This is a genomic window from Streptomyces sp. NPDC005303 (assembly GCF_040607335.1).
Lineage (GTDB): Bacteria > Actinomycetota > Actinomycetes > Streptomycetales > Streptomycetaceae > Streptomyces.
Genome location: NZ_JBEXGM010000016.1, coordinates 1 through 57671 on the forward strand (window position 1 = coordinate 1; position 57671 = coordinate 57671).

The 57671-nt window shown below is 69.4% G+C and carries 38 protein-coding genes and 3 tRNA genes (1 of these 41 running past the window's edge); 11 read left to right on the plus strand and 30 right to left on the minus strand.

Annotation, left to right across the window (positions count from 1 at the left end):
• Positions 1–77: 77 nt before the first annotated feature.
• The 6 genes from ABZT93_RS22455 to urtA form a co-directional block, all read right to left on the minus strand.
• Positions 78–578: a hypothetical protein gene (locus ABZT93_RS22455; protein WP_356107032.1), complete on the minus strand. Its 501-nt coding sequence runs from the start codon at positions 576–578 to the stop codon at positions 78–80.
• A 436-nt stretch (positions 579–1014) separates the two neighbouring features.
• Positions 1015–1707, minus strand: a complete 693-nt coding sequence (urtE, locus tag ABZT93_RS22460; protein ID WP_356107035.1) for an urea ABC transporter ATP-binding subunit UrtE — start codon at positions 1705–1707, stop codon at positions 1015–1017.
• 5 nt (positions 1708–1712) lie between these two features.
• Positions 1713–2501 (minus strand): urea ABC transporter ATP-binding protein UrtD, encoded by a 789-nt coding sequence (gene urtD, locus ABZT93_RS22465; protein ID WP_356107037.1) that lies wholly within the window; start codon positions 2499–2501, stop codon positions 1713–1715.
• Positions 2498–3619, minus strand: a complete 1122-nt coding sequence (urtC, locus tag ABZT93_RS22470; protein ID WP_356107040.1) for an urea ABC transporter permease subunit UrtC — start codon at positions 3617–3619, stop codon at positions 2498–2500. The genes urtD and urtC overlap by 4 nt, the downstream gene beginning before the upstream one ends.
• The gene (gene urtB, locus ABZT93_RS22475; protein WP_037717241.1) at positions 3616–4500 is read right to left on the minus strand and encodes an urea ABC transporter permease subunit UrtB; all 885 of its coding nucleotides are present in this window, start codon (positions 4498–4500) and stop codon (positions 3616–3618) included. Before urtB ends, urtC begins: the two co-directional genes overlap by 4 nt.
• Positions 4501–4606: 106 nt before the next feature.
• Positions 4607–5860: an urea ABC transporter substrate-binding protein gene (gene urtA, locus ABZT93_RS22480; protein WP_356107043.1), complete on the minus strand. Its 1254-nt coding sequence runs from the start codon at positions 5858–5860 to the stop codon at positions 4607–4609.
• A 403-nt stretch (positions 5861–6263) separates the two neighbouring features.
• Here urtA and ABZT93_RS22485 point away from each other — a divergent pair, with 403 nt between their 5' ends.
• Entirely contained in the window at positions 6264–6761 is a 498-nt protein-coding gene (locus ABZT93_RS22485) for a MarR family transcriptional regulator (RefSeq protein ID WP_356107046.1), read from the plus strand.
• Here ABZT93_RS22485 and ABZT93_RS22490 read toward each other — a convergent pair.
• Complete coding sequence (locus tag ABZT93_RS22490; RefSeq protein ID WP_356107049.1) at positions 6718–7836, minus strand: substrate-binding domain-containing protein; 1119 nt, start codon at positions 7834–7836, stop codon at positions 6718–6720. The two genes, ABZT93_RS22485 and ABZT93_RS22490, sit on opposite strands and share 44 nt — an antisense overlap.
• An 883-nt stretch (positions 7837–8719) precedes the next feature.
• The gene (locus ABZT93_RS22495; protein WP_356107051.1) at positions 8720–9766 is read right to left on the minus strand and encodes a ferritin-like protein; all 1047 of its coding nucleotides are present in this window, start codon (positions 9764–9766) and stop codon (positions 8720–8722) included.
• Positions 9767–10150: 384 nt separating this feature from the next.
• On the opposite strand from ABZT93_RS22495, the gene ABZT93_RS22500 reads away from it, so the two are divergent.
• Complete coding sequence (locus tag ABZT93_RS22500) at positions 10151–11542, plus strand: hypothetical protein (protein ID WP_356107053.1); 1392 nt, start codon at positions 10151–10153, stop codon at positions 11540–11542.
• A gap of 328 nt (positions 11543–11870) precedes the next feature.
• On the opposite strand, the gene ABZT93_RS22505 is transcribed toward ABZT93_RS22500, so the two are convergent.
• The 6 genes from ABZT93_RS22505 to ABZT93_RS22530 form a co-directional block, all read right to left on the minus strand.
• Complete coding sequence (locus ABZT93_RS22505) at positions 11871–13781, minus strand: hypothetical protein (RefSeq protein WP_356107056.1); 1911 nt, start codon at positions 13779–13781, stop codon at positions 11871–11873.
• Positions 13782–15004: 1223 nt separating this feature from the next.
• Positions 15005–15685 (minus strand): hypothetical protein, encoded by a 681-nt coding sequence (locus ABZT93_RS22510; protein ID WP_356107059.1) that lies wholly within the window; start codon positions 15683–15685, stop codon positions 15005–15007.
• Entirely contained in the window at positions 15682–16206 is a 525-nt protein-coding gene (locus ABZT93_RS22515; protein ID WP_328747096.1) for a SigE family RNA polymerase sigma factor, read from the minus strand. The genes ABZT93_RS22510 and ABZT93_RS22515 overlap by 4 nt, the downstream gene beginning before the upstream one ends.
• Positions 16207–16307: 101 nt before the next feature.
• Positions 16308–18284, minus strand: coding sequence for a Xaa-Pro dipeptidyl-peptidase (locus tag ABZT93_RS22520; RefSeq protein ID WP_356107062.1), 1977 nt, complete (start codon positions 18282–18284; stop codon positions 16308–16310).
• Positions 18285–18899: 615 nt separating this feature from the next.
• Positions 18900–19622 (minus strand): hypothetical protein, encoded by a 723-nt coding sequence (locus ABZT93_RS22525; protein ID WP_356107065.1) that lies wholly within the window; start codon positions 19620–19622, stop codon positions 18900–18902.
• Between the two features lie 24 nt (positions 19623–19646).
• Positions 19647–26831, minus strand: a complete 7185-nt coding sequence (locus tag ABZT93_RS22530) for a ricin-type beta-trefoil lectin domain protein (protein WP_356107068.1) — start codon at positions 26829–26831, stop codon at positions 19647–19649.
• Positions 26832–27124: 293 nt separating this feature from the next.
• Here ABZT93_RS22530 and ABZT93_RS22535 point away from each other — a divergent pair, with 293 nt between their 5' ends.
• The gene (locus ABZT93_RS22535) at positions 27125–30586 is read left to right on the plus strand and encodes a DNRLRE domain-containing protein (protein WP_356107070.1); all 3462 of its coding nucleotides are present in this window, start codon (positions 27125–27127) and stop codon (positions 30584–30586) included.
• Between the two features lie 479 nt (positions 30587–31065).
• Here the strand turns inward: ABZT93_RS22535 and ABZT93_RS22540 are convergent, their stop codons facing one another.
• The 5 genes from ABZT93_RS22540 to ABZT93_RS22560 all read right to left on the minus strand — a co-directional run bounded on the left by ABZT93_RS22540 (position 31066) and on the right by ABZT93_RS22560 (position 33973).
• Positions 31066–31404 carry an XRE family transcriptional regulator gene (locus ABZT93_RS22540; RefSeq protein ID WP_079662454.1) on the minus strand — a complete coding sequence of 113 codons (339 nt, stop codon included), beginning with the start codon at positions 31402–31404 and terminating at the stop codon, positions 31066–31068.
• Positions 31401–31550, minus strand: coding sequence for a hypothetical protein (locus ABZT93_RS22545; protein WP_322726200.1), 150 nt, complete (start codon positions 31548–31550; stop codon positions 31401–31403). Before ABZT93_RS22545 ends, ABZT93_RS22540 begins: the two co-directional genes overlap by 4 nt.
• Before the next feature lie 228 nt (positions 31551–31778).
• The gene (locus tag ABZT93_RS22550) at positions 31779–33092 is read right to left on the minus strand and encodes a replication-associated recombination protein A (RefSeq protein WP_356107073.1); all 1314 of its coding nucleotides are present in this window, start codon (positions 33090–33092) and stop codon (positions 31779–31781) included.
• 120 nt (positions 33093–33212) lie between these two features.
• Positions 33213–33581 carry an MmcQ/YjbR family DNA-binding protein gene (locus ABZT93_RS22555; RefSeq protein ID WP_356107076.1) on the minus strand — a complete coding sequence of 123 codons (369 nt, stop codon included), beginning with the start codon at positions 33579–33581 and terminating at the stop codon, positions 33213–33215.
• Positions 33578–33973, minus strand: coding sequence for an MmcQ/YjbR family DNA-binding protein (locus tag ABZT93_RS22560; protein ID WP_356107078.1), 396 nt, complete (start codon positions 33971–33973; stop codon positions 33578–33580). Before ABZT93_RS22560 ends, ABZT93_RS22555 begins: the two co-directional genes overlap by 4 nt.
• A gap of 236 nt (positions 33974–34209) precedes the next feature.
• Between ABZT93_RS22560 and ABZT93_RS22565 the strand changes: the two genes are divergently transcribed.
• Entirely contained in the window at positions 34210–35040 is an 831-nt protein-coding gene (locus ABZT93_RS22565; protein ID WP_356107080.1) for an AraC family transcriptional regulator, read from the plus strand.
• 76 nt (positions 35041–35116) lie between these two features.
• On the opposite strand, the gene ABZT93_RS22570 is transcribed toward ABZT93_RS22565, so the two are convergent.
• From ABZT93_RS22570 to ABZT93_RS22585, 4 genes are all read right to left on the minus strand, one after another.
• On the minus strand, positions 35117–36112 hold the full coding sequence (locus ABZT93_RS22570) for an alpha/beta hydrolase (protein WP_356107081.1): 996 nt from the start codon (positions 36110–36112) through the stop codon (positions 35117–35119).
• Positions 36113–36245: 133 nt separating this feature from the next.
• Positions 36246–37268: a zinc-binding dehydrogenase gene (locus ABZT93_RS22575; RefSeq protein ID WP_356107083.1), complete on the minus strand. Its 1023-nt coding sequence runs from the start codon at positions 37266–37268 to the stop codon at positions 36246–36248.
• A gap of 62 nt (positions 37269–37330) precedes the next feature.
• The gene (locus tag ABZT93_RS22580) at positions 37331–38767 is read right to left on the minus strand and encodes a carboxylesterase family protein (RefSeq protein WP_356107085.1); all 1437 of its coding nucleotides are present in this window, start codon (positions 38765–38767) and stop codon (positions 37331–37333) included.
• A gap of 1400 nt (positions 38768–40167) precedes the next feature.
• Positions 40168–41412, minus strand: a complete 1245-nt coding sequence (locus tag ABZT93_RS22585; protein ID WP_356107087.1) for an MFS transporter — start codon at positions 41410–41412, stop codon at positions 40168–40170.
• A 196-nt stretch (positions 41413–41608) separates the two neighbouring features.
• On the opposite strand from ABZT93_RS22585, the gene ABZT93_RS22590 reads away from it, so the two are divergent.
• Positions 41609–42685 (plus strand): AraC family transcriptional regulator ligand-binding domain-containing protein, encoded by a 1077-nt coding sequence (locus ABZT93_RS22590; protein ID WP_356107089.1) that lies wholly within the window; start codon positions 41609–41611, stop codon positions 42683–42685.
• 20 nt (positions 42686–42705) lie between these two features.
• Here ABZT93_RS22590 and ABZT93_RS22595 read toward each other — a convergent pair whose 3' ends face one another.
• Genes ABZT93_RS22595 through ABZT93_RS22605 form a run of 3 tightly spaced genes read right to left on the minus strand, consistent with a single transcriptional unit; the run spans position 42706 to position 46336 of the window.
• Entirely contained in the window at positions 42706–44118 is a 1413-nt protein-coding gene (locus ABZT93_RS22595; RefSeq protein ID WP_356107091.1) for an aldehyde dehydrogenase family protein, read from the minus strand.
• Entirely contained in the window at positions 44115–44993 is an 879-nt protein-coding gene (locus tag ABZT93_RS22600; protein WP_356107093.1) for an SDR family oxidoreductase, read from the minus strand. Before ABZT93_RS22600 ends, ABZT93_RS22595 begins: the two co-directional genes overlap by 4 nt.
• Positions 44990–46336, minus strand: coding sequence for an NAD(P)/FAD-dependent oxidoreductase (locus tag ABZT93_RS22605; RefSeq protein WP_356107095.1), 1347 nt, complete (start codon positions 46334–46336; stop codon positions 44990–44992). Before ABZT93_RS22605 ends, ABZT93_RS22600 begins: the two co-directional genes overlap by 4 nt.
• A gap of 196 nt (positions 46337–46532) precedes the next feature.
• Between ABZT93_RS22605 and ABZT93_RS22610 the strand changes: the two genes are divergently transcribed.
• Together ABZT93_RS22610 and ABZT93_RS22615 are read left to right on the plus strand one after the other, a co-directional pair.
• On the plus strand, positions 46533–47156 hold the full coding sequence (locus ABZT93_RS22610; protein ID WP_356107097.1) for a TetR/AcrR family transcriptional regulator: 624 nt from the start codon (positions 46533–46535) through the stop codon (positions 47154–47156).
• A gap of 812 nt (positions 47157–47968) precedes the next feature.
• A complete protein-coding gene (locus ABZT93_RS22615) occupies positions 47969–50176 on the plus strand; it encodes an MMPL family transporter (RefSeq protein ID WP_356107099.1) in 2208 nt (735 codons plus the stop codon).
• Between the two features lie 631 nt (positions 50177–50807).
• On the opposite strand, the gene ABZT93_RS22620 is transcribed toward ABZT93_RS22615, so the two are convergent.
• From ABZT93_RS22620 to ABZT93_RS22630, 3 genes are all read right to left on the minus strand, one after another.
• Positions 50808–50881: transfer RNA gene (locus ABZT93_RS22620), tRNA-Ile, on the minus strand.
• 168 nt (positions 50882–51049) lie between these two features.
• Positions 51050–51122, minus strand: a tRNA-Asn gene (locus tag ABZT93_RS22625).
• Positions 51123–51128: 6 nt separating this feature from the next.
• Positions 51129–51201, minus strand: a tRNA-Asn gene (locus ABZT93_RS22630).
• 205 nt (positions 51202–51406) lie between these two features.
• Here ABZT93_RS22630 and ABZT93_RS22635 point away from each other — a divergent pair.
• From ABZT93_RS22635 to ABZT93_RS22650, 4 genes are all read left to right on the plus strand, one after another.
• Positions 51407–51712 (plus strand): YtxH domain-containing protein, encoded by a 306-nt coding sequence (locus tag ABZT93_RS22635; RefSeq protein ID WP_356107101.1) that lies wholly within the window; start codon positions 51407–51409, stop codon positions 51710–51712.
• Positions 51713–51776: 64 nt separating this feature from the next.
• Entirely contained in the window at positions 51777–53213 is a 1437-nt protein-coding gene (locus ABZT93_RS22640; protein ID WP_356107103.1) for an FGGY family carbohydrate kinase, read from the plus strand.
• A 165-nt stretch (positions 53214–53378) separates the two neighbouring features.
• Positions 53379–55112 carry an ABC transporter ATP-binding protein gene (locus ABZT93_RS22645; RefSeq protein WP_356107106.1) on the plus strand — a complete coding sequence of 578 codons (1734 nt, stop codon included), beginning with the start codon at positions 53379–53381 and terminating at the stop codon, positions 55110–55112.
• The gene (locus ABZT93_RS22650; RefSeq protein WP_356107108.1) at positions 55112–57040 is read left to right on the plus strand and encodes an ABC transporter ATP-binding protein; all 1929 of its coding nucleotides are present in this window, start codon (positions 55112–55114) and stop codon (positions 57038–57040) included. Before ABZT93_RS22645 ends, ABZT93_RS22650 begins: the two co-directional genes overlap by 1 nt.
• Positions 57041–57073: 33 nt before the next feature.
• Here the strand turns inward: ABZT93_RS22650 and ABZT93_RS22655 are convergent, their stop codons facing one another.
• Positions 57074–57671, minus strand: partial view of an RNA polymerase sigma factor gene (locus ABZT93_RS22655; protein ID WP_356107111.1) — the end only. Its footprint extends 692 nt past the window's final position; the window shows 598 of its 1290 coding nt (coding positions 693–1290); its start codon lies beyond the right edge, outside the window; the stop codon is at positions 57074–57076.

Below are 57671 nucleotides of genomic sequence, written 5' to 3' on the forward strand. Positions count from 1 at the left end.
GCCCCGGAACTGTCTGACCGTCCGGTGCCAGCGATAGCGTGTCCGCACGGCGGGCCGCCGTGCGGACACGTCATGGGCTATCGCCCGTAGCAGAAGCCCGTGTGCCGGCCGTTCTGGCCGTTGGAGTAGTCGTATGCCTGGAAGTAGAACTTGGCGCTGGTCTTGGGGCCGAAGCGGCCGTCCACGTCCAGCACGTGGCTGCCCCAGTCACTGTTGATCTGCGTCTGGGCGTTCCTCACCGCCTGCTCGGTGTTGCCGCCGAAGTCCCGGTCCTCCACGATGCCCTGGCCGAAGCATGCGTTCAGGCTCTCCTGCACGACCAGTACGGCGAGGCCGTTCATCCCCCGGACCACGACGCAGTTGTAGTTTCCCGTTCCCGCGCCCACCGACGGCACATGGAGGTACCAACCGCCACCCACACTCACGTTGGTGAAGTTGGTGCACTGGGCCTCGGCGGCAACCGCCTTGGGCGCGACCTGCGCCGACGCCGTTCCAGGGCTACCCACCACCAGCGCCGGGACGGCCAGCGCCGCCACTGCCGCCAACGAAGCCAGGCTTGCCCGTCGTGTCGTTCGCATTGATTCCCTCTCCTTCGTCCCACGTCCCTCGCGCAGATGCGCGATAACGTGCGCCGCCGGGACCTTCCGCTCCGGTGGCCGGCGTGGTCGCCTCGGTGCACATGACGACGATGGACAGGAAGCCTTGCCACAACCTTGCCGGAACCTTGTTGCCCGTCCTGCCACCCCCGGAGAAGCGCGAGGTGAGGGCCGGGTCGGCGGTGCCGGTATCCGGCTGGTGGTGTTGCCGTAGCTGGTGGAGCCGGTCGCCCGCCCGTGGTGCTGATGCCGGTCAGGGTCGGCTACCGGCGGTGCCTACTGGACCAGCTGGACCTACGACGCCGTCGGCGACCACCTCACCCAGAGCCGGCACACCGGCACCGGCACCGACGCACCCCCGGCGCGGACCTGCCACGTCGTTTTCCCCGTCGAGGGTCGCGGGTTCACCGGCCGGGACTTACACGCTGAGCGCGGCGCGTACCGTCTGCTCGGCGCCCGTTCCGCCTTCGCCCGAGGAGGTCACCCGGCCTGCCTCCAGGACGTAGTACTGCTGCGCGGCCCGCATGGCGAAGCCGACGTGCTGCTCCACGAGGAGGACCGAGAGGCCGCCGCGTCGGGTGAGGGCAAGGATCGTCTCCTCGATCTCGGTGACGACGGACGGCTGGATGCCCTCGGTCGGTTCGTCGAGCAGCAGCAGCCTCGGCCGGGTGATCAGGGCGCGGGCGATGGCGAGTTGCTGCCTTTGCCCACCGGAGAGCAGGCCGGCGCGGCGACCGGACAGTTCGCGCAGGACGGGGAAGAGGTCCAGGGCCTCGGCGGTCGCTTCTTTGCCGTCGGGGCGTCCGTCGGATACGAGTTGCAGGTTCTCGGCGGTGGTCAGATGCGGGAAGGACTGCTGGCCCTGGGGGACGTACGCCATGCCGCGGGCCACGCGCTGGTGCGGGGCGAGGCGGGTGATGTCCTCGCCGTCCAGCAGGACCGCGCCGCTTTTCGGCTTGAGCAGGCCCATGGCGACCCGCAGGAGGGTGCTCTTTCCGGCGCCGTTGTGGCCCAGAACGGTGGCGACGGCGTCCTTCGGGACCGAGACCGTCACGCCGTGCAGCACGGTGGTGCGGTCGTAACCGGCCTGTACGGAACTGATCTCCAGCATGCGTCTCACGCCTCCTCGGCGACGGCGGCGGGGGCTTGGGGTGTCGCTTCGGGTTCGGGTTCGGAGGCGCGCCCGAGGTAGACCTCCTGGACCTTGGCGTCAGCCTGGACCTCGGCGACCGTGCCCTCGCTGAGCACCTTGCCGGCGTGCAGGACGCTGACGCTGCGGGCGAAGGAGCGCATGAAGTCCATGTCGTGCTCGATGACGACGACCGTGTGGTCCTCGCTCACCCGCTGCAGCAGCTCGCCGGTGGCCTCGCGTTCCTCGTGACTCATGCCGGCCACCGGCTCGTCGAGCAGCAGCAGCTTCACGTCCTGGACGAGCAGCATGCCGATCTCCAGCCACTGCTTCTGCCCGTGGGCGAGAATGCCCGCCGGGCGGTCGCGCAGCTCGGTCAGGCCCGTGGTCTCCAGCGCCTTCGCGACCGGTTCGGGGATGTCCTTGCGGCGCCGCAGCATCGTCCACACGCCTCGCCCGGCGCCCGCCGCGATGTCTAGGTTCTGCAGCACGGTCAGTTCCTCGAAGATGCTGGCCGTCTGGAACGTACGGCCGATGCCCATGCGGGCGATCTTCTGCACGGGCCTGCCCAGCAGGTCCTGGTCGCCGAAGCGGACGGACCCGGTGGCTTTCACCAGGCCGGTGACCGCGTCGACCAGAGTGGTCTTGCCCGCGCCGTTGGGTCCGATGAGGAAGCGCAGGTCGCCGGGGCGGATGTCCAGGTCGACGCCGTCGACGGCGGTGAACCCGTCGAACGTCACCCGCAGGTCGCGGACGGTCAGTCCCTCGCCGCTCATGCTGTCTCCCCAGAGGTACGGGATCGGGTACCGCCGCCGGTACGGCGCTTGCGCAGGACGGCACCCAGGGATGCCAGGCCGCCGGGCAGGAAGCCGACCGCCAGCACGAACAGCAGTCCCTGGAGGTAGGTCCACGCGGCGGGGAACTCGTCGGACAGCGTGCTCTGCGCCCAGGCCACGGCGATCGCGCCGAGCACCGCTCCCACCAGGGACGCCCGCCCGCCGACCGCCGCGCCGATGACGAAGCCGATGGAGGGCACGATGCCGATCAGGGCCGGGGAGATGATCCCGACGGCCGGGACGAAGAGGGCTCCGGCGAGACCCGCCATGCCGGCCGCGACGACGTACGCGACGAGCTTGATGTTCGCCGGGTTGTAGCCGAGGAAGCGCACCCGTTCCTCGGAGTCCCGTACGGCGACCAGGAGTTCGCCGTAGCGGCTGACGAACAGCTGGCGGGCGAGGGCCATCAGCAGGAGCAGTACGGCGGCGATGACGAAGTACACCATCCGCTGGTTGACCGGGTCGTCCAGCGAGTAGCCGAAGAAGCCCTGGATGTCGGTGAGTCCGTTGGTGCCGCCCGTGGTGGCCTGCTGGCCGACCAGCCAGATGGAGAGGGCGGCGGCGAGGGCCTGGCTGAGGATCGCGAAGTAGGCGCCCTTCACCCTGCGCTGGAAGACGAAGAAGCCGAGCACCGCGGCGACCGCCATGGGCAGCAGCACGGTCATGGCGAGCGCGAAGCCCGGGTTGGCGAAGGGCTTCCACCACCAGGGCAGCGCGTCGCCGGTGCCGTACAGCTGCATGAAGTCCGGCAGCTTCTCGCCGGTGGCGGCGGCGTCGGTGAGTTTGAGGTGCATGGCCATGGCGTAGCCGCCGAGGCCGAAGAAGACGCCCTGGCCGAGCACCATGAGGCCGCCTCGGCCCCAGGCCAGGCTGACACCGACGGCCACGATCGCGTAGCACAGGTACTTGGCGAGGAGGGAGAGGCGGAAGTCGGAGAGGGCGAGCGGGGCGATGCCGAGCAGGAGTACGGCACCGAGGGCGAAGCCCGCGGGCACCCGGAAGCGGTTCAGCAGGGGCGTGGAGCGCGGGGTCACGGTGCCCGGAGTCGTGGTCGTCATGCCAGGCTCCGGGTGCGCAGTGTGTACAGGCCCTGGGGTCGCCACTGGAGGAAGGCGACGATCGCCACCAGCACCACGACCTTGGCGACGCTGACGGTGGTCGAGTACTCGAGGACGGACTGCAGCACGCCCAGCGCGAACGCCGTGATGACGGCGCCCTTCAGCTGTCCGATGCCGCCGACGACCACGACCAGGAAGGCGTCCACGATGTAGTTGGTGCCCATCGTCGGGCCGATGGGTCCGACCAGGGTGAGCGCGACGCCGGCCACACCCGCCAGGCCCGAGCCGATGAAGAAGGTGATCCGGTCGACCTGTCCGGTGGCGATGCCGGACACCTCGGCGAGGTCGCGGTTCTGTACGACGGCCCGGATCCGGCGGCCCAGCGGGGTGAACCGCAGGACCAGGGTCAGGCCGAGGACGCAGAGGAGCGCGAGGCCGAGGATGAACAGGCGGTTGTTGGCGAAGGTGACCGAGCCGGCCGAGATGTTGCCGGTGAGGATGTCGGGCGCCGCCGTCTGCACGTTGGGAGCGCCGAAGACGTCCCGGGCCAGCTGCTGGAGCATCAGCGAGACGCCCCAGGTGACCAGCAGGGTGTCCAGCGGGCGGGTGTAGAGCCGCCGGATGAGCAGCCATTCCAGCAGCGCGCCCATCGCTCCCGCGACCAGGAAGGCGAGCGGCAGGGCGACGAGGAGGGAGACCCCGGCGCTGCTGATGGACTTCTGCAGGACGTACGTCGTGTAGGCGCCGGCCATGATGAACTCGCCGTGCGCCATGTTGATCACGCCCATCTGACCGAACGTCAGGGTCAGGCCGAGCGCGATGAGAAGCAGGACGGCACCGATGCTGATGCCGGTGAAGGACTGGTTGAGGACGACCGTCATGAAGCGGCTCCGGGTCGGGTACGGACGTGCGGGCTGCGGCGTGCGGGCTTGCCATGGGCGTGACCCGGCCCCGTGACGGAGCCGGGTCGATCCCGTGGGGCGTGGCTCAGGACAGGCCGGCGGCCCAGGAGTAGCCCTTGAGGTACGGGTCCGGCTTGATCGGCTTGCCCGAGTTCCAGACCTCCTCGATCAAGCCGTCGGAGCCGACCTTGCCGATGCGGGCCGTCTTGTACACGTGCTGGGTGGCGCCGTCGACGGTGACGCTGCCCTCGGGGGCGTCGAAGACGATGCCGTCGGATGCGGCCTTCACCTTGGCGACGTCGAAGGAGCCGGCCTTCTCGACCATCGCCTTCCAGAGGTAGACGGAGATGTAGGCGGCCTCCATCGGGTCGGAGGTCGGCTTATCCTTGCCGTAGGCCGCCTGGTAGGCCGCGACGAACTTCTTGTTCGCGGCGCCGGGTGTGGTCTCGTAGTAGTTCCAGGCCGTCAACTGGCCTTCCAGGTACTGCGTTCCGATGCTCTTGACCTCCTCCTCGGCGATCGAGACGGAGAGCACCGGCAGGCTCTTGGCGTTGAGGCCCGCGGACTTGTACTCCTTGAAGAAGGCCACGTTGCTGTCACCGTTGAGGGTGTTGAACACCGCGTCGGCGCCGGAGCCCTTGACCTTGTTGACGATGGTGCTGAACTCCGTGGAGCCGAGCGGCGCGTAGTCCTCGCCGACCACCGTCAGACCCTTGGCCTTCGCGTACGCCTTGATGATCTTGTTGGCGGTGCGCGGGAAGACGTAGTCGCTGCCGACCAGGTACAGCTTGGTCAGACCCTGCTTCTTCAGGTAGTCGAGGGCGGGCACGATCTGCTGGTTGGTGGTGGCGCCGATGTAGAAGATGTACGGCGACTCCTCCAGGCCCTCGTACTGAACGGGGTAGAAGAGAAGCGACTTGTACCGCTCGAAGACCGGCTTGACGGCCTTGCGGCTGGCCGAGGTCCAGCAGCCGAAGGTGGCCGCGACCTTGTCGTCCGTGATGAGGGCCTCGGCCTTCTCGGCGAACGTCGGCCAGTCGGAGGCGCCGTCCTGGCTGATGGGCTTGAGCTTCTTGCCCAGGACACCCCCGGAGGCGTTGATCTCCTTGATGGCGAGCAGCAGCGAGTTGTGGACCGTGACCTCGCTGATGGCCATCGTGCCCGAAAGCGAGTTGAGCAGACCGACCTTGACCGTGCTGCCGGCCGTGTCCGCCGTGGCACCTGAACCCGAGGACGTATCGGTGCCGGTCTTGGCGCCACAGGCGCTGAGGGCGGCGGACGCGCCGGCTGCCGAGATGCCGGCCAGAAGACCGCGTCTGCTGATGCTGAGCCCGGACATGCACAACCTCCTTGCCCCGAAGGGCGAAGCGAAGAGAGCGGAGTGACTCGTGAGAGCCGTGGGGGGGGGAGGGGAGGGACACGCTTCAGAAGCGGCGGCGTTGACGCACGGGTTCCCCAGCCGTTCCGGGGTGGCGTCCGGGCTGGTCGCTGAAGTGCGACCACAGCCTGCGAGGAAACTGTTTCCGGTGCGTTTCCCCGCAATTGAAGAATGGTTTCCAGCGGAAGTAAAATCGCGGGTAAAACACAGAAGCCGCCACTGGAGATGCCCGATTGACGGCATCGCAGTGGCGGCAATTAATGCTTCCTGCGGAAAGGATCAGTTTTCCCCGTTCCTCTTGTCAAGGGCCGGGCGATCACGGGTAGGCTCGGGAACCTGCCGACGGAACGAGCGGAGGAGCACGATGGCGAGGCAGCCCCAGGAACTGCTCTACCTGCTGACACGGGCCGAACGCCTCGCCGTACGCCGAGTGGAGTCCGTACTGGACGAGTTCGACTGCTCCGTGGAGGCGTGGCGGGTGCTCGACCTGCTGTCCGACGGGCAGGGCCACAACATGACGGCCCTCGCCGACCACGCCTTCCTGCCGGCCCCGAGCCTCACCAAGCTGGTCGACCAACTCGTCGACCAGAACTGGGTGTACCGCCGCGTCGACCCCGTCGACCGGCGTCGCGTACTGGCCCACCTCACCCCGCGAGGCATCCAGCGGTGGCAGTCGCTGGTCCGTGAAGTGCGGGCCGACTGGGGGGACTTGGAGCACTCGCTCCCGGGCGAGGAACTGGACGAACTGCTCGCACGGCTGGCCGAGGCCCTGGAAGGTCCGGGTACCCCGGGCAGGGCGGCCACCGGCCCGGTCCGCGTCACACCAGGTCGTGCGGAGCACGGAGTTGGGCGAGCACGTTGAAGTCGAGCCCGTCCGCCTCCGCCAGGTAGATGCGCTGGCGCACATGCCGGTCGCGGAGGTGGAGCAGGCCGCGCGGCCCCTCGTAGGAGACGGTCTCGGCGGCGGCGGAGATCGCCGAGACGTCCAGGGTGCGGGCCCGCTCGACGAGTGAGGCGAGCAGCAGCACACCCTCGTAGCAGGATTCGCCGAGGCTTCCAGGGGGCGGAGCCTCGATGCCGAAGCGGTCGGCGTACCGGCCGTGGAAGTCCAGGGTGTCCTGGTTCGCCAGCGAGGCGAAGAATCCGGCCGTGCTGAACAGGTCACGGGTCGCCTCAGGACCGCTTGCCATCAGCATGTTCTCGTCCATCAGCGTGCTCAGTCTGAGGCACCGCTGGTCGAGGCCGGAGGCGGCGAAGGCCCGGTTGAAGCGGACCGCGTCGCTGCCGACCAGCAGCATCAGCACGCCGTCCGCGTCCGCGTGCTCGATGCGCCGCAGCACGTCGCGGAAGTCCTCGGTGCCCAGCGGGAGGTACGCCTCGCCGCAGACCCGCCCGCCCCCGCACGCGCGGGCGTAGCGACGGGCCGCCCGGGCCGTGCGCCGGGGCCAGACGTAGTTGTTGCCGACGACGAACCATCGGCGCACCCGCCGCGTCTCGGCCAGGAGCCGCATGGCGGGCAGCAGCTGCCAGTCGGGCGTCTCACTGGTCATGAAGACACCGTCGGTGCGCTCCCCGCCCTCGTACAGGGCGGTGTAGACGTACGGCACCAGGTGCGCGACGCGCGGCGCCACCGCCTGCCGGACCGAGGAGATGTGCCATCCGGTGACACCGTGTACCACACCCGTCGCCACCAGGGCCTCGACCTCGTCGGCGACCCTCTGCGGGTCGGCGCCGCCGTCGACCTCCAGCAGCCGGAGCTCCTTGCCGAGCACACCGCCGGCCTTGTTGATCTCCTCGGCAGCCAGCCGCGCGCACGCCTCACAGGCCGGACCGAAGATCCCGGCAGACCCCTGCATCGGGTACACGAACGCGACGTTCAGGGTCGAATCGTCGGCCGTGAACCACTCTGGGGTGTGGAGGCTGAGCGGCCGGTGCATGGCCACATGATTGCGGGACAACCGTCAGCGCCCAAGCATTGTCCGGGATCGAGACCGATTTGTAGGCGTGAGGGGCAAGGTCGCCGCGCTCCTGCACCGCCCGGACTCCGGGACCGTGGTCCTCGACGGCAGCAATCAGGATGTTCCGCGGGGGCAGCGCCTCGCTCTCGCCCTGTCCGCGACCATCAATGCGCTGGACCCCGCCACTCTGGCCGGCGTGGCCGGTTTGGAGGGGACCTTCCTGAGAGGGACCCGGCAGACCCCCGCCAGTACGTCGGCCGTACGACCACCACGGCCGGAGTGCAGACGATCTCCTTGCGTTCCGAAGCGGTTGTGACGACCTCGAAAGAGAGCACCACGCCCTGATCCGGCTTCGCAGCCCGGCTGTGCCCCGCCTCGCCGTCCGGCTCGCGACTTCCACCCTCGTGAGCCAGACGGTCGAAGGAATCGTCGGCACTGGCTGAGCCCGACGAGCAGCTCGATTTCATGGGGGTGATCAGGCGCTCGGCGAGCACCGGCCCCCGGGCGCCGAACCGGCATACAGCAGTGGCGTCGGTCCGAGAATCATCCGCCGCTCGCCAGCGGCCCCCGCCGGGCCCCTTGGAGGCCAGAGCGCACCGACCGCCCGAAGCCGACGCACGCCGCCGCCGGTTCGCCGACACCCGGCGGCCGGGGCACCCTGAACCGCGGGGCCGCCTCACGCCGGGCCTGCTCCTCGGCCGTCGGGATACCGATCCCGACGGCGGCACCACCGTGACCCCGAAGGGATTCGGCCGGCCTCTCGCTCTGGTCCGGCTACTGTGACGTGTCCTGGTGGTCCGCCATGCTCAGGACGTCCTGTGAAGGGCGCACTCCAGTCGACAGGATCGACCGCGCACCTCCGTCAGCCCCCGGTCTCGATGTACCGGAACTCCGGACCGTAATTCTTCCCGCTGCCATCAGGCAGCGGAATCCGCATGAGCTGCTGTGCGGTTCCCTGAAGCTGGAACATCTGCCCGACGGATTTGTTCAGCAGTGTCGCCGCCGCGTTCGGTTGATCTGCCTGCCAGGCCCCTTCCAGGAAACGCAGCAGCGAGCTGTAGGACCGGTTGAATGTCTCGAGGAGTTCTTTCACCTCGGCAGAGACCGGCACCCCGCCCTGAGCCCAGCCGCCGCCGGGTACCGTTCCCATGGGCAGAGTGCGAGGCATGGGAATCTCATCACCTTGGAAGTCGAACCGCCGCGGGTCCTCCGAGACCTGGATCAGCTTACGCCCGTGGAAGATCTCACGAAAGCTATAGAAATGCGCCAGCTCTCCAGGTTTGCCCGGGAACGGGTTTTCCGGTGACGCGGCAGTACCTTCGCCCTGTTCCTTGATGATCTCGACAGCAGCCTCGACGTCATCGAACGACGTGAGCGCAACCACATCGTTCCCCTTGCCGTGGGACGACATGTTTCTGGTCACTTGCCGAGCGCCCGTGATCAGTCCCTGGTGACTCCGGAAGACTTCGAGGATTTCCGAATAGAAGTCCCCGATGGAGGTGTTTACTTTCTCGGGGTCGACGACGGGAGCATCGGGCCTCTCGATTTGCGAAAACATGTCGACCGTCTCCCGGGTGAGCCCAGCGAGGCACACCGTCAATTCGGGTCGCACGCCGCCCGGCAGGGGACCAGGGTATTTCGGCACCACACTCGCGTCAGCGATACGTGGCACGCCACCGATGGTGGTGAGCATGTTGCAGACGAGGCCCAGGTGGGACATCTCATCAAAAACGACTTCCTGGATCGTCGCGAAGACATCGGATCCTTGGTCTTGATCTTCGATCGACCAGAGTCCGCACAAATAAGGCGGGAGCGTGGCCAATTCCAACATGATGGCCTGCTGAAGGGCATTCTTCAGCCACACCTCGTCGTGTTCCTCCGCAGGCATCTCCATGAGTTCGACGATCATGTTGCTTCGATAGTTGAGGGCCGTGACCAACAGTGCACCCCTTCCAGTTCGCGAGCGTCCGAAGCAATCATGCAGACGGGGACCACGAGCCGGCCGCGTGCGGGATCGTCCCTGCGGGATTCCACCCATAAGGCCGAGCCGCCGAAGACACAGAGCCGACGCCGGGTGCGCCGCCGTCGCTGGAATTTCGCGTTTCAACTTCATGCCCCGCGCCGGGCAGCCGTCATGGCGTCTCGTCACGCCCACTCAAGTCGCATATTCCATAAACACAACTCAAGATAGACATCGGGTCCCGTGCCGCCCTCATCGGCTTTCCGACACCTCACCGGCGCTTCCCGGCCCCACGCCGGACGGACCCCCCGGAACTCGACGAAGGGAGCCGATATGCCCGTCGACCTCAGCAGCCAACTCTCGTGGAAGAACGCCACCGGTGACGCCGCGACCATGCTGGAGAACCTGCAGCCGAACATCCTGAAGGGCCACGTCCGCGAGCATCTCCACATCCTGCTGCTGCAGTTCACCGAGAGCGAGGCGGGCGCCCCGGCGGCTCGGGCGTTCCTGGCCGGACTGCTCCCCCTGATGAAATCGGCGAAGGCGCAGCTCGAGGAGGTTGAGGAGCACAGGCTGCGCGGAGTATCGGGCACGCCCTATGTCGGGGTGGGTCTGACGAAGGCGGGCTACGACAAGCTGGGCCTGCCCCATGCTCCCCCCGACGAGGCCTTCGGACGGGGGATGCAGGCCTCCGGCACCAGGGAGAAGCTGCGGGACCCGGAGGTCACCCAGTGGGAACCCGGGTTCCAGGAGGCGATCCACGCCGTCGTCCTGGTCGGTGACGCCGAACCCACCCCCGCCGACGATCGGCTCCGGGAGGTCGAGGCGCTGCTGCCCGGCTCGATCCGGGTGCTCGGCAGGGAACGGGGACGCGGCCTGCACGACGAGGCCGGCCGCGGGATCGAACACTTCGGCTATGTCGACGGCCGGAGCCAGCCCCTGTTCCTCACCGAGGACGTGGACGACGAACGCCGCCGGACGGATGGGACTTCCGTGTGGGATCCGGCCCAGCCGTTGGAGCGCGTTTTGGTCGCGGACCCGGCCGCCCCGGACCCCGCGACGGACTTCGGCAGCTACTTCGTGCTGCGCAAGCTGGAGCAGAACGTCCGGCTGTTCAAGGCGGCCGAGGAGGAACTCGCCGACACGTTGAAGCTCGACAACAGCGACCGCGACCGGGCGGGCGCGATGCTCGTCGGCCGGTTCCGGGATGGCACCCCGCTCACCCTGCAGGGCACGGCCGGAGCGCACAGCCCCGTCATGAACGACTTTGTCTACGCCAGCGACGGCGCCGCCGACAAGTGCCCCTTCCAGGCCCACATCCGCAAGACCAATCCGCGCGGGTCCGGCGGCTTCGAACCGCCCGAGACAGAGCGCGGCCACCTCATGGCACGACGGGGACAGACCTACGGGGAACGGGTCGAGGGCGACCTGCCCGAGAGCGGGGTCGGCCTGCTGTTCATGGCGTTCAACTCGGATCTGAACAACCAGTTCGAATTCACCCAGGCCAGTTGGGCCAACTTCGCCGGTTTCCCGGACTCCGGCGACGAGCCGCAGCCCGGCCTCGACCAGGTGATCGGCCAGGGGGACCGGCCGTCGGCACACTGGGCGCGGGTCTGGGGCGAGGAGGAGGACCAGGAGGCCCCGGCAGCCCAGCAGGCCGTGACGATGAAGGGAGGCGAGTATTTCTTCATGCCCTCGCTCCCCTTCCTGCGCAGTCTGTCCTGAAGCCGGCACCTCAGGCGGCAGGCGGCCCCGTCGGTCGCGCCCGGAGCCGTCTCCGCGTGTGCGGGGACAGCTCCCGGTCCGGGGGAGCCCGGGAGTGAGATTCCCCGGGGCGACTCGACTACCAACCGATCGCCCCCATCACTACCCCTACTGCCGCGGCAGCCGTTCCCTGATTTCCGTGGCGGCCAGTTCCGAGGTTGCGAACCGGTAATCCACCAAGGACCCGCCAAACACCACGGGGACGAGGGACTCGAGGAACTCGAACCCACGGCCGACGGAGTCCATTGGGGACCTCGGCGGCCATGGCCGCCGTGCGGGGTGTCGGTGTTCAGCGCAGGGCTGCCACGGCCGCGTTAAGGATGCGATGCAGGACGGAGACCGGGATCGCCGGGTTGGTGACCGCTGCGCATGCTGTGTCGCGGTCGTGCAACAGCCCAGCCAGGACGCGGGCCGGCAGCCGCGGATTCCGCAACGCGGTGTCGCGGACGTAAGCCTCCGGGTCGTTCAGCAGCCGCACCGCGTCGGCCGGTGACAGCCGGGGGTCCTCAGCCGCGCGGCGGCGCACCTCGGCTTCGGGATCCCGGGCCAGGCGCGCGACGTCGGCCGGTGTCGACTCCGGATCGTCCAGCGCCAGGCGGCGCATTCGCCCGCTGAGGTCGCCGGTGTAGCGCAGCAGGCCCGTACGGGGGAAGTTGGGGTGGCTGCGGGGCCGGTCGGGGTGGCTGAAGCTGCCGTCCCACCAGCGCCAGACCTCCAGCAGCAGATCGGCCGGCGCCTCTTCGCACGATTCTGCCAGGAACAGGCGGACCACCCGGTCCTCGTCCCGCGCCAGGCGCGCCACGACATCCGGCGGGAGGTGCCGCGCTCGGGCCACACTGCGGCGGACCAGCGGGTGGGACGACGCGGCGAGACGGCGCATCGCGTCGGCGTCGCCGTGCAGGTCCTCGACCCAGGGCAGAGTGTGCGACATCGACGTCGGGTCGAAGTCGTGGCGCACCGCCGCACGTTGCTCCTCCGTGAGGTCGGAGCGCAGCGCCACCGCGGAACGGATGTCGTCCTGCGGGTCCTTTGCCAGCATGGCGACGCCCTGCGCGCCCAGGCCCGGGTTGGCAGCCAGCGCCCGACGTACCTCCGTGTCCCCGTCCTGGACCAGCTCCGCCTCCAGGTCGGGTGCGAGGCGGCATCGTTCGAGCGCCCGCCGCGGGTCGGGCAGGGCGGCGAAGACCTCGCGAGGCATGGGTACACCGGTGTGGTGGGCGAGCAGCGCAGCCGTCCGCACCGCGTAGTCGGTGTCGGCCAGCAGCCGCTCCCGCAGCGGCGCAGCGAGGTCCTCCCACCGGGCACAGGCCGCCGCCCGCACCCGGGGATCGGCGTCGGCCGCGAGGCCAGGCAGGTGCCGTGCGGGCATCCCCGGGAGTTCGGCGGCCCCCGCGCGGGACGGGCCGGCGAGGAGGTCGTCGTAGAGGTCCTCGGGGAGTTCGGCGCCCCAGATGCAGGCGCGCTCTGCCCAGAGCAGGCGTCGACCGGGCGATGGCTCGGCGCGGATCAGGTATACCCACTGATCGGACGTGAGCTTGGGCCGGAAGGTGTCGGCGGGCCTTGACCGCACCCGCGGATCGGGGTGCGCCACGGCTGCGTCGAGGACGGCGGGCCGATCGCATCCGTACAGAAAGCCCTCGTCCACATCCAGCAGCCGGATCAGCAGGTCGTCCGTCGCGGCCGGGTTGGACCCGATCCCCTCCGCCCAGTGCAAAGGCCACGCACGTCGGCCGGGCACCGCCGCCCACACCTCGGCGCGTTCGGCCTCCGTCTCGCGTCCGGCGGCCGCGGCGGCCTCCTCCAGCCGCTGCGGCAGCCGGTCGAGTGCCGTCACCCGAGGCCCGTCCGCGCCGGGCACCTCCGCCAGCAGCACCTCCCCGTCGAGGGAGAGCGCCACGAACCCCAGGTCGCCGGTCAACTCCGGCACGCCGTTCCCGGCGTACCGGACCCGGGTCCACCAGGAGTCGTTGCCGCCGATCCGGTACCCGAGCACGGCCACCAGGAACTCGCCCTCGACATCGCAGAGGCGGCGCCACCACGCGGCATCGAACGCTTCGAGGTCCACGCCGTCCGGCGCCGCGATCCCCCGCGCGATCCGCCAGCCGGCCTCCGGCGGGAGCAGGCTGCCCGGGCGGACGTCCCCGACGACCGTGAGTCCGGCGCGTGCGAGTAGTTCATGGAGTTTCTCTCGGCGCTGCACGCGGTCATGATCCCCGCCGATTCTCGGTGAGACAAGGCCCTCAGCCCAGGCCCAACCGACCCTCACCTGCGTACACGTCATTGACTGCGAGGTCGTTCGACGGCGCCCGCCCGACCTGCCCCTGTCGGGACGGGGACTGCTTCGAGCCGTCATGAATCTTCACGAAACGGGGCCGCCAGGTTGGAGCCGTGGGCCCGTGGTCTGCAAGGACTGGTCCAGGCAGTGGAGGACGAGAACGGAAGGTGGAGCGCATCCCCTATGAGCTTGCGGCGATGGTGGCGTGCTGAACCAGGCGGGGAGGCGCACCCCGTACGCCCACGCACCACTACATATCCGAGACCGACAAGGGGCTCGACTATGTACTCGTCGCCACTTCTGCTCCGCCGAGGCCACTGGGTGGGCCACAGCGCTTTCCGCGTATACGTGCACGACAGCATTCCCGGCGTGCGGCGTCACCGTACGTGTGAGCGATCGCCACCACCCCATCGCCTGACGTAACTCCATCGGCGTGATGCGTATGGGTCTTTGGGCTTGGGCAGGTCCGAGGGATCCGTTTCCGGGCAATCCGCAGTGTCGGCTCATTGCGGAAGAGTGGTCCGAGGGGGCTGTGCAGTGGCATCGGTGGTGGTGGTGCACGGGGTAGGCCGACAGTTCTCAGGACCGGAACTGCTGCGAGGCCCCGTCGCGAACGCGGTGTGCGACGGAGTGAAACTTGCGGGCGCACCGGTGCCCGACGCCCAGGTGGGGCGGGTGGGACACCGGACTGCGCATAGACCTGGGTCGCGGCGTGTCGATCGGATCAGCCGAGGACGTAGGTCTCATCACCGAAGTCGGTGACAATCTTCAACTTGCCGCCGAGCGCCTTGACCTAGGCGGCAAGGGCGTCGACCTCGCTGCGCTCCAGTTGCCCCTTCTCGGTGCGCGAGACGCAAACCTGGGTGACGCCCATGGCTTCTGCAACCCGGACCTGTGTGGTGCTGCCGCTTCCGCAACTCGGCAAGACGGTGGAGACGGGAGGCCAGGACCATCGGCTGCGCCCCCTTCCACAGGAGAGGGTCGAGTACCCATCGGGGGCTGTTTCCTCTTCGGGGGTTTCCTTGCCCCTCAGCCATCGCCGGGACGCTCTCCACAGCAATAGTCCTCCACAGCACAGACGACGGCCGACATCTCCCTACGCGCACCCGCCGTGCCGTTGTCTGCACTGCCACCGCTGCTGGCCGCACTCAGTTCCTGCTCGCGCCCACCGCGGTGGCGGACGTCCGGGTGAGGATCTCGCTCGCCTGGTCGATCACTGCCCGCGAGGCGTCGTTGAGGCAGGCGTAGCCGCCCCGTGTCTCTCCCCCGTCGTCGGCCCGCGGCCGGACGGCGGTCAGTTGCCGGTTCCCTCCCGCCCGTTCGCACCAGTCGTCGACCGGGTACACCTGACGCACCGTCACGCGCGCGTCGGTGTCATCGCTCCGGACGTAGAACACCAGTACCGCGCCCGCGCTGAGAGGGGTCAACGGGGACCGGGAAACCGGACTGAACGAAACGATGGCACGGGCCCCTGAACGCGCGCCCGCCGGCAGGACGACCTGCCACCCCCGACTCGGCTCCCGGGACAGACCGGCCCGCGGGATGTCGGCGAACCCGGGCGGCGCCCAGGATGCCGGCGGTGCTGCCGCAGTTTGCTCCGCAGGCGGGGAGGAGGGCCAGGTCTGCACCACCACGCCGACCGCCGCGACGACGACTGCGGCGGTGGCGCCCGCCAGCCAGATACGACGACGGCGCCGGTACGCCGTCACCCGCTGCCGGATCTCCTGGACCCGCCGGGGATTCGAGCCCGCCGGAGTGGCCCGGGCCAGCATCAGACGCAGCAGTTCCTCTTCCGGCCCCTGTGCCGTCTCTTCTTCCCGACGCGTCACGGCTGTTCACCGACTTCCAGGAGATGTGACGGCGTGAGCTGGTGGCGCAGGAGCCGAAGCGCTTTGGCGGCCTGGCTCTTGACCGTGCCGGGACGGCAGCCCAGCACCTGGGCGGTCTCCTCCACACTCAGGTCCTCGAAGTAGCGCAGTACCACCACCGCCCGCTGCCGTGGCGGCAGTTGACGGATCACGGAGGCCAGCGACTGCTCCAGATCGATGTCGGCGAAGACGTCCCGGGCCGGGGAGACCTCCGGGAGGTCCCGCGTGGGTGTCTCGCCCCGCCAGCGCCGTCGCCACCAGGTCGCGTAGGTGTTGACCAGCGCCCGGCGCGTGTACGCCTCCGGGTTGTCCCCCGCAATGCGCGACCACTTGGGCCACACCCGGGCCAGGACCGTCTGCAAAAGATCCTCCGCCGCGTGCGCGTCGCCCGTCAGGAGCCATGCGGCCCGGTACAAGCGGTCCCCGCGGGTGGCGACGAAGTCCTCGAATCCCGGCTCGCCGTCCGCCGCCGATTGGTTCACTCCGTCGCGCCCCTGCCTTCGTCGTCCCTCCCGTACCCCGTCAACCACACGGCGTGGCCGAACGGTTGCCTGCTCGGGCGCAATAAACTGTCCGGTCGCCATCAACCCAGCGCCGCCGTGAGGGCCTTGGATCCGCCGACAGCCGCTGCCCGCAGAGAGGTGCGGGCCAGGTCGAGGGTGATCGTCGGCCGGTCGGCGGCCCGCTGGGCGAAGCCGCGGTCGGTCCCCGCGATGATCAGGGCGAGTCGGTGTCCTGCCGGGACGATGTGGTCGGTGGCCGCGAGGTCGAGAGTCAGAGTGCAGGGCTTGCCGGGCGTCAGCGCCGCGACTTTGTGGGCGTCGGCACAGGTTCCCAGGGCGGCCCAGCCCCGGCTGAAGACGGTGGAGGTGACGTGCGTGGTGTCGGCCTCCGTCTGCTTGTAGCAGGCGCTGTCCGCGGTGGTGCTCGCGCCCCAGCAGGTCCGGCCGACGAGCGTGGTGATGCCCAGGCCACCGGAGCCGTACTGCCGGATGGTCGCCGGTCCGATGTCGACGAGGACGGCCGACAGGCTGGCCGTGGGCGTCGTCGGGATCGCGGTGACGGTCAGCTCGGGTGAACCCGTCAGGTGCAGGGCCTTGCCGAGCGGCCGGGTGAGGAAGCCGGCCTTGTCCGGGGTCGAGGTGGCGGCCTGCTCGGACCAGTCGAGTTCGCTGTGGCCCTGGTCGTCGGTGAAGGTCGCGGTCCCCGTGCCGGGTGACGTGCCGAGGGTGCCCACGCCTTCTTTCGCGCCCCCGCCGGGGCTCAGCGTCACGGACGCGGCTGCCCTGGGTGGCCAGACGGCGTCCGTGGTCCAGTGGTCGGGGGTGCGCTCCACGTCAGCCATCGGCGCGCGGTCGATTCCGTTGTCGTAGCCGAGGAGTTCGTGGTCGAACCAGCGGTGCAGCGTGTCCACCCACTGCGCGCGACGGTAGTCGAAGGGGTCGACGTGCCCGGTCTGGCTGAGCCAGATCTTCCGGTGCACCCCGGCCTTGGCGAGGGCGTCCCACCACCGGCCGAACTCCTTGGGACGAACGGCGAGGTCCTGCAGACCGTGCACGACGAAGACACTCGCCCTGACCTTGTCCGCAGCGGCCACGTAGTCCCGTTCGCTCCAGATCGGCGACCAGTCACCGGACCGGGCCGCCTGGTCGCCCAGCGGCTTGTTCACCGCGGCGCAGCGGGCGCCGGTGGCGTCGGTCTCGACCGTGCGGATCAGCGTGCCAGGGGTCGGGGCGCTGCCGACCAGTTGGACCCCCTGGGAGAAGTAGGCGTCGTACCAGGAGGAGATGGAGCTGATCGGGACGATCGTCTTCAGCCCGCGTACACCGGTGGCGGCGACGCCGTTGGCGACGGAGCCGTCCCAGCTCTTGCCGATCATGCCGGTGGCGCCATTGGTCCAGGACGCGGCGGCACGCTGGGATCCGGTACGGGTGGTGTAGGCGTGGGCACGTCCGTTCAGCCAGTCGATGACGACCTTGGCGGACTGCACGTCGATACGTCCACCAGCGTCGGTACAGCCGTCGGAGCGGCCGGTGCCGGGGAGGTCGACGGCGACGAAGGCATAGCCGCGGGGCACGAAGTAGTTGTCGTAGAACAGCGGCATCCGGATCAAACGGCCCTCGGCGTCGTACGTCTTCTTCTGGCTCTCGTTTCCGCGGCCGCAGCACGAGTAGTAGGGGCTGGCCTCCATGACGACCGGGATCTTGCGGCCCTTCGCCGCGGGTTCGCCCGGACGCACGATGTCGACGGCGACCCGGTCCTCCTTCCCGTCGCCGTCCGAGTCGAGTCCGGTGCCGACCCAGACGCTCTCCCGCACGGCCTTCTGGTACGAGTACACCGCTTTGCTCTCCCCGGACAGGCCCGGCTCTCCCGTCCGGGACCCGTCCGGCCCGCTCACCGCCGGAGAGGCCGACCCGCCCGTCTCCGCCGTCGAGGGACCTCCCAGGAAATGGACGCCGGCCAGCAGCACGGCGGCCACCGTGGCTGCGATCACCGCCACGGTCAGCGGCGCGCGCGGCCCGCGTCGGCGAGGTGACGCATCGGATCGGTGGGAGGGCATGGACGCAGCCTTCGGTCGCTCGGCATTCGGACACAGGGCAGACGACTCCGCACGATCGCGGGGCCACCGCCTCCATGCCGTCAACAACCTGGGTACCGTTGGAGGTTGCCCTGTTCCGGAAACGTCTGCCGGCCACCCCTGCTCCAGCCGCGTGCGGTACGGCCGGCCTCGGCCCCGTCCCCCGCGCGACCGTGCGCGGCAGCGGGGGGCTCGCCGCACTCGCCGCTGTCAGGCCCGCGAAGCCGAACGCGGGGCCGGTGGCGAGGAGCGTGGCGTTCGTGCCGTCGAAGTGCAGGGTGCCGACGAGGTGGAGCAGGCCATGGGCGCGGCGGCGGTCAGGGACGGACGAAGCGGTCGCGATACCCGTGACGACGACGGCGAAGCTCGCGCCGCGCAACCAGCAAATAGGACGACGAATCGGCCCGGCGGCACCGTCGGCCCGGACACCGCTGCGTCACCCCGGCCCCTGTCCGGCCCCTGAGCCTCCTTGAGGGGCTCCCGAGCCCCTGACAGCCGGCGTCCGTACAGTTCGGGCAGGGTTGAGCAGGCAGAGCACCGGGCTCAGACAGCGTGATGAGACGCTCCCCTACAGAAGCGTCATCACGAATGCGGACCTCATCCGTGGTAGAGCACGCGAACGGCGTACGCGTCGGCCGGGAGGCCGATCAGGTAGTCGCTGAAGTAGCGGCGCCGCTCGGCGTTCGCGACGTCCAGCCAGCGCCCGTCCAGGGTCAGCAGGGCGTTCGAGGGCAGGGCGGAGTCCATGGCGTGGCGTACCAGGGAGTCGCGGTCGTCGCCCAGGCTGGCGACCGGGTCGTCGCCCACGAGGTCCTCCAGTTCCGGGGTGTCCAGAAGGGCCGCGATGGCCGGCTGCGTACGGAAGTCCTCCAGCGCCTGGGCACGTGGGTAGTTCTCGGGATCGGCGAAGTGCCGGGCCCAGTATTCACTCGCGGAACGGACGGGCGGGTAGGCCTTGGCAAAATCCCGCCACGCGTCGAAGGCTCGGCTCGCTTCGGCGGCCGCCCGCGCACGCGGCGTTTCGAGGTCCAGCAGCCCGCGTGGTCCGCCGTCGCACAGCGTCGGCGGAACGTTGCGCGGCTCTCCGGACAGGGCTTTGGCACCCCGGATCAGACGCGGGTCGTCCTCGTGCCCCGGGACGACCAGGAACTCGCAGCCCCGACCGTCGATCTGCCAGTAGTCCCACCAGGTCTCGACGTCCGGATCACCTACGCCGGCGTCACGGTTGTAGTCGAACGGCGCCATCGCCGCGGTGATGGCCTGGACGACGTCCCCCGGGTCGCACGGGGGAACACACACCGTCACCCGCTCTTTTGCCATAGCTCTCTCCTTGGCCCGTTCAACTCATGCCGTCGGCGGCGGATCGCAGGACACGAGCCATCCGTCACAGCCCCGCTGCCATGAGCGTGTCGCGTCCCAGATCATGTACAGATCGCCGACGACGCCAAGACCGCCCATGAGCCTACCCGCTCTGCTTCCCCCGCCCGACCTGGGCTCGGACGGCGCATCGGGCACGCTGGGAGCCCTCCCGGTGACCTCGCCGGGGGTGATGCGGACGGTCCCACCGTTGATCTTGCGGACCAGCGGCTGCACGCGGTGCGTGTCGAAGGCGCCGTCCGGCCAGATCACGCGAACGTGCTTGTTGCCGACGAACTTGTCCCGGATCGCCTCCGCCTCGGCTTGGCTCTTCGCGACGTAGACGACGTTCTGGGTCTGGCCCTTGGCATTTCCGTTCATCTTGCCCGAGACCGTGTTGGCGGTGTTGTCGGGGTCGAACACCCTGGCGTTGCTCTCGTTGGCGTCCCAAGTATCGACGCTGACGATCTTGCCGTTCTTCCAGGTGACCTTGATGTAGTCCGCCGTGGTGCCGGCAGCGACGTGGTCACCGTTCGGACCGTGCCACAGACCCTTCTTGGGCAGCACGCCCTGGTCGTCTTGCCACAAGTACCGGGATCCACTGCCGTTCTTGGAGCCGTCGTAGTACTTCCCGCCGTTGCGCAGGTCGTCGTTCATGTAGTCGAACGCGACCTTCTCCGAGGCGTTGTTCGACGGCCCGGTCAGTGTGTGCGGGACGCCGCGCTCGTCGTAGATGACCTGGCGGCCGTTGACCGTGCTCTGGGTGAGTGCCTGGGTCTTCTTGACTTCCGTGGGCACAATCGCCCGGATGATGCGGCCGCCCCGGCAGACCGCCGTGCCCTCCCAACACTCCATGGGCTGCAGGCCATCCGGGTCGCTCTTGGTGACCGGGTTGTTGTCCGCATAGGAATAGCCGTTGATCTGCAGCGGGTCGGACGGGTCGATGACCGGGTCGGCGGAGAGGAAGCGGCCTGTGGACTGGTCGTACTCGCGGGCGCCGAGGTGAGTGAGGCCCGTGGCGGAGTCGTCGATGCCGGTGCGCAGGTAGGAGCGATTGTTCGGCCAACTGAAGGGCTGGCTGCCGCGTGTCTCGCCGAAGGGCTTGACGAAGCGGCGGGTGAGGGTCTGGCCGCTGGTCTCGTCCACCGCCGTGGTAGCGGTGCCGAGTTGGTCGGTGAGCAGGATGCTCAGCTTGTGGCCGGTCGTGCCGCCGTACTTGTTGGAGCGGACCACAGTGGGCGCGCCGGTCTGGGTGTAGCTGCGGGAGGCGCCGACGATGTTGCCGTTGATGTCGGCGCTGACCTCGGTCTCGCCCAGGTAGAGGATGCTGCCGGCGGCGGTGTGCTCCAGCAGACGGTTGCCCGCGCCGTCGTAGACGTACGTGGCGCGGTCGGCCGGGGTCCACTGCTGGGCGGTGGTGGCGTTGCAGGTGTAGAGCTGGAGGTCGGTGCCGTCCGCGTCGTTGGAGCTCGGCACGTCGACGCACTTGCCGGAGGCCGCGTGGTAGAGGCTTTTGTCGGAGGTGCGGACGGTGAACTTCTGGGCGCTGCTGCCGTCGCAGGTGGCCAGCAGGATCTTGGTGCCGTTCGCGGTGCCGGTGGCGCTCGCGCACTTGCCGAAGATCCGCAGGGTGTCGCCGGTCGTCCGCCACTGCTGGGCGCGGGAGTTGTTGCACCGGTAGAGCTGGACGGGGTTGCCGTCGGCGGAGGAGCCGTTGGCGTCGTTCAGGCACTTGCCGGACAGGCCGACGACCGCTCCTGCGCCGTCACCGGCACCCTTGACCTCGGTGACCTTGTCCTCGGCGTTCCAGACGAGGTTCTGGGTGCCGCCGGGCAGCGTGCGGGTCTCGGCGTTGCCGACGGCGGTGTACGTGTAGCTCGACGCGGTGCCGGTGGAGGGGGTGACCTTGGTCAGAGTGTGTGGCTGGCTGAGGGTACCGGTGCTGTTCTGGACGCCGTATGTGTACGCGCTCTTGACGACCTTCGTCGTGTCGGCGGGGTCGTGCTCGGTGAGGCTCGCCCGGTTGCCGATCGCGTCGAAGGTGAAGGACTGCCAGTAGGCGTTGATGTCGGCGGACACCGTGCCGGAGGCAGGCGCGGCGGCGTTCAGCGAGGCCGCCATGTCGCTGTCGGGCGTGGTGGCGTCCGTGGCAGAGTCCGGTGCCTCGGCGGTGGGTCCTGCCGAGGACTGGCCGTCCTCCCGGTAGCCCCAGGCGGTGCCGTTGGCGGACTTGCAGCCGGTGCCGGCCGTGCCGACGGCGACCGTGGAGGTCCAGGCGTGGACCATCTCACCCAGGTAGTCGTAGGTGAAGCACTGGCTGTCCCAGGTGCTCGTCGACCCGGTGGTCTGCTTGCGGGCGCTGGAGGTCACGTTGCCCGCTCGGTCGTAGGAGTAGTAGGAGTCGGAGATCCGGTGGGAGCTGTCGGCCTCCCGGTCCCACACGGTGCGCTGGACGCGGCCGGTGTGCTCGTCGATGAAGTTCGTCGTCCACACCCGGTAGGGCTGCGCGCCGCTGACGGTGCGCAGGGGTTCGCCGTAGGGCGAGTAGGTGACGTCGGAGGTGTACCAGCTCAGGCCGGAGGTGGACTGGGCCAGTCCGTCGCTGTCGTAGCGGGTGACGACCTTCTCCTTGGCGAGGCCGCCGACGGCCGGGAGGGTCACGCTGAGGGGCTTGCCGGTGGGCGTGTAGGTGTACTCGTACTTGTAAGTGCCCGCGAGACCAGTGGTGTTGGCGTTCGCGGGGACGGTGATCTCGCGTCCGGTGGGCCGGTACTCGCTGTCGTAGCCGGTGACGGAGTCAAGGTAGTCGCCGGTGGCGTCGTGCCGGAGGGAGGAGGCGGGTTTGCCGACCGCTCCGGGCAGGTCGTAGGTGAACTCCTTGACCGGTGTCGCGGTAGCCGAGCCCTCCCGCACGTAGGTGACACGGCCGATGGCGTCGTAGGAGGTGTAGGTCGTTTTCTGGTTCGCGTCGGACGCTTTGGTCTGCCGGTCGAGGTCGTCGTACTCGAAGAACGAGGTGCCGAGGTCGGGGTCGGTGGAGGTGCTGAGCCGGCCGCGGGCGTCGTAGGTGTAGGTCCAGAGGTTGCCCTGGTGGTCCTTGACGGAGGTGCGGTTGCCCCGGGCGTCGTAGTCGTACGAGGTGCTGCGCCAGTCGCTGAGGTCCTTGTTGGTGAAGTGCTGGACGCCGGTGGCCCGGCCGAGGGCGTCGGTGGTCGTCTTCGTCGCCGGGGTGGCGCCGCCGGCCGGCTTGGCGAGCGTCCAGTTGTCGCCGTAGCTGGTGGAGTCGGCGTAGACCGCGGTGCCGCTGTGCAGCGCGGTCGTCTTCACCGGGCGCTCCAGACCGTCGTACGAGGTTCGGGTCATGCTCGGCACCAGGCTGAGGCTCCTGGGCTTGAACTGGGCGGCCTCGGGCTCCCCCTTGGCGAGGTAGTCGCCGGTCTTGTCGCGGACCAGGCCGTGGTCGTCGTAGCGGGTGTCGACGATGACACGGCCCGGGCCGTGCGCCTCGCTCTGGACCTGGAACTGGCGGCCCAGGCCGTCGTAGAGGGTGACCTGCTTGCTGTAGGTGCCATCGTCCTTGATGGTCTGGACGGTGACCGCGGTGGGCTTGGTCGCGCTGGAGGTGACGGCAGCCATCTGGTAGCCGATGATCACGTCCGGCGACTGGCCGCCCGAGGAGCGGGACGCCGACCAGCCCTTGGTCAGGCGGCCCAGGGCGTCGTACTCACTGCGGGAGACGTGTCCGTTGGTGTCGGTGACCGCCAGGGCCAGGCCCCGGCCCGGGTCGTAGGTGGTGGTGCTGGTGTGCCCCTTGGGGTTGATCGTCGTGATCGCGGTGACCGGTCCACCGGTGTCGGCGGGCGTGTACTGGGTCTCCGTGACGCCCTTGAGCGGGTCGGTGATCTTGCGCAGCCTGCCGAGCGGGTCGTAGCTGCGGCCGGTCACCACCGAGTAGCCCACGCCCGTGCCGTCCGGGTTGGCGGTGCTGGTGGGCAGACCCTTGGTGGGGGTGGCGCCCCAGGCGCCGTTGTCGTAGCTGGTGCGGGTGGCGTTCATCAGCTGGGTCGCCGGGGCGGCGTTCGTCCAGCCGTCGCAGGAGGTCGCCGTCATACGGACCTGCTTGGGCAGGCCGATGAGGTTGGCGTCCTCGTTGTTGACGTAGTCGGTGCGGGCGCAGGTGTAGTCGCTGAGTTTCTCGCCGCTGCCGTCGGGCTTGACCACGGCCGTCTGCACCTGCCACGGCAGCCCGTGGTCGGTCTCGAACTCGGTCTCGGTGCGCACCGCCTGCCAGCTGGAGTCGACCGTCTGGATCGCGTCCGTGCGCCGGACGTCGACCTGGTGGGCGAGGAGCGGGTCGAGTCCGCCGTCCCGGGTGCGGGAGGCCGTCTGGTGCGACCAGGGATAGTTGAGGGTGCGCTTGAGGAGCCGGCCGCCGGTGCCGTCGTAGGTGAGGGTCTCGGCGGTCATGCCGGCGTACTGCGGCGCGTCGTCGGCGGCCAGCGTGACGGTGCCGGTGGAGTCCTTCACCGGGCCGCCGGTGCCGCGGAAGTAGCGGGTGACACCGTACGACTGGGTCTGCGGGACGCCCACGGTGGTGCCGCCGTTCTTCGCGCCGCGGTACGTGGACACCTTCTGGTAGCCACGCCAGACGCTGTAGGTGCGCAGACTCGGCTTGGTGAGCTCGTCGTCGTCCTGGCTCCAGGCCGCGTCGCTGTAGGCGTACTTCGTGGTGACGCGGTCCGAAACGCCGGAGATCTTGTCGATCTCGGTGACCGAGTCGACGACGTACTTGTTGAACCAGGCGAGCGGGGGCTTGGCCTGTTCCGCGTCCGGTGACCAGCGCACGGGGTAGCAGGTGCCGTGGTTGTCGGCGGGGTCCACGGACGGCTCGGTGCGGCAGCCGCCGCGGTAGACGACCTCGACGTCACCGCCGTTCTCGGTGGACACCGTGCCGATGCGGGGCCGGGTGAAGCCGGGCCGCGGGTCGCCCTTGGAGCGGGGGACCAGGTTGGGCAGCTGCTGGTCCTTGAGGTAGCCGCCGAGCGGGTCGTCCTTGCTGACGACGTACGGCCCGAAGCTGACGCCGGACTTGGTCAGCACGGTGCCGGTGGTGTCGCCGGGCGCGTAGCCGGTGCGGGTCACGGAGTCCAGCCACAGACCGGGCGAGGTGTTGTACCAGTCGCGAGGGAAGGAGTGGTGGAGCGTGTAGGTGTCGACGCGCCCCAGGCCGCTGACGCCGGGGCGCGCGGCATAGGTGGTCACACTGCCCAGCCGCATCCGGATCCAGAACGACGGGAAGGCCGGGCACAGCTTGGAGTCGGACTTGCAGTTGAGGTTGCCGGGGCTGTCCCACCAGGGGCGGTAGGAGGCGGGGTTCTTGGTGTCGTCGAACTTGTCGGCGGCGCAGGAGCCGTCCGTCTCCAGGCAGCGCTGTTCGGCGTTGAAGACGATCTTCGCGGCGGGGCTGGTGAGGTTGTCGGGGCGCATCCCGTACTCGATGGTGTCCGGGTAGCCGCCGCGGACGTACTTCTCGGGCGTCTTGAACTTCTTGTTCACGGCGTAGTAGTTGGTCGACTTGTGCCAGGTGGCGATCATGGTGTTGCCGTGCACGTCGACGACCTTGTCCAGGCCCCAGCTCCAGGCCTGCTGCTGCTTGGCGCCGTCGCTCCCGGTGCAGCGGGAGTCGGCGAAGGCGTCCTTGTGGCACGGCTCGCCCGGGTGGTTGCCGAAGACGGGGACGGTGAAGACGGAGTCGGTGTCGGCGTGGCCGCCGCCCACCTTGTTCAGGCCGTAGTAGTACTGCGTGCCGTCGGCAGTGGTGACGATCCAGTACTCGCCGTTGTTGTCGCCGTTGTCACCGCCGGTCTTCAGCTCGACCCTGGTGCCGTCGTCCTTCTCCAGCCGGTAACTGCTGGTCTCACCGACCCGCACCAACTGGGTGGTCCTGCCCCCGAGCGACAGCACGGCGTTGTACGACACCCAGCACAGGTCGGACGTCTTGTACTTCTTGTCCTTGTTGTTGGGCACGCCGGCCGCGGTGTCCTCGCGGTCGTCCTTGCAGGTGCGGTAGCGGCGCTCGATGTGCCCGGGGTCGTAGTTCCAGCCCTCGCCGATCCAGGACGACTGGGGCGAGGAGGTGGCCGTTCTGCCGTCCACCGTCTGCGAGTTGTAGTCGAAGGAGATCTCCGGCCGGGGGCCGGCGGGCGCCGGCGGCACCTGGAGCGGGTAGGACCAGGTGAAGGCGCCGGAGGAGTCGCCCGAGGCCCACTTGCCGTCGGTCGTCAGCGGCGTGGCCTTGAAGGTGCCGGCCGGCCCGGACCCTGAGTCGACCGCTCCGACAACGGCACTGTCACCGCTCGCGGCGGTCGGCTGCACGTAGGACGCCTGCATCACACCGGAGCCGGAGGATCCGGAACCGCTCGCGGCAGCCTGGCTGACCGTCCCGTCGGCCGCGGTGTCGACAGTGGCTGTCACGGTCCTGGTGTGCGTGTCGTTGACGGTGTCCAGCTCGGTGTACTGCTGGCACTCCTCGACGTCCGGGGTGGTCAGGTAGCACTCGGGGAACTGGACGAACTGCAGCCGGGAGGCCCAGTCAGCACCGTAGAGGTTCTCGTACGTCTGGTAGCTCAGTTGGAGCGAGACCGGCACCGAACCCGCCGCCGGCGCGGTCACCTTGACAAGGGTGCCGTCCACGCCCTGGGCCTCGGGGGCAGCACGGTCGAAGACGCCGACCTGCCAGGTGCCACTGGGAGCAGGTGCGCCGGAGGCCGGCCCCAGCTTGACCGGGAGGGTGCCGGCGGGCACGTAGTCGGTCTGCTGCGCGGTGGCGGAGCCGCCGGTACGCAGGGCGGCCTGCTGGCCGGTGGTGCCGAAGCTGACCGGGGCGGTGCCGGACGGGGCCGGTGTGGTGGTGCCGGACGGCGCCTCGGTCTGGTCGGTGGGCTGGTCCGTGCGGATGCTGTCCAGGCCGGGGTCCCGGGTGGTGCCGACGACCGCCGCGTCGTCGGCGAGCTTGACCAGGTCGACGTCCTCACGCGGGGCGTCGGCGGTGGTGGGGTCCGGCGGTGAGGCGAACGCCTGGGTGGGCAGCAGTGCGAGCGCCAGTGCAGCGGCCACCGGCGCGAGCACGGCGGAGCGGCGTCTGCGCCAGTGCGCGGACAGGAAGAAAGGCACGGCGAGAATCCCCCGGTCGACCCGAACAAGGTGGTGTGGCACCTGGATTGCCCGCAGGTGAAGCCACTTCAAGATCGGCCAGATTCTGTGTGCATGTCATGAAGAAATCCAGAGTTCCCTGTGATCGTGTGGCGATGATCACGTCATGTACCGGTCAAAAGAATCCCAATCGGGGCGCTCCGACGCCTCGGGAGCCCTGCCGCAGCGGACATCCCAAGCCACGGGCGTGACGGGGGCCTTCACATAGGTCATGATCTGCTCCCGTTGCCCTAGGGGGGAAGGAAAACTCACTCATGACCAGCAAGTGGCGGCGCCTGCGCGCCCGCCGGGCCGCGGCGGCCGGGGTCGTGGCCCTGGCCACGGTCTGCGGCCTGACGTACGCCGGGCTGACCGGCACCGGCGGAGACCGGCACCCCGGCACCGACCGCCCCGCCCGCGCGGCCGCACCGGTCACCGAGGCCGAGGCCGTGTCGCGTGCGGCGCGGTCCGGCAAGCCGGTCGAGGTGACGGCACTGCGCACGGCGTACGAGACGACCTGGGCGCGGCCCGACGGGCTACTGCAACGGCGCGTGCACGCCACACCGGTCCGCGCCAAGGCCAACGGCCGCTGGCAGCCGATCGACGCGACGCTGGTCCGCACCGGACATGGCTGGTCGCCGCGCGCCACCAACGTCGGTCTCACTTTCTCGGCGGGCTCCCGCGCCGCGTCCGCGCGTGCCGACCGCGGGGCCGGGGTGCGCAGGATCTCGCTGGTCACCGCGGCCGCCGGTACCGGTACCGCTTTGGTGACGCTCACCACCGGCGGGCACACCGTCCAGCTGACCTGGCCGGGCACCATCCCGACGCCGGTGATCGACGGCTCGCGCGCGCTGTACCCGGAGATCATCCCCGGCGCCGACCTGGTGTTGACCGCGGACGACGAGGGCTTCGCCCAGTTGCTCGTGGTCAAGACCCGGCAGGCGGCGGCCGATCCACGGGTGGCTCAGTTGAGCTACGGTTTGACCTCCCCCGACCTGACCTTCAGCCTGGACCCCACGACCGGCATCGTCAGCGGCCGGGACGCCGACGGCGAGGAGGCGGCGATCTCACCGACGCCGCTGATGTGGGACAGCTCCGGGACTCCCGCTCTGACCGACGGGCAGGTGGGCAGCAGCGCGTCGCCGACCGCCGCCGAGAGCCTGTCCGGCGACGCCAGTGCCGCCCCGGACGACTCGGAGTCGGCCACCGCTTCCCCCGAGCCCAGTGACTCCGTCGACGACAGCGACGACGGCGACGTCGACGACGAGGTGCTGCCCGACGCGACCGACGAGGCTCCAGACCCCTCGGGCGCGGAGAGCGAGAGCGCCGCACCGTCCGTTCCCGCCGAGCCCTCGCCCGAGCCGACCCACACAGGGACGGCCGCCACCCTGGACCTGCCCTCGCTGGCCGGCCCGCAGCCCGACTCCCGCGGCACCCTGGTGACGGCCGACCTCGACGGCTCCACCTGGTCCCTGACCCCGGACCAGGACTTCCTGACCGACCCCGACACGGTCTACCCGGTCTTCATCGACCCGTCCGTCAGCAAGCACACCAATGACTGGACGACCGCCTACAGTCGCCACCCCAACGCGAACTTCTACAACGGGCGCAACTTCAACAAGGGCACCCATGAAGCGCGCGTGGGCTTCGAGTCGGACACCTGGGGGACCTCGCGGTCGTTCTTCAGCATCGACTGGAACCCGGACCTCAAGGGCGCCACCGTCATCAGCGCCAAGCTGCACGCGCTGGAGACCTACTCGTGGTCGTGCAGCGCCCGCACCATGAACGTGTATCTGACCGGGGCGATCAGCAACAAGACGACCTGGCGCAACGCCCCGAAGATGACGGCGGGCAACAAGCTCGCGAGCAGGAGCTTCGCGCACGGCTACCGGTCCTCGAACTGCCCGGACGACTACGAGGCGTTCGACGTCAAGCCGGCCGCCCAGAAGGCCATCGCGCACGGCTGGGACACCCTCACCGTTGGCTTCCGGGCCGGTGACGAGGACTCGGCGTACTCGTGGAAGAAGTTCCAGGCGGACGGCGGCAACGACCCGTACGTCGACCTGGTCTACAACCGCCCGCCGGCCGCCCCCTCGCACCTGGACCTCGACCCCGACCTGTCCTGCGACACCACCTCGCCCTACGTCAACGTCGGTGCCTCCTCGATCACCTTCTGGGCGAACAGCAGCGACAAGGACGCCAACCTGGACTCGCTGCGCTTCGAGCTGTGGCCGACCGGCGGCAGCGGAAACCTGCTGGGCGCCAAGTCCAAGGTCACGGTCGGCAGTCAGACCGGCTCGGCCCGCGTGCACACCGACCCGTTCTCCACCAGCGGTCTGAAGAACGGCGTCAAATACTCCTGGCGGGTCAAGGCGGTGGACAAGCGCGGGACGTCCTCAAGCTACTCGCCGTCGAAGACACCGTGCCGGTTCGTCTTCGACAGTTCCCGGCCCACCCCGCCCGTGGTCACCTCCACGACGTTCCCAGACGCCGACGCGAAGGACGACGGCTTCGGGAACTCCGACGAGGACTCCACCTGGTCCACTGTCAAGTTCGGCACGGCGGGCTCGTTCAGCTTGAAGGCCTCACAGACCGACGTGGTCAAGTACGAGTACGGCTACAACTCCGCTTCGTACACCGGCTCCGTATCACGGACGAACGGCGCCGCCACCTCAACCCTGACCACCTACTCCGGCGCGAAGCCGCCGCTCGCCGGGCCGAACGTGCTCTACGTCCGGGCCGTGGACGACGCCGGGAACGTGTCGGACCCCCGGAAGTACTTCTTCTACGTCACCCCGCGCGACACGGCCGACACACCGGGAGACTTCACCGGCGACGGCTTCCCCGACCTCATGGTCGTGGACGCCAACGGCAACCTGCGGATGTACCCGGACAGGGGCACTGTCGACGGGTCCAAGGGCACCGGTGCGCTCGGCTACTCCATGTCCGGCGCCTACCAGGAGAACAGCGACAAGGACCCGAACGGCGACGACCTGCCCCTCTACTCCCGCCCGGCCTCCGGCTACTGGAAAAACACCCTCCTCGCCCACCTCGGCGACGTCTACGGCGGTGACGGCCTGCAGGACCTGATCGCGGTGCGCGCGGGCAAGCTGTGGGTGTACCCGGGCGACGGCTACGGTGCCGTCGACATCGGCAAGCGGCACGAGATCCTGCTGCCGGCCGGTGCACCGGATCCCTCGACGATCACCCAGATCGTCTCCGCCGGCGACGCCACGGGCGACGGCAAGCCCGACTTCTTCCTCACGGTCGGCGACGCGTTGTGGGCATTGATCGGGTACAACGGTGCCACCGTGGACGAGGCCCGGCGACTGTCCGCGTCGGCCTGGACGGAGCGTGACCTCGTCACCGCCCAGGACATCTCCGGCGACGGCGTCACCGACTTCGTCTACCGCTCGGAAGCCAGCGGACGGCTGCTGCTGCGCAAGGGCATCAAGGACACCGCGACCGGCGGGGTCGACATCGGTTCTCTCGGCTCTGCGGCCGCCTCCTCCGGAGGCACGGACACCGAGTACGGCGCCTCCGGCTGGAGTAGCTCCAGCATCCGGCTGCTCTTCGGCACTCCGGACGCCAATGGGGACGGCATTCCCGACATCTGGACACTCAGGGTCGATGGCACCGTGCGCTTCTACCCAGGCAGCCGCACGGTCCTCGGCGGCTCCGGTACGGAGATCATCGGCAACGGCATCGGCTGGAAGAACAAGTTGGCGATCGGCTGACACATCGCCAGGTACCGCATACGACGCCGACGCGCACGGAACTCCCCGTGCACGTCGGCGTCGAGCGTGGGTGGCTATTCCATCGCTGGCCCCTGGCTCGGCCCCTGAGGCAGGCCGGGCCCCCGCAAGACTCCACGAAACCAGCGGAGCTACCCGCAAGACACGGCAAATCGCAGCTCAGAAGGTTATGAGTCCCAGGTCAGACATGCTGATCAGCGTCAGTCCCATGAGGTGCTTGTCGATGTGTCCCTGTCCTTGTGGCCCCTCAATGGCCCCTGCGCGTCTTTGAGGGGTGCTTACAACCGCAGTAGTCCTCGTCCGCCCGGCTCAGCCAAGAACATGCAACCTTCGCACAGCGGATTCCCTTACCGACGCGACGATGCTCCACCCCTGAGCCCGGCGGGCATCGTCCCTGACGCCAAGAGGCGAGCTCATCCACCGGACTGCGCATGAACCTGGGTCGCAACTTGCCGATCGGATCAGCCGAGGACGTACGTCTCATCACCGAAGTCAGCGACGATCTTCAGCTTGCCGCCGAGCGCCTTGACGTACGCGGCGAGGGTGTCGACCTCGCTGCGCTCCAACTGACCCTTCTCGATGCGCGAGACGCGGGCCTGGGTGACACCCATGGCTTCGGCGACCTGCACCTGTGTGGTGTGCTGCCGCTTCCGCAACTCGGCGAGGCGGTGCACACGGGAGGCCAGGACCATCGCCTGCGCCCCCTTCTGGATCTGGTCCTTTTCGGCATCGGTGAAGGCGAAATCCTCGGCCAGGTCTCCCCAGGAGACGGCCTGCGGGTCCTTGAGGTGATCAGTCATCGTGCCCCGTCCTCTCCATCGATTCGCTTCAGATGCTCCGCGTATGCCTGCTCCGCCTGGGGCACCGCGACGCGGTACCAGCCGGACCAGTTGCCGGCCTTGTCGCCGCCGACAAGGATCACGGCCTGGCGGTCCGGGTCGAACACGAACAGCAACCGCACTTCCGTGGCCCTGCCGAGCCGGGGCGGAGCTCCTTGAGGTTCGACAGCACCGAGCCCTTGATCGTGTCCACCAGAGGCCGGCCCAGCGCGGGACTTTCCTCCTGAAGGGCAGTGACAGCCTGGCTGACCTGAATCAGGGTGTCGCGGTCAGTACGGCGGGCAGTGCCGCAGTCCGACGCGAGGGCCTCGCGGAGACATCGCGGGCGCGGCCGGTCAGCCGCGTTGCCGGCGGGCGCGCAGGGCGTTCCAGTGGCGTAGCCGTTCGCTGATCTGGGCTTCGTAGCCGTTGCGGGTGGGCTGGTAGTACGTCTCGCGGTCCATGTCGTTGGGGAAGTAGTCGTCACCGGAGAAGCCGTCGGCTGTGTCCGGGTCGTACTGGTAGTCCCTGCCGTAGCCGAGGTCTTTCATCAGCCGGGTCGGGGCGTTGAGGATGTGGGCGGGTGGCATGAGTGAACCGGTGTGCCGGGCTGATCGGTGTGCGGCGCTGAAGCCGCGGTAGACGGCGATGGACTTGGGGGCGGTGGCGAGGTAGACGACGGCCTGGGCGATCGCCAACTCACCCTCGGGGGAGCCGAGTCGCTCGTACACGTCCCAGGCGGCGAGGGCCTGCTGGACGGCGTGCGGGTCGGCCATGCCGATGTCCTCGTTCGCGAAGCGGACCAGGCGGCGGGCTACGAACAGCGGGTCCTCGCCGCCGTCGAGCATGCGGGCGAGCCAGTACAGGGCCGCGTCCGGGTCGGAGCCGCGCATCGACTTGTGCAGCGCGGAGATCAGGTTGTAGTGGCCCTCCTGCGCCTTGTCGTACAGCGGGGCGCGCTGCTGGATGTGATGGGCGAGCCCGGCGGGGTCCAGGGTGGTTTCGGTGTCCGGGAGGGCTTGGAGCTGTTCGGCCATGTTGAGGAGGTAGCGGCCGTCGCCGTCGGCCATGGCGATCAGTGCGCGGCGGGCGTCGTCGTCCAGGGGCAGATGGTGGCCGGTGAGGTCCTCGGCGCGGTCGAGGAGCGTGGACAGTGCGGCTTCGTCGAGGCGTTTGAGGACGAGGACCTGGGTGCGGGAGAGGAGGGCTCCGTTGAGTTCGAAGCTCGGGTTCTCCGTGGTGGCGCCGATCAGGGTGACGGTGCCGTCCTCGACGTAGGGCAGGAAGCTGTCCTGCTGGGCGCGGTTGAAGCGGTGGATCTCGTCGACGAACAGCAGGGTGCCCTGGCCGATGCCGCGTCGGCTTCGTGCGGCGGCGAAGACCTTGCGCAGATCGGCGACGCCGGAGAAGGTGGCCGACACTGGCTCGAAGGCCAGGTTGCCGGCGTCCGCGAGCAGCCGGGCGATGGTGGTCTTCCCGACGCCGGGCGGGCCCCACAGGATGGCGGAGCCGAGGCGCTGCTGGGCGACCATGCGGCCGAGCGGGGCGTCCGGGGCAAGGAGGTGGTCCTGCCCGACGACATCTTCCAGCTGGGTGGGGCGCAGGCGGTCGGCGAGGGGCCGGGAGGGCTCCTCGTCGAAGAGCGGCAGGGTCACTTCGGTCGGTTCCATCGGTCTCTCGGGTCGCAGGCGGACGTGTGCGGACAGGTGCGTACGTGTGCGGACATGACGAGCCTTGCACGGGGCACTGACAGGCGTCGGCTCAGCCGCTAGTGGGGACGGTCGCGGCGTTCATCGGGCGCCGGGGCGGTCGCGTCGCGGCAGCCGCTCGACGGCCAGGTGGTAGGAGTCCTCGACCACGTCGGTGACCAGCCGCTCGGTGATGCCGGGTCCCGGCCCCAGTGAGATCCAGTGCCGTTTGTCGAGATAGCGGCCCGGTGTGATCGATGCGTGGCCGCGCTCCAGTGCCCGCGCGTGCTCGGGTTCGCACTTGACCGTGATGATCTGTTCGTCCGGGTCGTCGGTGACGATCAGGAACACCTTGCCCACGACCTTGTACACGTCGAGTCCGGGGGTGAAGGGGTAGCCGTGGCTGACGTCGGGAAGGGCCAGAGCCACCTGTCGGGCGGTGTCCTGGAGCCGGTCGCCGGCCGCGCTCACCGGGCCGCCCGCGTGCCGGTGCCGTAGGTGTGCGGGTCGACGGGCTGCTCGGCCTTGGGCAGGTGGGCGACGACGAGCCGGTAGGAGTCGGTGACGAGCTCCCTGACGAGCTCTTTGTCGACGCCTTCTCCGCTCTCCAGGGTGATCCAGTGCTTCTTGTTCATGTGATAGCCGGGGGTGATGTGGCTGTACTGCTCCCGCAGCGCCTGAGCCTCACCGGGATCCGCCTTGAGGATCACCACGGGCCGCCCGGGGACGTCGGTCATCAGCATGAACACCTTGCCGCGCACCTTGAAGACCTCCCAATCAGGACCGAAGGGGTGTTCCAGCTGAGCTCCGGGGAGCTCCTCCGCGCAGTCGGCGGCGATCTTGTGCAGGGCCGGTCCGTTCATGGGCGTTCCCTTCCTCAAGTGGTAACGGACTGTGGCATCGAAAGACGTGGAGGGCGCGCCGCGCGGGCGCGGCGGCACGTCCCATCCTTCCGCCGCAGCCGACTGGAAGGGCGGTAGGCTGCGGACACGTGATGGTCGAAAGGCGACACCCTGACCCGAGCGGAAGCGCGGCCGGTCCGGCTGCGGTACCGCTGTACGGTTTCCAGCCCCCGGTCGGTACTCCCTACGGCCTTGAAGTGAGCACCGTCGAGGACTTCTTCACCCACCACGACGACTGGCCGTGGAACCCACCCCGGCCGGGCCGCGCCACCTTCCACTACCTCATCGCCGTCACTGAAGGTGAGCTGCGGCACGACGTCGACCACGTCACGCGGACCGTCGCCCCCGGCCAGTGGCTGTGGGTGCGTCCCGGGCACGCGCAGTGCTGGCATCCGCCCGGCGCGGCCCGCGGCACGTTCATCCTCTTCGAACCGGACGTGCTGCGGCCCGACCTCGCCCGCCTCCTGGCCCCGCTCACCGCGCACGAGGCCCCTGCCGTGCTCAGCCCGCACCCCGACGACACCGCCTGGCTCCAGCAGACGGCACTCCAACTCCTGGACGAACACCGCGCACTGGGGCGCCGCCCCCTCGACATCCACCACGCCCTGCGCCGCAGCCTGCTCGAATCGCTGCTCCTTCGCCTGGCCAACTCCCCAGGCATCGCCCTCGACGGCACGGCCGCGGCCGGCACCGGCCGCGCCGACAGATACGGACGCTTCCTCGACGCCCTGGAGCTGCACTTTCGCGAACTGCACCACGCCGCGGACTACGCCGAACTGCTCGGCTGCTCGGTCCGCACCCTCAGCCGCACCGCCCGGGACGCCACCGGCAAGCCAGTACGCGAACTCATCGACGACCGGCGCCTCCTGGAAGCCCGGCGCCTGCTGGAAGCTGCCCGGTGGGACGCCCGGACGGTGGCCGTCCACCTCGGCTTCACCGACCCCGCGAACTTCGGCCGCTTCTTCCGCGACCGCACCGGCCTCACCCCGGCCGCCTACGCGGCCCGCGAAGCGAGGACCCACGCGTGACGGAAACGCGGTGAACGCCGGGCTTGCCCGTCAGGAGGCAATGGCTGTCTTCGCAGTCTGCGCGTTGTCGCACCGCTCACCTGTCAAGGGCCCGCCGGATGAACTCCTCACGGGTCGCGCTGGAAGCGCGCGACACAGCCGCATGATCCACCGTCATGTCGAACCCGTGGAAGCCCCCGCCCCACATGTGCAGATCGACGCTCACTCCCGCCTCGGACAGGCGGCCGGCGTAGCTCAGGATCTCGTCGCGGAACCCCTCGGCCGAGCCGGTGTCGATGTAGGTGCGCGGCAGCCGGCTGAGGTCCTCGGCGCGGGCCGGCGCGGCGTACTGCGACACGTCCGGGCCGCCGCGCCGCTCGCCCAGAACAGAGGTCCACGCGTACAGGTTGCTGTGGCGGTCCCATACGCCTTCGCGATCCACCATGCGACTGCTGTGCGTCGCGAAGCGGTCGTCGAGCATGGGGCAGATCAGAATTTGGTGGCTGAGCGGGGGAAAGGCGCGGTCGCGGGCGAGCAGCGCGGTCCCCGCCGCGAGGCCGCCGCCGCCACTGACTCCGGTGATCATGAGTCGCTCGGGGTCGATGCCGAGTTCGGCCGCATTCTTCGCCATCCACACCAGGCCCGCGTAGCAGTCCTCGACCGGCGCGGGATCGGGGTGATCCGGCGCCAGTCGGTACTCGACCGACACGACGACCGCACTCCCCTCGATCACATGCGGGAGGAGATGACTCACGTGGTCGCGGCGGCCCCCCATGATCATCCCGCCGCCGTGGAGGCTGAGGATGCCTCCCTTGGGGCCTCGGTCCTCGACGGGGCTGAGGATCAGCACAGTGATGTCCGGCGCGCCTTCCGTCCCCGGTACCTGGCGCTCGTCCACCCGCACTCTGCCGCCCGCCGTCAGAGCCTCCGAATCCAACCCGGGGGAACCCTGGGCGATCTGCCGTCGGATCTCTGGCAGGGTCTCGTCCGACAGGGCAGGAAAGACGGCTCCCCGCGCCTCCTCGACGGGCGCGAGTTCCGGGTCCAACGGGGGCCGGATGGTCAAGGCATCAAAGGGGTCTGCCGCTGTCATCTGTTCTCCTTCGGCAACGACGGGGGGCGGCGGCGCTCACCGCCGGGTTGAGGTACTCACGGCGCACGATGTGTGGGTGCGAGTCGATCGACTCGCTGTGTCCGATGACCTTGTCGCGTCCCGCGATCAGTTCTCAGTCGTCGAGGACGACGACGTGCTTGCCCGGCGTGGTGCCGGACTCAAGGTCAGCCTGGGCGTCACGGACCTGTTCCAGGCCGTGGTAGACCTTCGCGACCGGGACCTTGAGGCGTCCTTCGGCGATGGTCTGGAGCTGGTGGGCGAGGACGTCGGCCGGGAGGTCGGCGGCCTCGCCCGCGTAGCTGGTCAGCCGCACCCCGCCCGGGATCATGAACGGGCTGAAGTCGGGGATCGTCCACTGGCCCGCCAGGGCTCCGGTGAAGCAGACCGTGCCGCGCCGGCGGACGGTGCGGAGGGTGTCGGCCAGGGCCGAGCAGCCCACCAGCTCCAGTGCGGCGTCGACGCCGTCCGGCATCAGCTCGCGCACCTGGTCGGCGAGGGTTCCGTTGTCGACGAGGGGATGGTCGACGCCCGCGGCCCGCAGTTCCCCTGCCCTCTCCGCGCTGCGGGTGGTGGACAGCACAGTGGCTCCGAGGTCCTTCGCGATCGTGGCCGCGCTCAGCCCGACCGTTGAGGTGCCGCCGCGGATCAGCAGCGTATGCCCGGCCCTGAGATCCAGGCCGGTGGTCAGCGATCCGTATGCGGTCTGGAACATCTCCGGCAGCGCACCGACGACCTCCCACGGCAGGGTGGTCTCGAACGGGATGACCTGCGCCGCGGGGACGGTCACGTACTGGGCGTACGCGCCGTCGTACGAGCGACCCATGCCGCCCATCATCGTGGCCACCTGCTGTCCTGGCTTCAGCGAACTGTTCTCGTCGGCCTCATCGACGATGCCGACACCCTCGATGCCGGGGATGCGCGGGTAGGTGACCTCCGCGTCCGACTCTCCCTTGCGGGTGCTGACTTCGGATTCATTGACGCCGAATGCCTTCACCCTGATCCGCACCCAGCCGGACTTGCGTACGGGCACCGGGACGTCCTTGATCTCCAGTGCGTCAAGGCCGCCGGGCCGGGTGACGACGACGGCCCGCATCGTCGCCGGTACGGCGTCGCCGGCTGCTGTCGGTTGACTCATACCGAGTTCCTCACTCCGTTTCGCCCCCTTGGTGCGCTATTCCGAATGGCTCCCGACAGCCGTCAGGGACGGTCGATGCCCTCCCACAGGCCGAGGGCCTGCTGGTAGTGGGCGGTGGCCTCGAAGGGCGGGTTGCCGACGCTTCCCGAGGTGGGTTTGTCCGTGACAGCGGGCCACAGACGCGACTGCTCACCGGTGGCGAAGTCGAGCACGATGTCGCGGATCCGCGTGTCACGCTCGGCCTGTTCAACGCTGCGGCCCGGTTGCTCCTGGCCGACCAGGGCGTACATCTCGGTGCCGTGCACGGCGGGTGCGCCCTCGGCGGGCCCGATCATCAGGAGATGGGCGTTGCCGCCCGCGGCGGCGTGCGCCAGGGCGCCGCGGGCGGCCGGGAGTGCGAAGAGGTAGTCCGCCATGACCGCGGCGCGGACCTCGGCCGGGGTACGGCCGCCCTGGTCGTAGGCGTCGACGATCTTCTGCGCGCGGGAGCGGGAAATACGCCACCCCGCGACCTCGTCGACAATGCGGTCGATGGTGTGCGGGTCGAACCGGTCGAGGTCGTTCGCCACCCACCACCCCATGTCGTCGCTCGCCATGCTCAGCAGCACGTCGACATCGCGGTGCGCGCCCGAGGCGAGGACGTCCATGGGATGGGCGTGCACCACCGCGCCCGGCTGCCCGATGTCCAGGACCACGCCGGTCGCCTTGTTGTCCACTCCGCCGCGGACTCCGAGGTCCGTCGGGGCAACCCTGCGCAGGGCGTCCCTCAGGGAGACCGCGTCGAGGTCGAGCAGCTTCTCCGGGTTGTCCGCTACGCCGAGTTCGGTGACGAACAGGTGCGCGAGCTCCTCGGCCCACCAGGCCGGGACGCTACGAGCGGGCCCGCCGGAGAACCCGGCCAGTCGCCGGTACAGGCCGTCGGCGGAGGAGGCGCCGAGCAGACCGAAGGTGGAGTAGGCGCCGGCGCTGTGGCCGTAGACCGTGACCTGGTCGGGGTCGCCGCCGAAGTGGGCGATGTTCCGCTTGACCCAGGTGAGCGCGGCGATGATGTCCTGGAGGAAAAGGTTGCTGGCCTCGGCGAGCCGTCCGCCGTACTGCGAGAGCGAGAGCGCGCCCAGGGCGCCGAGCCGGTAGTTGACCGACACGCTCACCACGCGCCCCGACGCGGCGAGACCGGAGGCATTGGAGGTGATCTGGGTGTTCGCGCCGTACTCGAATCCGCCGCCGTGGACGTACACGGTCACCGGGAGCGCCTTGTCGGCCGGCTGCTCAGGGGCCCACACGTTCAGGTTCAGGCAGTCCTCGCCCATCCCGCTGTCCGCTTCGAGCCAGTCGCCACTCTCGGGCTGGACAGAGACGACGCCCTTGCGGTCATAGAGCCGGTCCGGAGCGAAGTCCGCGACCACGGGGCGGCGATACCGCTCGGCGGTGGCGTAGGGGATCCCCCACCAGGACCGCACCCCTGGTGCAGTCGGAGCCTTGGGCGCGGTCGTAGTCATGGCGTGAGATTCCTTCCGGAGCGTTTCGGGTGTTTTGCGCGGCGTGTCGGCAGCTGATCGCTCGCGGTGGCGCCCCCAAGCATTCCCTGGACTCCGGTAAATCGCCGGGCGGACAGCGGTCACCTGATGGTCATCAGACGACACCTGTCTGCTCGTCCTCTTCTCCTGGCCCGTCGCCAAGCAGGCGAGGGCGACTGAGACCCTGCCGTCAGCGGGTCCCCTGACTCGACACGCCGACTTGCCCAGGTAAGCCGGTGCGGCTCGCGGGCCCGAGCGTGCCCGCTGATCATGCTGCTGCATCGGACGGTGATCTTCCCGGCCTCGCCCAGGGATGCGAGTCGGCTACAGAAGGCGACGGGTGTGGTGTGACATGACAGGGGAGGGCTTCGTTGATCTTCTGAGGTTCGTTCTCGGGGGCCGTACCTGCCCTAGAAACAGTGCAGGGTCGGCCGTCACACCGGCCTGACGGCCGAACCGCAGGGCTCTACCCAAGAGGGGCGAGTAACCCGTCCGGGCGGTTTCCTCTTGGGGCAGTTTCCCCACCCCTGGAGGTCATCGCAGATGGAGCACAGCGAGGGCGACAGTGTCTGCACAGCGCGATGGCGGCCCTGCCGCACAACCGGCTAATGGGACAACGAATCGCCCCGTAGACACCGTCGACTGGACACGACCGCGCCGTCCCGGCCCCTGTACGGCCCCTGGGGCTTGGCATCGCCCCTCAGAGCAGTGGCCCGAACGACGATCGGTAACCGCGAGCACCTACTCCGCCGCAGGTCAGAGGGGTTGGAACTCCCCCGACCTCCGCCGGACTCCAAACCCACGAGCAGCGGATTCAGTCCGTTCAGGCGAAGTTGACGATCCGACAGGACGGACAAATGAACGTTTCCGCAGGTCAGAGGCGTGCGCAGGTGGGGCGGGTGGGACTCGAACCCACGGCCGACGGATTATGAGTCCATTGGGGATCTTGGCGGCCCTTGCCGGTCAGTGCCGATTCACGCCGTTCTTGCAGGTCAGATGTGCTGATCCGTGTCAGCCCTTTGCAGTGCTTGTCGATGCGTTCCTGTCCTTGTGGCCCCTCAATGGCCCCTGGAGGTCGACGAGTTGGACGCTTACCACAGCAGCAGCCGCGTCCGCCCAGTTCAGCCAGGGGGATAGAACCCTCGCACAGCGGATTTCCCTTCCAACGCGCAGAGGCTCCGCCCCGATACTCAGGGGCGCCTCCGCACCCCTCCGGTCGAGTCAGGAAGTGGATGCCCTGGTCGGCAGTCATCGTCCGGCGTCTGGAGTATCGCCTGCGGGGCGCTTGACATGTGCAGGGGTCGATTTGAGGGCGGGCTCGGTGCCAGTGTCCGGCTGGGGGCTCGGGGCGTCCTCGACGGCGACGCCCCGGCATCGATCGCTCAGCCGAGCAGTCGAGGATCTGCCCGGTCGAGAGGAGGGACCCTTTCCGTGCGGGTCGGGCTCGAAGGCTGGGTGAAGTGGCGGGCGGCGGCCAGGAGAAGAACGGCCAGTGCGGCCGGTAGCGCGTAGGCGACACGGAAGTGGCCGGTGGAGCCGAGGAGTCCGCCCACGGCGCCGCCGGTGACGACCCCGACGTAGTTGAAGAGGTTCAGGCGTGCCAGGACCGCCTCCGAGGCCGTTGGACGCAGTCGCGCGGCGGAAGCCAGGCACAGCGGAGCCAGCACGGACGCCCCCAGGCCCACCGCACCTGCCGCGAGAACGGCGAACGGCCAGCCCGGCGCGGCAGCCAGAGCTGCCAGGGCGCCGGCGGCCAGCAGGGCCGCGGTGCGCACGACGGTGACCGTTCCGAGCTTCTGTACGAGCCGATCGGTGCCGGCTCGGCCGATGACCGTGCCTGCCTGATAGGCCGCGTACGCCAGCGGTGCGACGGTGAGGGACGCGGCGAGCGTCTGCCGCAGGTAGACCGCCGACCAGGCCGAGACGGAGGATTCGATCACGTAGGCGACCAGGAGAACCAGGCCGAACGGGATGAGCCGGACCCACACGCGGTGTCCGAGCGGGGTCTGCGCGACGGCGGCCTGGGACCCCTCGGGGGCAGGCAGGTCGTGTGTGCGCATGCACACGGCGAGGAGCAGGACGCTGCCTGCCTGCAGGGTCAGGCCGCCGGCCACGGGCCACTCCAGCCGAGCTGCCCCGGCGGTGAGCAGCGCCGCGACCACGCCGCCCATGCTCCATGCCGTGTAGAACGAGCCGAAAACACTGTGGCCGTAGGCGCGTTCGATCTCGGCGGCCCGGGTGTTGACGCCTACGTCGAGGGCGCCGACAGCGAGCCCGAAGAGGAGGTACGCGCAGGTGACGGTGGTCCGGCCGGGGGCCCAGCCGATCAGCACCAGCGCGGCCACGGCCGCCAGCACGGCCCCGCGCATCGCGGCGACGGGACCGGCACGGCGGATCGCGGCGAGGCCCAGGAAGCTGCCGCCCCCTGCCGCCAGCGCCACAGCGACCGTCAAGGCGGTCGTCAGGAGAGGAGCCAGCTTCAGGTGTTCGGTGACGGCCGGGACAGTCGTGTACACGGCGGCGACGCAGGCGCCCTGTGCGGCGAACGCGACGGTCGCGACCCGCCGGGCACCGATCTTGGAGACTGGGACTCCGGCCCCTGCCCGAAGGGTTGCATTAGAGGACATGGTGCTTTCACACCTTCATTTCCTGTGTGCGTGAGGAGGGCCGACGAGTCAGCGCGGTACGGATTCCGGAAACCGTAGTCAGGCGTGGCAGGCGGGCGCACGGACGCCAGGGGCCGTACAGGGGACTTGGGAGGCCAGGCCCGCGACCGGTGGTGCCCGGCTGCCTACAGTGGTCGTCGAGGAGAAGGTGAGTGCGATGTCCCTTGCCCCCGACCCGACGAATCCCCCGGGGACCAGCCGCAGCACATCGGCGACGATCCAGCCGAACATCCTGCGCTGTCTGGTCACGGTCGCCGACGAGCGCGGCATCGATCTGCGGCCCCTGCTGAAGCAGGTCGGGCTGGACGAGACGGTCATGCGTTCCGCCGCGCTGAGGGTGTCGTACCGGCAGGGCAGCGCGGTGATCCGGCGTGCTCTCGAGCTCACCCGGGATGAGCGCCTGGGGCTGAGGGTCGGAGCGGCACAGCATCTGACCGCGTGGGGGCTGCTCGGCTTCGCCCTGATGGCCGATGACACCCTGCGACACGCCATCGAGACGGGAGTGAAGTACCAGAACCTGTCCGGGGCGATGGTCGTGTGGTCGGCTGCCACGAGCGAGGCGGAGGGCGAGGCCTTCGTGCTGCGTGCCGACCTCCCCGATCCGGCCATGGACCCGGCCGTGGCGTCCTTCCTGAGCGAGGAGGCGTTCGCCTCCGTGGTCACCCTGTCGCGGCTGGCCGTCGACCCGGCATTCGCGCCACGGGCAGTGGAGTTCTCCTTTCCGCCACCTCACCGACTCGACCTGTACGACGCCCTGTTCCGCTGTCCGGTCCGATTCGGCGCCCCCACGAACCGGATGCTCATCGACGCCACGTGGGCCCGTACCCGGATGCCCGGCCGGGATCCGGTGGCCTACGCATCGACACTGGAGATGCTCGACGCGCAGATGGCTTCCCGCCGCGACCAGCAGGACCTGCTGGAGGTGTTGGAGATCTCCGTCGCGCAGAACCTGCCGGTGATCCCCTCCTTCGCTGAACAGGCACGGCGGCACGCGACGAGCGAACGGACGCTGCGCCGCCGACTGGCCGACTGCGGCACGACGTACGAGGCACTCGTCGAGGGAGTACGCCGGGAACGCGTAGAACAGCTGCTGCTCCGGCCGGAACTGACGCTGCGTGATATCGCCCGCCGGGCTGGATTCTCCGACGAGCGCGCGCTGCGCCGCGCGGTACGCCGCTGGCACGGTACCTCCCCGGTCCACCTGCGGGAGCAGATGCGTAGGGATCGCTCCTAGGACAGGGCCCGGGTCCGAGGTCAGTGTGTGCGGATCCAGACCGTCTTCTCCCGGGTCCACTGGTCGAAGGCGTTGGTGGACTTCTCCACGCCGCCGAATCCGGACTGCTTCCAGCCGCCGAAGGGCGTGGTGATGTCGCCCTCGCTGTAGGCGTTCACGGAGATCACTCCGGCCTCGATGCCGCGTGCCAGCCGCAGCGCGGTGTCGAGGTCGCGGGTCCAGACCGAGGCGGCGAGCCCGTACTCAGTGGTGTTAGCCATCCGCACCGCCTCGTCTTCTGTGGTGAAGGTCTGGACGGTGACGACGGGCCCGAACAGCTCCTTGGTGAGAACGTCGCTGCCGTCGGGGGCGCGGGTGATCACGGTGGGCGGGTAGTAGGCGCCGTGTGGAGGCAGACCGTGGGGCAGTCCCCCGGTGTGGACCTCGGCTCCGCCGGCCCGGGCGGCCTCCACGGCTCCCGCGACCCGGTCGAAGGCGGCACGGTCGATGAGGGGCCCCACCTGCGTGCGCGAGTCGGACGGGTCACCGATGACGAGTTCCCTGGCCGCGGCCGTGAACCGCTCCAGGACCTCCTCGGCGATACTGCGGTGGACCAGGACGCGGGAGCCGGCCGTGCAGTTCTGCCCCGTCGTCAGGAACGCGGCCTCGATCATGTTGTCGATCAGCTCGTCCCCGTAGGCGAGCGCGTCGGCCATCAGCACCTGAGGGCTCTTGCCGCCCATCTCGAGTGAGACACCCTTGAAGTTGCTCTCGGCGGCGGCCATGAGGATGCGGCGGCCGGTCGCCGTGGACCCGGTGAAGGAGAGCGCCCCCACGAGGGGGCCACGGGCGAGGGCCGCCCCGGCTTCGGAACCGTACCCGGGCAGGACGGTGAGCACCCCGTCGGGCAGGCCGGCCTCGGCGGCGAGCGTGGCCAGGTGCAGGGCCGAACGCGGGGTTGCCTCGGCCGGCTTGACCAGCAGACAGTTGCCCGCGGCCAGGGCGGGTCCGACCTTCCACGCGGTCATGGCCAGCGGGTAGTTCCACGGCAGGATCGCCGCGACCACGCCGACCGGCTCGCGGCTCACGAGGCCCAGCCCGTGGAGCCCGCTCGGCGCGATCCGGCCGAAGAGCTTGTCGGCCGCCTCGGCGAACCAGCGGATCGACTCGAACGCGCCCGGCACGTCGCCCGTACGGCACTCCGTGATCGGCTTGCCCGCGTCCTCGCTGTCCAGCCGGGCGAGGATCTCGGCGTCGCGTTCCATCAGGTCGGCCAGCCGCAGCAGCACCGCGGCGCGCTTCCGGACCGGCAGCCGCGACCATACTCCGGCGGTGAAGACCTGCCGGGCCCGCTCGGCGGCCTTGGCGATGTCGTCGGCACTCGCGGCGGGCAGGGTGCTGATCGGCTCCCCGGTGGCGGGGTTGACGACATGCAGCGTCTGGTGCGTGCTCATGCTTCCTCCACCAGCTCCCAGCGGCCGTCGGTCTGGCGGGCCAGCCCGCGGCTGCGCAGGTCTTCCAGATAGCGGGCCATGCCGCGATCACCGCGCTTGCGGAACAGCGGGAAGATCCTGGGCAGCAGGTTCGGTGCGAGCATCGCGAACCGCACCAGACGAGATTCACCGGTCCGGGGGTAGGCCTCCAGGCGGGGTTTGTCCAGCAGACTCACCACGGCCGCGACGACGTCGGCGGGCCGCTGGGGCCGGTCCTGGAACTGCATGGAGTTTCCGCCGTCCACGGCCTCCTGACGCAGCATCCGGGTGTCGGTAGCCGACGGCAGCACCGAGCCGGCCAGGATTCCCTTGCTCCGCAGGTCGAGGCCGATAGCGAGCATCGCGCCGCGCAGCCCGAACTTGGAAGCCGTGTAGATCGGGGTCTCGCCCAGGGGGAAGATCCCGGCGAGGGAGACGGTGGTGACCACTCGGGCGTCCCGGGAAGCCATGAGAAGTGGAATGGCGATCCTGGTGGCAATCAGCGGGGACGTCAGGTTGAGGGTGATCTCCCGCTCGATGCTCTCGACGCTCCGCACGTCGAAGCGTTCCGCGCTGGTCATGCCGACGTTGTTGACGAGCACGTCGAGGCGGCCGTAGGTATCGGCGACCAGGTCGAAGAGGCGCTCCATCTTGGCGCGGTCCATCAGATCGCAGCCGATGCCCGTGTGCCCGGCACCGGGCAGGTCGGCGGCAACCTTCTCGGCCCGGGCCTGGTCGATGTCGACGACGACGCAGCGGGCGCCGCCGGAGGCGAAGCGGTGGCACAGCGCACTGCCGATACCGCCCGCGCCGCCGGTCACCAGCATGACCTTGTCGGTGAAGTCGAACCTGCTCATACCGTGGCCTCCGCGCGTCGCGGGGACCGTACCTGCGGCGGCCGGCCCTCGGTCCGCCAGCCCATCTCGCGCGCGACCTTGCCCAGGTACTTCACGAAGGCCCCGCTGTCGACGTAACCGGTGTGGCGGGGCGACTCGACGAACTTCAGCCCGCCGGTCAGGTCCGGTCGGTCGGCACGGATCCTCTGGGTGAACCGCTCGGCGTTCGGCTGCCGGTGCCGCGCATCGTGGAGGTAGCCGGCGACCAACTGCGCCTGGCTGTCGAAGAGCTGGTACGCGCCGGAGTTGGTCTCGATGAAGCCGACGCCGAACAGGCCCTGGTGCTCGCGCGAGAACGACGACAGGTAGAGGTCGGGATGCTGCTCGTCGCCGAAGTACTGCTGCGCTACCGGCACTTTGTGGACGTAGCCCGTGGCCAGCAGGATGAGATCGAAGTCCTCGCTCGTGCCGTCGGTGAAATGCACGGTCCTGCCCTCGGTGCGGGCGATCCCGGGCCTGGCGGTGATGTCACCGTGCTGGAGGTGGTGGATCAGCATCGAGTTGATGGCCGGGTGGGTCTCGAACAGCTTGTGGTCCGGCTTCGGCAGCCCCAGCCGCGTCGGATCGCCGTTGATGATCCGCAGTACGGCACCGAAGACGCGCTGCGCCAGCCACATCGGCAGATGCGGCCCGTTGTTGGCGATGGTGTCCACCGGCCGGCCGAACAGGTGCTTGGGGATGAACCAGTACCCGCGCCGCATGCTGATCACCGCGTGGTCCGCCGTCCGGGCGGCGTCGCACGCGATGTCGCACCCGGAGTTCCCCGCCCCCACGACCAGAACCCGCTTGCCCCGCAGCTCCTGCGCGCTGCGGTAACCGACGGTGTGCCGGACCTCCCCGCTGAACTCCCCCGGAAGTTCAGGGATGTTGGGGTGCCACTGCGAGCCCGTGCACACGACGACCTGTCCGTGCACGCTTGCCCGCCCGTCGGCCCGGGTGACCGTCCAGGTGCCGTCCACGTTCTTCTCGACGTCGGCGACCTCGACTCCGAACTCGATCCGGTCCGTCAGCCCGTAGGCATCGGCAAAGGACCGCAGGTACGACAGGATCTGCCGGTGCGGCGGATAGTCCGCGAAGTCCTCGGGCATCGGGAATCCGCCGAACCCCGACAGGGTCCTGCTGGAGATGAAATGGGCCGACTCGTACATCGGGCTGCCGGGATTGTCGATGTCCCAGATACCGCCGGGCCCGGTGTGCCGCTCAAGATGTGTGTACGGCAGATTCCGCTCCGCCAGAGCCCGCGCGACCGCCAGTCCGGCGGGTCCCGCCCCGATCACACACGTATCAAACTGGTTTTCCTTCACGAGCCTGCCTCCTCGTTCCTCCCGCTTCCAGGAGCGGGTGTTGGAGGCAACGTATTAACCCGCCGTTCAGCGCGAACTGACCCACGCGGCCACAGACCGGACCTCAGCGGCCGTGCACCGGTGGCGTCGTGAGTCAGCATGGCGCCTGACTTGTTCGATCGACTTGTTCACAGGACTTGGTCGCTATGATGCGGTTATGGCTCACGTTCCCGCGGCCGAGCGCCGTCCTCAGCTGATCAAAGCGGCGATCACCTTCATGACCAGGGAAGGGGTCGCGGCCGGAAGCACTCGTGCCATCGCCGCCGAGCTGGGAGTGGCTCAAGCCACGGTGCACTACACCTTCGGCACGAAGGAAGGGCTGTACCGCGCCGTCATGGAGCAGCTCACGCAGGATCTGATCGCCCAGGTCGAGGCGGCCGCTCCGGCCGACGCCGGATTCGAGGAGACGGCCGGCGCGTTGGCCGCCGCTCTGTGGCGAACGGTGCGTGAGCAGCCCGCCAGCCATCAGCTCCTCTCGGAGCTGACCATGTACGCACTGCGGACCCCCGCTCTGAGCGAGGCCCTCGACAGCCACTGCCGGGGGGTGACCGAGGTGACGGCGCGGCTGGTGACCGAGGCGGCCGAGCGCACCGGACAGCAGTTGGCCCAGCCCGCGGAAACGATCGCCCGGTTCTTCCTCGCCGGGTTCGACGGGCTCACGATGCAGCGCCTCTCGCATCCCGACGAGGAGGCCGAGCACACCTGCCTCCAGGTCTTCGTGTCCGCCGTGGTGGCCATGGCCGGCGGTCGGTTGGAGCTGGTGTCCGTACCGGCGAGCTGACAGCCGCCGGACGCATGCCCATCCGGCGCCCTTCTCGGTGTGAACGGCGGCGGAGAACGCCCCCTGAGGCGCCGCGTCGACGGATGGCGGCGCCGGCCCATGACCGCTCCTTCCCCCAGCTCCGGCGCATGAGCTCGGTGGTGGCATGCTCGGCGGATCCGGACCGGGCCGCCCTGCTTGGCGCGTCGAGGGGCCGTAGGCGCGCTCTCCCACGCCCCGGGTGACGGAGCGCGGCACCACAACGCGTCGCTCGCTCGTCCTGAGCGGCAGCGCCGGCGATCTCTGCCTTGCACAGCGAGGTCTCACAGGTCAGGCCATCCGGATCACGAGTGTTCGGGGCCCGCCACGACGGCGCCAGGGGCCACGTCGCCAGCCGTCTGTCCGATGCGGCGCTGGGTGATGTCCATCTACGGCAGCGCCGGCAGGTCGGGGGCGTACGCCCGGAGAACCACCTGACCTTGCCGTCACGCACGGAAACCCAATCGCCGGCCAAGCCACCAACCCGGTCACAGGTCTCCGGGACGACCCCGAACCTGCCACTGCCTCGACGAGTCCCAGCGCCCGTTCGCGGCTTACGTGCCGCGTGCACGGTCCCCCTGACTCACAGCCGGCTCACGTCGAGCGTGACACACGCAACAGTCGAGCGACTCGATCGCTCGACTTGAGCAAGTGATAAAGTCGGTCTATCGAACGGGGTGCCCGTCTCGGCAGTTGCCCGTCGCCTGGCCGCATTCCCGACCGGTGCGCCCTCCGCTTCCCCGCCCCTGTCCGCGCTCGGACCTGCGGGATCCCACCGTCCTAGGGAGTTCGTCATGGCCGTCCTGCTCCACCGGCTGGGCCACCGCGCCTACCGGCACCGCCAGCTGGTCCTGGGCCTGTGGCTCTTCGTCCTGGCCGCGCTCATCACCTGCGTCAGCCTCTTCAGCAGCAAGCTCGACGACCGCTTCTCGGTGCCCGGCACCGAGTCGCAGCGTGCGCTGGACAGCCTCAGCAAAACCCTTCCGGAAGCCTCGGGAGCCAGCGCCCAGATCGTCTTCACCGTCCCCAAGGGCCACCAGGTCACCGAGGCGCCCTACACCGCGGCGATCGCCCGGACCATCACGGCGGCCGAGAAGGCTCCCCAGGTCAGCGAGGTCGTCGAGCCCCGCGCCTCGGGAGCCGTCTCGGCGGACCGGACGACGGCGATCGTCCAGGTCCAGTACCCGGTACAGAACGCGCAGGTCCGCACCTCATCCATCGACGCGATCGAGAACGCGGCCAAGGCAGCCGAGCAGGACGGGCTGAAGACCTCGGTCGGCGGTTCCGTCTACAGCAGCAAGGGCGTCCACGTCGGCCCGTCGGAGATCATCGGCGTGGCCGTGGCCCTGCTCGTCCTCGTCGTCACGTTCGGTTCACTGCTGACCGCCGGCATGGCACTGCTACCCGCGCTGATCGGCGTGGCCGTCGGCCTGGCCGGGCTGCTCGCTCTGGCACCGGCGGTCAGTATCTCCTCGACGGCCGTCACGCTCGCCCTCATGCTGGGCCTGGCCGTCGGCATCGACTACGTCCTGTTCATCCTCTCGCGCCACCGTCAGCAACTCGCCCGCGGAACCGACCCCAAGGAATCCATCGCGCTGGCCACCGGCACGGCCGGCAGCGCCGTCGTCTTCGCCGGCACCACCGTGATCATCGCGCTCGCCGCCCTGAGTGTCATCGGCATCCCGTTCCTGACCACGATGGGTCTCGGGGCCGCCGGAGCCGTACTCATCGCCGTACTGGCCGCGATCACGCTCGTCCCCGCCATCGCGGGTTTCGCCGGCTCCCGGCTCACTCCCAAACCCGGCAGCCGAGCCGCCCGGCGGGCCGCCGACACCGACGGGCCCACCGGCCGCGCCACCATGGGCACCCGCTGGACCAAGTGGGTCATCGCCAAGCCGCTGCTGACGGTGCTGGCTGTGGCCGGCATCCTGGTGACCCTTGCCCTGCCCGCCCCAGACCTGCGCCTCGCTCTTCCCGACAACGGCTCCGCCCCGCACGCCTCCACCGAGCGCAAGGCCTACGACACGATCAGCGACAAGTTCGGCGACGGCTTCAACGGCCCGCTCCTCGTGCTGACCGAGACCAAGAACGGTACGGCTTCCACCAGTTCGCAGGCCGGTGCCCAGGTGGCCCGGAAGCTGCAGACCCTCAAGGACGTCAAGGCCGTCCTGCCGCCCCAGCCCACCAGCGACCCGGCGCAGAGCGTCATCACCGTCCTGCCCACGTCCGGTCCGGACAGCGCCCGCACCGGCCAACTCGTCCGCGACATCCGTGCAACGAGCGCCGACCTCCGTGCCACCACCGGCGCCTCCATCGCGGTCACCGGCACCACCGCGGTCAACATCGACGTCTCCAACCGGCTCAGCGACTCCCTCCTCCCCTTCGTCGCCATCGTCGTCGGCCTCAGCCTGATCCTGCTGATGATCGTGTTCCGTTCGCTGGTCATCCCTGTCAAGGCCGCCGTCGGCTTCCTGCTCTCGGTGGGCGCCTCGCTCGGGCTGGTCGTCGCCGTCTTCCAGTGGGGCTGGCTGTCCGACGTCCTCGGTGTGCCGCACAGCGGCCCCGTCGTCAGCTTCCTGCCGATCATCCTGATCGGCGTGCTGTTCGGACTGGCCATGGACTACGAGGTGTTCCTCGTCTCCGGCATGCGCGAGGAATGGGCCCACACCGGCCGGGCACGGCAGTCGGTCATCGACGGTGCGCGCCACAGCGTCCGGGTCGTCACCGCGGCCGCACTGATCATGTTCACCGTCTTCGCCGGGTTCTTCCCGCTGGACGACTCCCTGATCAAACCCATCGCGTTCGCCCTGGCCGTCGGCGTGGCCATCGACGCCTTCGCCGTCCGGATGACGCTCGTACCCGCGGTGCTCGCCCTCGCCGGGCGGGGCGCCTGGTGGCTGCCGGCATGGCTGGACCGGATACTGCCCGATCTCGACGTCGAGGGCACCAGCCTTCAGAAGACGGCGCCGGCGGACCGCAAGGAACCCCAACCCGTCTCCTGAGTCCATCCGGTGGGCTCGCGGCGCCGACCGCATCGTGAGCCCCCCGGGAGGATTTCGCCGGCGCGCCGGCACCGATCCGCCGTCGCGGTGCCGGCGGGAACGTGCGTCAGGCCCCACCCGAACAGGACGTAGCCGATGAACATCGGCACCAGGGCCATGCAGACGCCGACCGCCGCGTTGGACCACGAGCGGATGAGCGGGGCACCCGCAGGGCCGTTTCCTCTTCGGGCGGTTCCCCAGCGCGCGGACCGCGAACCGGACAGACATACCGGTATCCGCGCCGCCCTCGCTGCCGGCCCGGTAGTCGACTGGCCGCGCTGCGGATGGCAGCCCATGCCGCGCACTCGGCAAATGGGACAACGAATCGGCCCGCAGAAACCGTCGGCCTGGACACGGCTGCGTCGTCCCGGCCCCTGTATGGCCCCTGGGTTTCGTCGTCGACCTCAAGGCAGCCGCCCGGACCGCGAGCGACAACCTTGAATGCCTGCTCCACCGCAGGTCAGAGGGGTTCGGACTCCCCCGAATGCCGCCGGACTCCCAACCCACGAGCAGCGGATTCAGTCCGTTCAGGCAAAGTCGACGATCCGCCACCCAAAAATGAACGTTTCCGCAGGTCAGTGCCCTGCAAAGGTGGGGCGGGTGGGACTCGAACCCACGGCCGACGGATTATGAGTCCGCTGCTCTAACCGGCTGAGCTACCGCCCCATAGCGGCGTGTCGCGTACATGCGTGCGCGCCGTCTGCCGCAGCATAGCCGCTCATACGATCTCCTGCTCCGCAGGGGCGACTTCGCATGCCCTTGAGGACTCCGCTGTGACCTGCACGGTTGCGGCGGACATGAAAAAGGACCCCATCGGGGCCCCTCTTCCTCCTGCTCTCCCGACTGGACTCGAACCAGTAACCTGCCGGTTAACAGCCGGCTGCTCTGCCAATTGAGCTACGGAAGATCGAAGCTCCCCCGACTGGACTCGAACCAGTAACCTGCCGGTTAACAGCCGGCTGCTCTGCCAATTGAGCTACGGAGGATCGCTTCGTTGCATCGAACCTAGCTCCCTGGGTATTCGCCAGGGGGCGGGCGCTCGCTGCGACACATACATTAGCGCAAGCAGGGGGGTGCTCCGCCAATCGGTTCCCCCGACACCGAGACCGACACCGATACCGATCACCGAGACCGACTCCGAGACCGACTCCGACGTCGCACCGGATACCTACGCAAGGAAGGGTGGCCGCCATGCGCTACAAGCTCACGTTCGTGGTCGGACTGACTCTGGGTTACGTGCTGGGCACCCGTGCCGGGCGCGAGCGCTACGAGCAGTTGAAGAAATCCGCCCGCCAGGTCGCCCAGAACCCCGCCGTCCGCAACACCGCGGAGACCGCGGCCCAGCAGGGCCGCCAGTTCGCCGGCAAGGCGTATCACGTGGTCAGCGACAAGGTGGGCGAGCGGGTGCCGGAGTCCGTGAGCCAGCGGGTGCGCTCGCTGAAGGACCGCAACACGAACGGCACCGCGCAGGACGACTGGGGCACGAGCACCACTTGAATCGATGGTGACGCAACCCACTCGCGGCGCACCGCAACGACGCTACGCCCATAGAATTTCCGCCATGGGGATAGTCGCCGGGTTGGACAGCTCACCCGAATTCACTCGCATCGTCGTCTGCGACGCGGACACGGGTGCCGTACTCAAACAGGGGTACGCGCCGCACCCGGTCGAGGGCCGGCCGTCCGACGTCGACCCCCAGGCCTGGCTCCTCTCCCTCGGTGAGGCCGCGGGTGGCGGGCTCCTGGAGGGGGTGCAGGCCATCGGTGTGTCGTCGCAGCAGAACGCCGTCGTGCCCCTCGACGCCCAGGGCAACACCGTGCGCCCCGCCATGGTCGGCGGTGACAAGCGCGCGCAGGTCGCCGCCGCCGACCTCGTCGACGCGCTCGGCGGCCGCGAGGCGTGGGCCCAGGCGGTGGGCTGTGTGCCGCAGGCCGCGCAGCCCGTCACCAAGCTGCGCTGGCTGAACAAGACCGAGCCCGACGCCGCCCTGCGCACCGCCGTGCTCCTCCAGGCGCACGACTGGCTGGTGTGGCAGCTGCTCGGCCGGCCGGTGAGACGGACCACCGACCGCGGTGGCGCCTCCGGCACCGGCTACTGGTCCGCCGCCACCGGCGCCTACCGCGCCGACCTCGTGGAGCTGGCCCTCGGCCACCAGGCGATGCTCCCCGAGGTGATCGGCCCGTCGGACGCGGCCGGTACGACCCCGGAGGGGCTGCTGATCTCCGCCGGGACCGGGGAGACCATGGCCGCCGCCTTCGGCCTCGGGATCGGGCTCGGGGACGCCGTCGTCTCCCTGGGCGCGTCCGGGTCCGTGATGGCCGTGCACCCCGAGGCGCTCGTCGACAACACCGGGATGATCACCTCCCTGGCCGACGCAACCGGCATGCACCTGCCCGTCGTCACCACCCTGAACGCCGTACGGACCCTGCGCGGGGCCGCCGAGATGCTCGGCCTCGGCGATCTGGAGAGCCTGTCCGACCTGGCGATGAAGTCGACGCCGGGCGCCCACGGCCTCGTACTGCTGCCCTATCTGGAAGGCGAGCGGACACCGAACCTGCCGCACACCGCGGGGACGCTGACCGGGCTCCGGCGGGAGTCGATGAAGCCGGAGCACCTGGCACGGGCCGCGTTCGAGGGCATGCTGTGCGGGCTCGCCGACGCACTCGACGTGCTGCGCGGGCGGGGGGTCGAGGTGCGGCGGGTCTTCCTGCTGGGGGCCGCCGCCGAGCTTTCCGCCGTACAGGCCGCCGCACCAGCGCTGTTCGGTGCGCAGGTCGTCGTGCCGCAGCCGGCGGACTACGCGGCGATCGGTGCCGCCCGGCAGGCGGCCTGGGCGCTCGGGGTGTCGCAGGGCACACTCGACCCACGGACCCCGCCGATGTGGCAGGGTCCGGCCGCGCAGGTGTTGGAGCCGGGCGAGGAGCTGGCGGTGGGGCAGGCGGTGCGGCAGCAGTACGTGTCGGTGCGGGAGCAAACGTATCCGGGGGCGTTCCGCTAGACCTCGGAAGGTAAGAGTCCGGTAGGAGTCGGTGGCCTCGGGGACCCGTCAGGCCGTACGAAGCACTGCTGTCGGCTTAATCGGTTGAGGTAACACGGGTGGAGTGTCCGACGATAGGGGCCAGGGGCAACCACTCGCCCCGTCGCCGACTCCGAGAGACGTAGCGTGCTCATACGACTTCTGCGGACCTATCTCAGGCCCTACAAGAAACCCATCACCATCCTGGTGCTGCTGCAGTTCCTGCAGACCTGCGCCACCCTCTACCTGCCCACGCTGAACGCGGACATCATCGACGAAGGCGTCGTGAACGGCGACACCGGCTACATCCTGAGCTTCGGCGCTCTGATGATCGGCATCTCGCTGGCGCAGGTGGTGTGCAACATCGGGGCCGTGTTCTACGGCGCCCGCACCGCCGCCGCGCTCGGCCGGGACCTGCGGGCGTCGGTCTTCGACCGGGTGCAGTCGTTCTCGGCGCGCGAGGTGGGCCAGTTCGGCGCGCCCACGCTGATCACCCGTACGACCAATGACGTGCAGCAGGTCCAGATGCTGGCCCTGATGACGTTCACCCTGCTGGTGTCGGCGCCCATCATGTGCGTGGGCGGCATCGTGCTGGCGCTCGGCCTGGACGTACCGCTGTCCGGGGTGCTGGTGGCCGTGGTGCCGACGCTGGGCATCTGCGTGACGTTGATCGTACGGCGGCTGCGGCCGCTGTTCCGGTCCATGCAGGTCCGGCTCGACACGGTGAACCGGGTCCTGCGCGAGCAGATCACCGGCAACCGGGTCATCCGCGCGTTCGTGCGGGACCAGTACGAGGAGGACCGCTTCCGGAAGGCGAACACCGACCTGACGGAGATGTCCCTCAAGACCGGCAACCTGCTCGCGCTGATGTTCCCGGTCGTGATGACGACGGTGAACCTGTCGTCGATCGCCGTGGTGTGGTTCGGCGCCCATCGCATCGACAGCGGCGGGATGCAGATCGGTGATCTGACCGCGTTCCTCGCCTATCTGATGCAGATCGTGATGTCCGTGATGATGGCCACCTTCATGTTCATGATGGTGCCGCGCGCGGAGGTCTGCGCCGAGCGCATCCAGGAGGTCCTCGACACCTCCTCCAGTGTGGTGCCTCCCTCGGCCCCCGTCCGGGAGTTGCGGCGGCACGGCCATCTGGAGATCCGAGGTGCCGGCTTCCGCTATCCGGGCGCCGAGGAGCCGGTGCTCAAGGCGATCGACCTGGTGGCCCGGCCCGGCGAGGTGACCGCCGTGATCGGCTCCACCGGCAGCGGCAAGTCCACACTGCTCGGCCTGGTCCCCCGGCTGTTCGACGCGACCGACGGCGAGGTGCTCGTCGACGGCACCGAGGTGTCGACCATCGACCCGAAGCTGCTCGCCAGAACCGTCGGACTGGTGCCGCAGAAGCCGTACCTCTTCGCGGGCACGGTCGCCACGAACCTTCGCTACGGCAATCCCGACGCCACGGACGAGGAGCTGTGGCACGCGCTGGAGGTGGCGCAGGCCAAGGACTTCGTCGAGCGGCTGGAGAACGGCCTCGACTCCCCCGTCGCGCAGGGCGGCACCAACGTCTCCGGTGGTCAGCGCCAGCGGCTCGCGATCGCGCGCACGCTCGTGCAGCGGCCGGAGATCTACCTCTTCGACGACTCCTTCTCCGCCCTCGACTACGCGACCGACGCGGCCCTGCGGGCGGCGCTCGCCGAGGAGACCTCGGAGGCGACCGTCGTGATCGTCGCCCAGCGGGTGGCCACCATCCGTGACGCCGACCGGATCGTCGTCCTCGACGAGGGCCGGGTCGTCGGCACCGGTACCCACCGCGAACTGATGGCGGACAACGAGACCTACCGGGAGATCGTGCTCTCCCAGCTCACGGAAGCGGAGGCTGCCTGATGGCCGGGCCCATGGGGCGCATGATGGCGGGCGGCGGTCCCGAGACCCGGTCGATCGACTTCAAGGTGTCCGGCAGGCGGCTGCTCGCCCAGTTCAAGCCGGAGCGGCTGACCCTCTACGCGATGCTGGCCTGTGTCGTGGTGAGCGTCGGTCTGAACGTGATCGGGCCGAAGATCCTCGGTCAGGCCACCGACCTGGTCTTCGCGGGCATCATCGGACGGCAGATGCCCGCCGGTGCCAGCAAGGAAGAGGTCCTCGCCGGGATGCGGGAGCGCGGCGACGGTCAGGTCGCCGACATGCTCCGCAGCACCGACTTCACGCCCGGCGAGGGCATCGACTTCACCGCCGTGGGGCATGTCCTGCTGTTCGCGGTCGGGGTGTTCCTGATCGCGGGGCTGCTGATGGCGGTGGCGACACGGCTGGTCAACCGGACCGTCAACCGCACGATGTTCCGGATGCGCGAGGACGTGCAGACGAAGATGTCGCGGCTGCCGCTGTCGTACTTCGACAAGCGCCAGCGCGGCGAGGTGCTGTCCCGGGCCACGAACGACATCGACAACATCGGGCAGACCCTCCAGCAGTCGATGGGCCAGCTCATCAACTCGCTGCTGACCATCATCGGTGTACTCGCGATGATGTTCTGGGTGTCCTGGCTGCTGGCGCTGGTCGCGCTGGTCACCGTGCCGCTGTCGTTCGTCGTCGCCACGCGCGTGGGCAAGCGCTCGCAGCCGCACTTCGTGCAGCAGTGGCGCACCACGGGCAAGCTCAACGCCCACATCGAGGAGATGTACACCGGGCACAACCTGGTGAAGGTGTTCGGCCGCCAGGACGAGTCGGCGGCGCAGTTCGCCGAGCAGAACGAGGCGCTGTACGAGGCCGGGTTCAAGGCGCAGTTCAACAGCGGGGTCATGCAGCCGCTGATGATGTTCGTCTCGAACATCAACTACGTCCTGGTGGCGGTCGTCGGCGGTCTGCGGGTCGCGTCCGGTGCGCTTTCCATCGGTGACGTGCAGGCCTTCATCCAGTACTCCCGGCAGTTCTCGATGCCGCTGACGCAGGTCGCGTCGATGGCGAACCTGGTGCAGTCGGGCGTGGCCTCGGCGGAGCGGATCTTCGAACTCCTGGACGCGGAGGAGCAGGAGGCGGACCCGGTCCCGAGCGCGAAGCCCGAGGAACTGCGCGGGCGGGTCGCACTGGAGCATGTCTCCTTCCGCTACGACCCCGAGAAGCCGCTCATCGACGACCTCTCCCTGAAGGTCGAGCCCGGGCACACGGTCGCGATCGTCGGCCCGACGGGAGCCGGGAAGACCACCCTGGTCAACCTGCTCATGCGGTTCTACGACGTCTCGGGCGGCCGGATCACCCTCGACGGCGTGGACATCGCCACGATGTCCCGGGACGACCTGCGCGCCGGGATCGGCATGGTCCTCCAGGACACCTGGCTGTTCGGCGGCACCATCGCGGAGAACATCGCGTACGGCGCCGCGCGCGAGGTCACCCGGGGCGAGATCGAGGAGGCGGCCCGGGCGGCCCACGCGGACCGGTTCATCCGGACCCTGCCCGAGGGCTACGACACCGTGATCGACGACGAGGGCAGCGGGGTGAGCGCGGGCGAGAAGCAGCTCATCACCATCGCCCGGGCGTTCCTGTCGGACCCGGTGATCCTGGTCCTCGACGAGGCGACGAGCTCGGTGGACACCCGCACCGAGGTGCTGATCCAGAAGGCGATGGCCAAACTGGCCCACGGCCGCACGTCGTTCGTGATCGCCCACCGTCTGTCGACGATCCGCGACGCCGACACCATCCTGGTGATGGAGAACGGCTCGATCGTCGAACAGGGCACGCACACCGACCTGTTGGAGGCGAACGGGGCGTACGCCCGCCTGTACAAGGCGCAGTTCGCACAGGCGGTGGCGGAGGTCGACTAGCGGGTGGGGGCCGTCGGGAGACGGCCCCCACCTTCAGTCCAGGTAGCCCCGCAGCTGATCCGCGAAGGCGTGGTCCCGCAGCTTGTTCAGGGTCTTCGACTCGATCTGGCGTATCCGCTCGCGTGTCACCCCGAAGATCCGGCCGATCTCCTCCAGGGTGCGGGGGCGGCCGTCGGCCAGGCCGTAGCGGAGTTGGACGACCTTGCGCTCACGCTCGCCCAGCGTCGACAGCACCGCTTCCAGGTGCTCCCTGAGCAGCAGGAACGCCGCCGACTCGACCGGTGAGGCCGCGTCGCCGTCCTCGATGAGGTCACCGAGGGCGACATCGTCCTCCTCGCCCACCGGGGCGTGCAGCGACACCGGTTCCTGGGCCAGGCGCAGGACCTCGCTGACGCGTTCCGGGGCGAGGTCGAGGTGGGCGGCGACCTCTTCCGGGGTCGGTTCGTAGCCGCGTTCCTGGAGCATGCGGCGCTGGACGCGGACCACCCGGTTGATCAACTCGACCACGTGGACCGGGACCCGGATCGTGCGGGCCTGGTCGGCGAGGGCCCGGGACATGGCCTGGCGGATCCACCAGGTGGCGTAGGTCGAGAACTTGTAGCCGCGGGCGTAGTCGAACTTCTCGACCGCC

Bases quoted from the DNA above. Each gene is read 5' to 3' on its own strand.
- ABZT93_RS22455 (WP_356107032.1), bottom strand. From the start codon at position 578: ATGCGAACGACACGACGGGCAAGCCTGGCTTCGTTGGCGGCAGTGGCG.
- urtE (WP_356107035.1), bottom strand. From the start codon at position 1,707: ATGCTGGAGATCAGTTCCGTACAGGCCGGTTACGACCGCACCACCGTG.
- urtD (WP_356107037.1), bottom strand. From the start codon at position 2,501: ATGAGCGGCGAGGGACTGACCGTCCGCGACCTGCGGGTGACGTTCGAC.
- urtC (WP_356107040.1), bottom strand. From the start codon at position 3,619: ATGACGACCACGACTCCGGGCACCGTGACCCCGCGCTCCACGCCCCTG.
- urtB (WP_037717241.1), bottom strand. From the start codon at position 4,500: ATGACGGTCGTCCTCAACCAGTCCTTCACCGGCATCAGCATCGGTGCC.
- urtA (WP_356107043.1), bottom strand. From the start codon at position 5,860: ATGTCCGGGCTCAGCATCAGCAGACGCGGTCTTCTGGCCGGCATCTCG.
- ABZT93_RS22485 (WP_356107046.1), top strand. From the start codon at position 6,264: ATGGCGAGGCAGCCCCAGGAACTGCTCTACCTGCTGACACGGGCCGAA.
- ABZT93_RS22490 (WP_356107049.1), bottom strand. From the start codon at position 7,836: ATGCACCGGCCGCTCAGCCTCCACACCCCAGAGTGGTTCACGGCCGAC.
- ABZT93_RS22495 (WP_356107051.1), bottom strand. From the start codon at position 9,766: ATGATCGTCGAACTCATGGAGATGCCTGCGGAGGAACACGACGAGGTG.
- ABZT93_RS22500 (WP_356107053.1), top strand. From the start codon at position 10,151: ATGCCCGTCGACCTCAGCAGCCAACTCTCGTGGAAGAACGCCACCGGT.
- ABZT93_RS22520 (WP_356107062.1), bottom strand. From the start codon at position 18,284: ATGCCCTCCCACCGATCCGATGCGTCACCTCGCCGACGCGGGCCGCGC.
- ABZT93_RS22525 (WP_356107065.1), bottom strand. From the start codon at position 19,622: ATGGCAAAAGAGCGGGTGACGGTGTGTGTTCCCCCGTGCGACCCGGGG.
- ABZT93_RS22535 (WP_356107070.1), top strand. From the start codon at position 27,125: ATGACCAGCAAGTGGCGGCGCCTGCGCGCCCGCCGGGCCGCGGCGGCC.
- ABZT93_RS22540 (WP_079662454.1), bottom strand. From the start codon at position 31,404: ATGACTGATCACCTCAAGGACCCGCAGGCCGTCTCCTGGGGAGACCTG.
- ABZT93_RS22550 (WP_356107073.1), bottom strand. From the start codon at position 33,092: ATGGAACCGACCGAAGTGACCCTGCCGCTCTTCGACGAGGAGCCCTCC.
- ABZT93_RS22560 (WP_356107078.1), bottom strand. From the start codon at position 33,973: ATGAACGGACCGGCCCTGCACAAGATCGCCGCCGACTGCGCGGAGGAG.
- ABZT93_RS22570 (WP_356107081.1), bottom strand. From the start codon at position 36,112: ATGACAGCGGCAGACCCCTTTGATGCCTTGACCATCCGGCCCCCGTTG.
- ABZT93_RS22575 (WP_356107083.1), bottom strand. From the start codon at position 37,268: ATGAGTCAACCGACAGCAGCCGGCGACGCCGTACCGGCGACGATGCGG.
- ABZT93_RS22580 (WP_356107085.1), bottom strand. From the start codon at position 38,767: ATGACTACGACCGCGCCCAAGGCTCCGACTGCACCAGGGGTGCGGTCC.
- ABZT93_RS22585 (WP_356107087.1), bottom strand. From the start codon at position 41,412: ATGTCCTCTAATGCAACCCTTCGGGCAGGGGCCGGAGTCCCAGTCTCC.
- ABZT93_RS22590 (WP_356107089.1), top strand. From the start codon at position 41,609: ATGTCCCTTGCCCCCGACCCGACGAATCCCCCGGGGACCAGCCGCAGC.
- ABZT93_RS22595 (WP_356107091.1), bottom strand. From the start codon at position 44,118: ATGAGCACGCACCAGACGCTGCATGTCGTCAACCCCGCCACCGGGGAG.
- ABZT93_RS22600 (WP_356107093.1), bottom strand. From the start codon at position 44,993: ATGAGCAGGTTCGACTTCACCGACAAGGTCATGCTGGTGACCGGCGGC.
- ABZT93_RS22610 (WP_356107097.1), top strand. From the start codon at position 46,533: ATGGCTCACGTTCCCGCGGCCGAGCGCCGTCCTCAGCTGATCAAAGCG.
- ABZT93_RS22615 (WP_356107099.1), top strand. From the start codon at position 47,969: ATGGCCGTCCTGCTCCACCGGCTGGGCCACCGCGCCTACCGGCACCGC.
- ABZT93_RS22635 (WP_356107101.1), top strand. From the start codon at position 51,407: ATGCGCTACAAGCTCACGTTCGTGGTCGGACTGACTCTGGGTTACGTG.
- ABZT93_RS22640 (WP_356107103.1), top strand. From the start codon at position 51,777: ATGGGGATAGTCGCCGGGTTGGACAGCTCACCCGAATTCACTCGCATC.
- ABZT93_RS22650 (WP_356107108.1), top strand. From the start codon at position 55,112: ATGGCCGGGCCCATGGGGCGCATGATGGCGGGCGGCGGTCCCGAGACC.